Below are 57023 nucleotides of genomic sequence, written 5' to 3' on the forward strand. Positions count from 1 at the left end.
GCCACAGCCACCCCACCGACAACACCCGGAAAGACGAACAACGCGAGAGTGATCCCCAGCAACCACACCATCCTGCGCCGTCGGCCAGAAGCCTCCACCCAACACCGAAACCGCCGCACCACCACCCGCGGTCGCCACCGCACCGGATCCCAGAACCCGAATATCCCACTGGTCATTCGCCTATTGAGCGATTCTATTAGGAGGCAACGAATCCCACCGGGGCTCGACACCGGGGTACTTTCGACCCCTGAGCCGGATTCATCGCTGAACCGACCGTGCGGAACGCCGACTCTGCGACCGTCTCGGTCCTCAGTAGCCCAGTTCATGACTTCGACACCTTCGCCAGCTGTGGGATTTCCAGGTCAAGCCCCGACGGGGTCGACTCCGCGGTTGATCCCGGTCACCGCGACTCTCAATTCTTCGACAACGCACCGGAAAAGGCATCGCGGTTACCTCATCCGTCCACGCCAGAATTCTACCGACGCGCACATGCCCGCCGAATCTTCGAATAGGAAGAGGTGCGTCGCGTGGCACAGTTGAACTGATTCACGATTATTGTTTCACGAACTCCACCTGACGTCGCCACCTCCCAAGCAAAATACGCTCAAGGGAACGTAAAAACCCGTTCCAATGGCAGATTCCTTCCGGTCGGACGTCCAGTACGTCAGATGTTGCAACTTTCGGCCATGGCGGTCATCCACTGCCATCCGCCGCTTGCACTAGCCAGCGCAAGCAAAGTATCCGGTAATGCTATGCGATGCCATCTTCAGCGTGCTGAATTTACTCCTGCTTGATATCACCCCCCGGGTAGGGGTAAGTGCCGAGGGCTGCGTCGAGTGATGACATTCCGCCCCTCGATCGTTTCCCAATATATTCTTAAGACTTCGTTAAGGCCATTGGCGTGTAATGTTTTCGGGTTGCACACCGCGGCCCGACGCCGAGAGCCCATTCGAGCTGGGCTTACCGGTCCACTTGATAGCTATGACGGAGTAGTCGAGTCGATGTCGATTATCGGAAGGGTACGTCCGCGGCGACGTCCGGCAGAGTCGACATGGTCGGCGGTGCGACACGGTGCGCCAGCGTTCGCGACGCACAGTGCGATCCCTCCCAGCACCGTGGTCGGACAATGATCTGCCGCCGCGGATTCCTCGCGCTCGCCGCGCTCTCGACCGCGTCTGCTTGTTCCATCGGCGATGACGCGGTCACGGTACGGCTCGGCTCCGGGCGGGTCGGCGGGCTGTCCCACACATTCGCCCGGCTCCTCGCCGATGTGGCCGCCGAAGCGGGCACCGTGCGGATAGATCCGGTCGTCACGGCGGGATCGCGCACGAACCTCGATCTGCTTGCCCGCGGCGAGATCGATGCCGCTCTCGCACTGTCGGATTCGGCGCGCGAGTCCCGCACACGCGCACTGGCCATCGGACGACTGCACGAATGCTATCTCCACTTGGCTGTGCCCGCCGAGAGCCCGATTCACCGAGTCGAAGACCTGCGCGGCGCACGAGTGGATTTCGGCGCGCTCGGGTCGGGTGCGGAGATCACCGCCGAACGGGTGGTTCGTGCGGCGGGCCTGGACCCCACCGCCGACCTGCAGGTCAGCCATCGACAGCTGCCCGACGCGGTGTCGGCGCTGTATGCCGATGAGGCGGACGCGATCATGTGGTGCGCCGGTGTGCCGACGCCGGGTCCCGACATTCCCCGGCGTCTACGGTTGATCGACCTCGGCGGATTGGTCACGACCATGCGAGAACGGTTCGAATTCGACTACCATCGGGTGACGATCCCCGCGGATGCCTATCCGGGCAGTCCTGCCGTAAGCACCGTCGGCGTCCCCAACCTGCTTCTCACCAAACCCGGTCTGCCGCATTCCGCAGTGAGCGCGATCACCGAACTGCTGTTGCAGCGCGCCGACGAACTGGCACCGAAGCGCACCGTGGGATTCCAGTTTCTGAATCGACGGTGGCTGGTCGGAACCGACGCTATCCCGATACACCCCGCATCGGTTGACGTCTACCGGACCTGGCATGGGTGAACAAGACCCACGCCGAGCGCGCTTGGACTGTCGAGTAACGGCTCGTCGCGGTAGTCGCATTCGACGACCGACTCGCCGGATTCGTCCACCTCCAGCAGCAACCACCTCAACGCCGGTACCCTGCTGTGGCCATCGCCGCACTCCGCTGGCGGAATATTGCAATAGCCCGGCCGAACAAGCCTACAAAGGTGCCAACTCCATCGAGTTGAGGAAATTGACGCGGTCGAATGCGGCGGCAGGAAATCCGACTCGTACCCCGCATCCTCAAAGCATAGTCAAATATGCGCCCACTGATTGCGTTCAGTAGAAACCTCCAGTCATGATTTCCGCATATTCAGCGACAGCTGACCGACCACATAAGAATCCACAAGCCGATCGATAGCGTGAGGTGATCGAAGCAGAAGACGGTGAGGGCGAATGTCATACCCGACAGCATGATCGGATCACTCGCCGACTGTCCCATGACGAGCCACCCGGCCGGCTCGTAGCGATCACCACTATCGGAAAGTGCCCATGATCGACGAAAGCGATTTCTTCAGCATGTCCAGGCAACGGCCCGGCCGCGCCCGCAGGCGCGGCGACCTCCAGATGTCCTGCGATACCGCAGGACCGGGCCCCTGCCCAACCACCGAGGCCGACGCCGTTCGCGCCGGCCGGACCGAGCCGGACCGCCCCACACCCGAGGGGAAAGAGGTCGAGCTCATCGGGGACCATATCCGCGAATCGCTGACCGACTGGTACCAAGAAAATTGGGATTGGATAGAGCGGCGCGCAGCCGAGGAACGAGCCGACAACACCTCGCCTGATACCTACGGGATCAAGAATTTTCTGCGGGATCTGGAAGCGAGTATCGACACCACCGCTTTCGGTGCCGATGAAATCGGTGCCGCTCGCCATCAGGCGATTCTGGATGCAATAGACGCGCTCCAGGCGACCCTCGACGAAGCCGAAACGGCGGCCGACGGCGAAAAGGGTTCGCCCAGCACCGACGACCCGGCCGCCGACGGATCCACCGACACCGGAGCGCTCACCGATACCGCCCGCACCGACACCCCCGTGACAAAATGCCGGCTACCGTCACACGAAGCCGTTTCACAGCTTCGAGAAAATTGCCAGTGGCACAGCCGCACCAACTGACCACAACTCCACACCGCTACCTGGGAAAGCTCACTACTCTCCAGTCGTGGTCAGCTGGGGTCCGTCACACCCGTCCGGCAATCAGCTCACGATAACGTTTGTGCTGACGATCAGCTGGTTGCTTCTTGTGGTCGGCTGGCCACCGTCGTCGTGGCCAGCACAAGGCCGCGACGACGAACAGTATCTCTATGCCGATTACCGCAGCGGTCACCACTTGCAAGTCGGTCATATTCAGTCCCACTATCGTCCAAATCTCACACGGTGCGCGTCAGTCCTTCGCGGCGGCGATGGAGGCCGCCGCGAAGTCGGCATCGGGCACACTCATCACCGGTGATTCCGTTGCTCAGTCCATTCGGTCGGTCGACCAGGTTGCCTGCGCAATCGCTCACGCCGAAGTCTGGTCGACTACGTAGGCGGAACCGCATCCGTAGCAATCGCCGTAGGTGTCGCGAACTATCTACGTATCGACTACGTACGGCGCTGGACGCCAGGCTAGGGTCTAGGGGGTACGGTCGGAGCACGCGACAGCAAGATCATTGTCCTCGAGTGCACCTACCGAGAATTGGGACGCTGGTTCAGCGCAGCGGTTCTGGATGATGGAGTCGCGGGGAAGAAGGAGCTTGACCTCTATGTCGAGTAGTCAACGACAAGGTCCCGGCGATCTTCCAGCACCCGCGAACGATTTCGTCGGCCGGGGTCCAGAGCTGGATCGAATCAGGACTCTGCTGTCGGGCTCGGCCCGGTTGATCACCCTGACCGGTATGGGCGGTATCGGGAAGACTCGGCTAGCGGCCGAAGCGGTCGGCCAGTTCCGCAAGGCTACGCGTATGCCGGTGCACTGGGTGCGACTGGCAAGACTGGCCAAGGGCTCCGACTTCACCGCGGTGGAAGAAGAAGTCGCGCACGCGGTGCTCGACGCCGACTTCTCTGGGCGGTCGGCGTGGAACGCACTTGTCGACAAACTCACTATCAAGAACGCGGTAGGGCGAACCGCGCGGACGATGGTAGTGATGGACAACTGTGAGCATGTGCTCGCCGAGGCCGGTTCGCTCATTGCGGCACTGCTGGAGGCGGCGCCGTACCTGGTTATCCTGGCCACCAGCCGCGAGCCGGTGGGATGGGTCGACGAGCACTTGGTGGAGGTTCCGCCGTTGTCGCAACAGCAGGCCCTGGCCCTGTTCCGACAGCGCGCCGAACTCAGCGGCCACGCTGTCACCGATACAGATCAGGTCGCGACAGCTCAGCTGATCTGTCACCACATGCACCACCACCCGCTCTATATCCGACTCGCCGCCGCGCGGCTTCGGCGTCAACCACTCGCGACGATCCTGCAGGAGTTGAGCGGCGGCGCGAACGACAAGCGAATGCGGTGGTCCCCTGCTTGGCAGGTGGGGGTGGATGCGCGCCATCAGCGGATTCCCGACGTGATCGCCTGGTCGTATGACCTGTGCACAGACAAGGAACGCTTGCTCCTGGCGCGCCTGTCGGTATTCGCCGCGGGCCACGACACCAACCTGGAAAGAGATGACAGCCTCGGGCTCGATATAGGGGCCGACCTGGAAGCCATCGAGGCCGTTTGCGCTGACGATCCGATCGGCGCAGACGACGGAGAGCCCAACCGAGACAGCGCCATTAGTCTGGCAAAGGGAGAAATCGAGGGATTGCTCGAACGCCTTGTCGACCAGTCCCTCGCGTCACTACACCGCACCAAGACCAGCGTGCGGTACTCACTACTGGAAACGATTCGGGTATTCGCTCATGAACGACTGCGGGAATACTCCACCAGTGAGACGGACGAACCGGCACGGGTTGCCGCGCGCCATCGGCAGTATTACCGCGACAAAGTCCTGCAGGCGTATGTCGAGTGGTTCGGCCCGGCGGAGCTGGACCTGCTGAAATGGGCGCGCGCGTCGTGGGGCAACATACTGGTCGCCATTGAAGGAAGCCTCACCACGCCGGGCGAGTCGGCACTCGGTCTGGAGATCTCGGTAGGACTGATCGCGCTTCGAGCGCCGTTCTTCAACGGCTCGTTGCGCGAAGCCCGTCAATGGGCGGAACGCACGCTGGAAGCAAGCCGCACCCTCACGCCGCAGCCAACCTATACCCAAGTGGCGGCGATGGCGTTGATCGGGTGGGTGGCCATGTGGCAGGGACAGCATGCGGACACCGAACGGATGCTCGAAGAGTGCGTTGCCACCTGCACTTCCGATCCGGAAATCCGGCAGAACTGGCGACAGTCTCCCGAAGTCGACCTCGGCTTCCCCGCCGCGGTCGATTTCGTGTGGGGCCAGGAGCTGATGTTGGTGCACGGGGACGCGGCATCCATCACCGCGCTGGCGCGCGCCCGCGAGAAGTCCCGCAGTACCGGCGATAGCGGCGGTGAGGCGATGGGTGGACTCATCGAGGCTATGGCAGCCAGCTTCTTCGGAACAGCAGAACAGGCGTTGGAGATCGCACAACGCAACGTTGACAACTTCACGGCAGCTGGGGCGCAATGGCTCAAATCCTGGGCGGAGCTGATGCGAGCGCTCGCACTGACCAAACACGGTGACCCCACCACGGCGTTGTCGGTCGGTCGTCAAGCGCTGGCCCACTTGGTATCCATTCGCGACCCGTGGGGTGCGGCTTGGGCAGTGCATGTTCGGTCCTGGGCGTTGGCGCAGATCATCACCGACTCGATCGCCGCGGGCGGCGCGGGTGAGGACGAGCTCGTTGCCATGGCGACCGAAACCGCTCGGCTCGTAGGAGGTGCCAGGACGCTGCGGGCGGAGCTGGGAACCGACATCGAAGCCCTGCGGCCCTTCGCCGACGAAACGAACAAAGCCATCGACGTCGCCCGCAGTGTGCTGGGACCCGATGCGTTCGCCGCCGCCGAGGAGGAGGGTTCCCTCTTGCGTTCCGAACTGCATGAGGTTCAGCGGCTTGCGCTGGGAACGCTACCCATGAACCGGGTGCCGACGGACAATACCGCCCGCACGGGCACCACGCGCTGGGACGACCTGACACGGTCGGAACAGGAGGTCGCGACGTTCGCTGCGGCGGGATGGACGAATACCGCTATCGCGGCGCAGCGTGGAACTTCGTTCAGGACCGTCGACACACAGATGACCGCGATCTTCCAGAAATTGATGATCACCTCCCGGGAAGACATCATCCGATTTGTTCCCAAGGACCGGATCGCCCAGGTTCGGCAGCAATCGGCACGTCGGTTACACCGGAGCGATCTACGACCGCCCCGGCCACAGTAAGGATGACCGGGTGCGGACACCAGTGGCGAGCTCGGTCAGGAGGAATACGAATTGTCAGCGACGGGCTCACCGCGCTTGCCTTGACCGTAACGGCGGCGGCCGACGCCCCTGCCGGCGGACAACCCGAGATCGCGACTGAATCAGCAAAATTCATTTTTCAATGCCCGAGCCACACCGGCGATCTCGGTGTCGATTCGAGCAGTCAGGCGTTTCTCGTCGACCCCTTGCGCTATAGGGGGAGCACTTCCGGCGATCACATATCTGCCGTCCCCGAAAACATCACGCCACTCCAGCATCCGCCGATGGGCACGACAGCGATCGAACCGCGAAATCCCTTGACCGACAACAATAGCCCCCGCGCAGGTGACCGGCGACCGCAAGAATCTCTCGGCCTGCAACCAAGCGACCTTTCCGGTGGACGCGAAGACCCGGGACCGCCGGGATCCCTGATCCGTGTCACAATAGGCATGGGCGGACAGATCGATATTGCCGTGCTTGCCTCTCTGAGCCTCAGGCAGCCGGGCCGCGACGACAGCACCGAACTCGCGCACACCGTATTCCGTAATGGCAAATCCACAACTGAGCGAAGCCGTCTCACCCGAAAGTTGCTCCAGCAGATACACTCGCTTGCCGCTACAGGCTCCGAGCATCCGGATCCACGACCTCGGGTTGTCATACTCTGCGGGGTTCCACCCCTGCACCACGATCCGGATATCGGGCACGGACACCGCATCGAGCACATCCTCGAAGCAGCTACCCAATCGAGCCCGCACCGCCTCGCGCGCTTCTCGCTTCTCTCGCGCCAAGTAGTGATTTTGCCACAATCGGTTGGGCACGGTGAATGGCGCGGGAGGACCTTGCCCACCGGCATCCTCCCAGAGGACGACGAACTCGAGACCCGTGAAACGCCAACTCCGTGTCACCACGAGCCGGCACCTGCCGCCCGCTGGCTCGGCCGACACTTCGCGCCTCCTGCCAGCATGCCTCCCGGTTTCCGCACCGTGGCCTCCTCGTCGCCGAAATCGCCCTGCTCGCTCCACCTGGACCAGAACCCGGTCGGCTTCGTTGCCACTGCATCGAGATGTCGCGATTCCACCCGGGCAGTCCACGCCGTAACTGGTTACAGCATGTAACCGACTGTGTCCCAATACTTCAGCCGGAATCGGCACCGGGCGCAACCAGTCCGGACACGGAAAGGCGCTTTCTAACACTTCCTTGAGGTCGATAGTCACCACCATCCAGGCCGAGCAGCTTGTTCTCCTCCAAGGAGTGCAAGGCACTCAGTCGTGCCAGCTGCGATAGAAATCAGCGGCGGCGGGATGCAGCGGAATGTCCCCGGTCCCGACCAGCCAGCGCCGGTCCAGGAACTGAAATCCCTTGGCATGCTCGGGCACCAACCTGTCGGGGTTCCGCAACAGCAGTTCTGTGATGGCAACCACGGCGGAATTCGCGAGAGTCGGCGCGACGAGTAGCAGGTTGGGTATCCCGACGGTACTGACCGCCGGACCTCCCGGGTACGCATTCTGGTGGACCACCACGCGGTCATAGTGGTACCCGAATCGCTCACGCATCATCGGGGGGAACTCCCCCAAGTCGATCAACCGTATCCGCCGGGGGATGTCCAGACCGGGTGTCGGCACGCCACCGCCCCATAGAATCGCATCCGTGTCGCCGCTGTGCAGGGCTTCCACTGCCCCGGCAAGCTGCCGATGTCCGGCCACCACGTCGACCGCAGGGTCCAGGCCCGCCGCCCGCAGTACGCGTTCGGCGGTCATTGCCGCACCAGACCCGACCACTCCGAGGTCGACCCGCTTCCCACGCAGATCACCCACTTGGTGAATCGCGCTGTCGGCGAGCACAGCCATCTGCAGGTACGTCTCGTAGAGGCGTCCAATCGCAAGTGGATGAGTCGCGGACTCGTACACCGAGTCAGCGAGGGCAAGTGCGGCATCGATCTCGCCGCGGGCGAGTAGGTCGAGGTTCATCTGCGACCCGGCGGTGGCGACCGGATCGATGCGCACCGTGCGGGATTCGGCCGCCACGGCAGCGAGGAGTTGAGCGATCTCGTGAAACAACCCGTTCACCCGCCCGGAACCGAGCCGGATCGTGACAGGGTTGCGGTCGATACCACAGCCGGAGACAGCCGCCACGGCCGCCACGACGAAGAGATCACGGCGGTTGATCATCGTCGCACCGCCACCGACGGTGGCCTGCCATCGTCCGGCCGTACGCCAGAAGCGTTGCAACACATCGAACGCGCTCGCTCCTGACCGTCTCGCCTGCACCGGGACTGTCGCGTGGCGTTCTCGTGCCGCGGACAACGCCCTCCATTTCGGAGGCTAATTTCAACCGCTCGAGATCGGAGTGTCAACAGGTGCCCGGCTCTTGCCCACGGAGTTCGGAGTCTTGACGTATCCAACGTCCATCGGGCCACCTGGGTTCGAACACGATCCGCGCCGAGTAGGCGACCGATCACGACGCTCTCGCCGGCAGCCGGACTGTTATGTGTAGCCCCTGCGGAACGGTCAGGCCGACCGTGAGTTCGCCCTGATGTCGCTGTGCCAGCGCCGCCGCAATGGGCAGGCCGAGCCCCGATCCACCGGGAGTGGCCGACGAGCCACGGTAGAATCGCGTGGTCAGCTTGTCGAGTTCGGGCTCCGCGACACCCACCCCGTCATCGATCACCGACACGGTCACCCACCGCGTTCCGCCGTGCACGCGAACCTCCGTCCGCGCGCCCGCGCCCGCATAGCGACACGAATTGCTCAGCAGCACATCAAGGATCTGCATGAGCGCATCCTCTGGCGCTGCCACCTCGACCTCGCCGTCCGGCACAACGGCCGCCACGTCCATGCCGGCCCGCTCGAAAGCCACCCCCCATGCCTCCACCCGGTCCGCGACAACTCGCACCGCGTCGCAGCAGCTCGGCCAATCGGAATCATGCGGCACGGGCCGGAACCCCTCGGGTGTCTCGGCCACCGCCAAACGCAGCAGGCCGTCGAGCACCGCCGCGAGCCGGTCGACCTGTGAACTGGCGCGCCGAAACGTATGCGCGGACTGATCCGGTATCACCGGCTTCAGCGATTCCAACCGGATAGCGAGCGCAGCCAGGGGGTTACGGATGGCGTGCGCGGTATCCGCGACCAACTGGCGCTGGGCTTCCACCGCATCGGCGACCGCCATCGCCATCGCATCGAACGATCGGGCCAGCTCACGCACCTCCGGTGGTCCGTCGTACTGCCGCATGATCGACGTGGGCGGGGGGCCCGAGACTGGATTCGGCAACGTATCCGTCAGTGTGGCAACCGATTGCGACAATCGTTCCAGGGGACGCAACACCCACCTACTCAGTGCCAGCGCCAGTCCCGCGAACAGCGCCAGGGCCGTCCACATGCCCAGCGTCATCAGGGCCCAACGGTCAGTGATATCCCGCTTTGCCTGCACGGTCGACGTCTCGATGAGCACCGCGCCCTCGACCTGCATTCCGGATCCGATGGGACGGGCGATCATCAGCGAGTCCGGGTCCCAGGTGCGCAAGCGATGCGGGAACCCCGTCGAATGCCGATTACTGCGGGCCGCCGCCACGGCATCGGCAACTGCCGGATCGCCGGTGTCCACCCCGATGTTCGCGAACTCGGCACCGCCGGCATCCACCACGAGCACGGCGTCCTCGTACAGGTCGTGGTAGCGCTCCATCGCCGCGACCAGCGGCTGACGGTCACCGGTCGCCATCGCCTGCTCGGCGAGTTCGCCGAACCACTCGGCGTCCACGTACCGACCGAGCCACAGCTGCTGTGTCCGAGTGGTGGACGCCATGGCCCCCAACGGAACCGCAAGTCCGTGCACTGCTAGCGCAGCGAAAGCCAACAGCGTCACCAGCAACCGTCGTCGCAAAACCTCAACCTGTACTCATTGGCCCCAGCGGTAGCCGAACCCCCGGATCGTTGTGATCAATCCTGGTCTGCCGAGCTTGGCACGCAACGTCGAAATATGCACATCCAACGAGCGGGACACCGCCATGAACGCATCCCCCCAGATCCGGTCCATCAGTAGTTCGCGACTCACCGCGGAGCCTGGCCGCTCCACGAGGGCCTCTACCAATTCGAACTCTTTCTGCGTGAGAGTCACCGGCGCACCACCGACCTCGACCTGCCGCATCTCGAGATCGATCCGAACATCCCCGGTGATAATCACAGGGGCCTCCGGGCCGGCCGCAGCGGCAGCGGCGCGCCGGGTCACCGTCTCCAGCCGGGCAACCAGTTCCGCGATACGCGGTGGTTTGACAAGGTAGTCGTCGGCACCGCCCCGTAAGCCGCGGACCACGGTACGTTCGTCGTCGCGGGCGGTGAGAATCACCACAGGCACCGAACTGACCTCCCGAAGCTGCCGCAGCACGTGCAGCCCATCGCCGTCCGGCAACCCCAGATCGAGGATCACCGCATCGCAGCGGCGGTGCCCGATGAGCAAATCCGCTCCCCGGCGCATACGTATTGCGAAGAAACCCTGGTCAGTGAGCACCTCGACCAGCGCATCGCCCACTTCGTCGTCGTCTTCGACTATCGCCAGCCGCACGCGCCGATCTGTCCCTGGTGACGAATCGGTATGAGCGGGATCCGGCGGACCGGTTTCGTGGTATTCACTCACCGTGGGTACACCGCCCAGCAGCCGACCAACGAACTCGACCCGACTTGCGACGAATGCCCGCCGGCCGGATCGACCAGGACACCGTCACCGCGATCCCCGGATCGAGCTCTGAGAACGTTACGAGCCGCACTGTTCACGGTCCCGACCGGCAAAGTTGCGCACACCACTCCTACATATTCCGCGACTACGCCTAGACGCAATGAAAGTCGAGAAACTTTACAGCGCTTTGACGTATCCAGCAGCCTCGTCGGCATCGGACTGCTCTCCAGCCACACGCGCACGTCGGCGCTGGTGTGGTCGCGGCTCACGGCTCCGCCATGTCCGGCACCGGTGAGATCGTTGCACCGGCCGACAGCAGTCTTTCCGCCAGCACGCGACGGCGTGTCCCGAGCTCCGGAGGGTCGAGTACTTCGAAGTCGTGCCCTAGCAGGAGGACGTGCATGAGCACGAAGTCGAGGGCTGCCTGCGCCGCTGCGCACCTCGCAGAGCTCGCTCCCTCGCCGTCGTACGGCGGCCGCCGATGCCGGAATCTGCGCGCGCACCGTGTCGGCCGACGCGTGCACGAGGAAGCGCGCTTTGTACGGGTAGACCCGACTCGCCACACCCTCCTGCACATACGTCGCCGCGTCGGGTGCCGCGCGCCGGCGGAAGCGCCAGGTCCGTGCGGACACATCGGTCATCCGGTCGACGCGGAAGCTGCGCCAGTCGTCACGATGGTGTGCGGCCTCCGCCGAACGACTCCACCGAGCCGGCGAGGGCACGCACCTCGTGCCGCAACCTGGTTGGCAGCACCCTGTCGAGCTTGATCAGCGCCCGGAGTGCGGCGTCGTCGGCGCTGGCGACCGCGCCGCCCGCGCCGGCGAGCAGGGAGACTGCGGTGACGATCGCCTCCTCGTCGTCGAGAAGCAGCGGCGGCAGGTCCTGACCCGGGCCGAGCTGGTAGCCGCCGCCGACACCCTGGCTGGCATGTACCGGATAGCCGAGCGCGCGCAGCCGCTCGACGTCGCGCCGTACCGTGCGCGGTGTGACCCCGAGCCGGTCGGCGAGTTCGGGGCCGGTCCAGACCTGCCGCTGCTGCAGCAACCCGAGAAGGGTGAGCACCCGCTCTGTCGTACTCCGCTCGTCACCGCTTGCCGAACCCATGGACCCACCCTGCCAGAGATAGCGGACCGATTCTGTCCGCTAGGGGTGTCAGAGTGGCTGCATGGATGCAGACGAACTCGACTGGAACCGGACGCTGCGTGAGCAGTGGGAGTTCCACTGGAACCATCAGCTCCGCCCCCGCCTCGACGGTCTCACCGACGACGAGTACTTCTGGTCGCCGGTGCCGGACGCCTGGAGTGTTCGGCCGCGCGGCAGCTCGACGGCGCCCGTGCAGGTGGGTGCCGGAGACTTCACGATCGACTACGCCTTCCCCGAGCCGGTCCCTGCGGCCTTCACCACGATCGCCTGGCGACTCGGTCACGTCATCGTCGGCGTGCTCGCCGCGCGCAACGCGGCGCATTTCGGCGCACCGGCGGCGTCGTACGAGACCTGGGAGTACGCGGGCAGCGCGGCCACCGCGCTCAACCAGCTCGAGGCCCAGCTCGACGTCTGGCTGGCCGGGGTGCGCGGCCTCGGCGAGGCGGGGCTCCGGGTGCCGGTCGGCGCGAGGGAGCCCTTCCCGGAGGTGCCCATGGCTGATCTGGTGCTGCACATCCACCGCGAGCTGATCCACCACCTGTCCGAGATCTGCCTTCTGCGCGACCTCTACCTGCACACGAAACCCGGCACCTCCAGGAGGAGACTCATGACCGCCGAGACGACACACCTCGACCCCCACGAACTTCACAGCAACCCTGCCTTCACGCAGGGCGTGATCGCATCCGCTGCCCGAACCCTCTATGTCGGTGGCCAGCTCGGCACCGATAGCACCGGAAACCTGCTCGACGGTATCGAGGCGCAAACCACTCAGGCAATGCGAAACGTGCTGACCGTGCTCGCTGCCGGGGGTACCGGTCCCGAGCATGTCGTCAAACTCAACATCTACCTTGTCCATGGGGTCGACGCACAGGTGGGATACGCGGCAGCGCGATCAGTGTGGGGTAATCACCGCACAGCCATCACAGTCGTTTCCACCGCAGGCCACGCTCGCCCAGGCGCGCTCGTGGAGATCGACGCGGTAGCGATCATCCCCGAATAGGACGAATCCACGGATCAAGGCTGCAAGGGCGTAGCTCACCCGGATGCCAGGGCAGTAGCACATCGGCCTACCGCGCGCCGCAGCCCGAAGAGCTCTTCCGCGGTCGACCAGCCGAGCACGATCTCGGCCGCGGTCACCCGCGGGCGGTCGGCGTCGACCGGAGTGCCGCAGCGCTGATCAGCGCACCGACGCTGATCAGCGCCCCACAGCCGACGGCGCGGCGCGGCGCGCCGCCGGAACACTCGACCTCATGACACCGGGCTCGATGCTCGGCCTTCATGCTCACACGCCGCACACCGCTGGTGGGGATGCGAACACGAGAATCCAGCCGACAGGCCGATCCCCATCCGGCACAGATCCCTTCGGTCAGCTGCTGCCGAACCAGCCGCCGCCCCAACCACGGTCGCCCCAGCCGCGACCCCAACCGTCGTTACCCCAACCCCAGCCGCCCCAGCCGCCGCCCCAACCGTCGTTACCCCAACCCCAGCCGCCCCAGCCGCGACCCCAGCCGCCGTTACCCCAACCGCCGCCCCAGCCGCCGCCCCCCGGGCGATCAACCTGTACCACGCCGGGTTCGGGCGTCGGCGCGGCCATGGCAGAAACCGCGGCCGCCGTCATCGGAACGGCTACAGCGGCTCCAACGAGCACAACCCTCGCTAGCAACTGGCATGTGGTGGTTCGGTACGCTTTGTTGGTCATCATCGTTACCTTCTTCCGGCGAGTTCGCCGCACGGAGATGACTCGCCGATTGTCGAGTTGTTTTGACATTCCCCGACGCATCTGATACTAGGCCTTAACTGTCGTCGACACCACGCGAACAGTGGGTTTCACGAGAAAAGGGCGTGTCGGTTCAGCGCAAACTCTGGCAGCTCGGGCGCTGGTTCGAGTTGCGGCAAGCGAGTTGATTCTCATGTGCGCATGAATCGAGCAACCGCGGCCATCATGAGCCGGGGCTGGCCGCCTGATGGCGCGTCGCATCGTACTGCTCGAAATAGGCCTCGCCCACGACGAACATTCCACGTTGCGGTAGCCAGAAGTCACCCAACCTGGCCTGCTCGGCCAACGGCCCTGGAGGACCTATATCGCTTCCATCGATCCGTGCACCACTCTTCTCGACGGTCCACAGCATCCGCGGATTGGCCCGGAACCATTGACCGTTCGGGGAAGTGCCGCTGAGCCGCACCCGCCCGACGCCCAGCGCCGGACCTGCGACCCGCGACATGAGCGACAGGACGGCAGGACGTCGCCACAAGGCGGCGGGCAGCAGGCGACCGAGGCCCGTCATCGCCGCCGTCGCCGCCGATCGTCCCAGCTCGAGATCCCACAGGAGCCTGTCGCGCACCTCAACCGTCAACGCGGAAGGACCCGTCCAGGTCACCGAGATGCGCTCGACCCGTGCGTCTTCGATCGCTGAGCCGAAGTAGCGGGCGCAGCCGACCTCCGGGGAAACACTGCTGTAGATCACCCATTCGCCGGCCGGGTTCCGATGCCACACCGAGTCGTACCCCGCACCGATCGAACTGGCGGGAAAATGCCGAAGCGCCAAGTAGTGGCCGCTGGCGAATGGCATCCCCATCAACCCGTAGCCGGAAAATCGCTCCTGATCCTCACCCGATGGGAGCGCTTTGTCGATTTCGGCGATCGATCGTGGGCTGCCGGCCATCGCCAGCCTCCTCGAGGAGTAGACCTGTACCGGTCATCTTACCCGGGGGTCAGTGCGGGCTGCTGACACACAATCCTGCATTCGATGCCGTTTCAACGGCGGCGGCGATCCCCGACCATCGTCCGTTCCTCAGGTTGATGCGACACGCTTCGGCAGGACTGGTGGGCGTCAAACGTCGTCCACGGCCTCGACTGCCCTAGATGTACATTAGGTAAGGCTGACCTTAGTCAGGTAAGGTGTGCCTCCTGTGCGTGGTAGACGCTCGGCTGGCGACGTGAGTACACCGAATGCCTCGATGCGATCGCGAACGCTGTCGCGCTGAGGCGCGACTCAGCACATCGGGCTGCAAACCAACGGAGGCAATGGCATGTTACGGGAACATACATTCCGGGATCCTGCTCGGTGGCAACCTCGCATGGTCTTCCGGCGTCTACGCGCTCGAGCCACCGCGACCCGCTGTCGTCGCCGTGTCGTATGGTTCCTCGCCCTGGTCTTCGCGCTGCTTGTTCTTCCGGGCAGCGTCGGTGCTGTCGCGACAGCGCAGAGCGATACGACCAGAGCGGGCGGGACAAGGATCTCGGCCCTGAGCTGGATGGAGATCCGGGACTCCTCGGGAGTGCCGTTGACCGATTATGTCTTCGCTACCGGACACGGCGGTCTGCTGAATCCGTTGGAGACAGCGGTGGCGATGGTTCTCGGCCTGGAATTCATCGGATACATGGTCCTGGTCACCTCGACGGTGTGGGTGATCGGCTTTGCTATGAGCTTCCGGTGGCTGGATCCGTTCGGCAACGCGTTGAACGGGGTCGCGGAGGCCCTCACCGAACAGATCGCCACTCCCATTCTGCTGATGGTGGCGGCATCGATCGGCGCGTTCTTCGTGGCGTGGTTCGTGGTCCGCGGATATCACGCCAAGGCGGCGATGCAGGTCGTGACGATGATCGGGGTAGGGCTACTCGGCCCGATCGTGCTGGCGGAGCCGCTGGCCGACGTCCTGTCGTCGGATGGACTACTGGCCACGGGCCGCAATCTGGGTATCTCGGTCGCCGCCGGGTTGCACGGTCACGGGCGTCCGGATCCCGATCAGCTGGTGGCCACCATGCAGGCCGATATGGCCGACAACTTCGCACGGCACCCAGTGCAAGTGTGGAACTTCGGACATGTAGTCGACAGCTCGGCCAGCTGCCGCGCCGCGTGGTCGGCGGGAGTGCGAGCCGGCGATGACACCCGAGTGCTGAACAGCATGCGGACCTGCGGTGACTCAGCAGCCTATGCCGAGGCCGACCATCCCGGGATGGGGCAGATCGGCACCGGACTGGTTCTGCTGGCCTGCGGGACTATCGTGCTGTGCTTCGGAACCTATCTGGGATTGAAGGTCATCTGGGCCGCATTGGATGCGATCTATCACGCCTTCATGGCCATATTCGGTTTCGCCGCAGGCGGGTTCATCTACGGGCCTACGCAGACCTTCCTGGTCCGCAATCTCGTCGACAGCTTCGTCGCGGCGGCGCGCATGACGGTTTTCACCCTCTTCCTGGGCGTCTACACACTGTTTCTGGGCAATCTCTTCGCACAGGCACACGACCAAGTCATGATCGTGCTCGTCCTCGGCGCCATCGTGGAGATCGTCGCCATCGTCCAACTCCGGCGGCTCAGCGCCAATCTCACCAACGGCACCGATTGGATCGCCAATCGGTTCGGCCTCGCCATCCAAGGTGCTGGGACCTCTGCCCGTGATGGCTCGAGCGGTAACGCCCTAGGTATGGGCTATGCCAACACTCGGCACGCCATGACCAGCCCGCACGGCGCGCACGGCGGCGGCGGGCTCCTTGCCGGGATGTACACACTCAACGCCATCAATACCAGCCCGCTGACCTCGTGGCTATTCCTGCGGGAGCACCCTCTCGACCCTTATTCGAAGATGAAGAACAAAGCGCAACGGGAACTGTGGCAAGCCCAAGCCACCCCGATCGGCTCATCCACGATCTATGGACGAGACGGATTGTTCACACACAATTTCCGGGACAAGCAGAGCCTCGTGCACGCGGCCCGTGCCGGCGTCACCGCGGCCGAACAAGCTGGTCGCGGCGGCATCAATACCGCTCGCGGCGCCGCGGCGGCCATCGACGAGGCGATGACGCAACGCGGTGCGAGCCTCTCCCAACTGAGCTCCGCCTTGCGCGGCGCGGGTTTCACCGACGACGATCTGGTCCACCGAGCCGTCGAGGCCCGCAGCCAGGTCATGCGATACAGTGCGGCCGATTCGCTGGCCGACAAGAACCTGTCCGGAGTCGTCGCCGCGGCCGCCTACGCCAATGCGGCACACACCCCTGCCGCCATCGCCGAAATCGAACGCGCGGCACTCACCTACCGTCACCACATGCCCGCCGCAGTCACCCTCCACGGCAGCACAACCGACCCCCACACCCCACTTGGGTACGTGCACGACTATATGGCCGCACCGACCAAGGCGAAACTGACCGCGCTGCAGAAAGTCGCGGACGGGGAGGAAACGGCTCCATACAGCCGGGAGGAAGCGCTGCTCATGATGCGGTGGATCGGCACCGAACACGCACAGCGAACCGCCGCCGCCGTCGATAGATTCGTCGCTGACCCGGCCGACCGGGGCCACATGCGTGCCGTCCAATCCCAGCTCAGCGCCGCGATCGACACCGACCGCTGGGCCGCAGGCGCCAAAAGAACTCCCGCCAACACTGTCCTCTCACCCGCCATCCTGTGATCGCACCGCGTGCCGCACCAGGGACAGTGTCATCGCGGGCCGACTGCCCCGCGTGGGTTCCACGGCGCCGGCCGTAGGCGGCGGCCGATCCGGTAGAGGGATCGCCGCGGGCCGAACCGCTCGGCGCCGACGGCGCACACCACCAGAACTCGGGCATGTCGACGCCGGCTTCTAGTGCTGCGGCCGGAGATCTTCGTGGTTGGCGCGCAAGGTGGATGGGGTGCGGCCTGTTTCGTGCTGAAATACTCGGTAGAACTGGGCGTAGCTGCCGAACCCGGCTGTGACGGCGGCGGCCAATGCTGTGGTGTGTTCGCCGTTGCCGTAGGCGAGTAGGAATCGGTGCAGCCGTTGCTGGTTGCGATAGCGAGTGAGCGGGATACCGATCTGGGCTCTGAACAGACGGCTCAGGTGTGTGGGACTGAGGCCGGCGATGCGCGCCAGATCGGCTAGGTCGCCCGCGTTCGGGTCGGACTGCAACACTCGGGCAACCGTGCGGATGCTGGGATGGACATTCTCACTGTCGACGACATCGTCGCTGTCCAAGAACGCACGCCAGGCCAGAGTGAGCAGGTAGGCCGCCCCGGCGTTGGCCAGGGCGTGATCCCGGGTCTCGGCGGCGCGCACCTCACCGAACAGGGTTTGCAGGCGATGGGTATGTATGGCGCCGAGGCGACGTGAGAACTGCTCTACCGGATCGTCCTGCGCGAGAGGTCTTGTGTGTGGTGCCATTGCGATTCGGGCAACGAGCTCGGGTGTGAACACCGCCCACCACAACTCGTGGTCGGCCGACTGGTTCACCAGGATGTGTTCTTGTGCCGGGAACAACCACGTCAACGTACCGGGGCTGAGTTCGTATCGACGCTCACCCAGCAGGTAGGTGGCAGTGCCGCGCACGACCAGATTGACCTCCAGCTCGGCATGACGATGGGCGCGTACACGGACATCGCCAGCGATGTGGCGCACCGCTCGACCGTCGAGGCCGTCGGGAAGCTTCAGATCTTCGATCACGCAAGAAACGATAAATACTTGCCGAGCCATGAGAAGACTGTCGTGCCCTGGTTCGCCGAAACTGTGGTGGAACGACTTCGCCAACCCTCGGGAGAACCTCATGACTGCCTTCAAAAACGCGTCTTCGCCGGTCACGGCTGAGCACATACGTCGGTTCCGGGATGAGGGGTTCTTCGTCCTCGAAAACGCCCTCGATTCGCATGATCTGCAAGCTCTTCGCGATGAGTGTCAGCGCTTCGTCGACGAACGCGACGCCGAAATGGATCAGCTCGGCGTCGACAGCCTGGACCTCGATCATCGTGGTCGACGCTACTTCGTCCACGCCTACGACCACAGCGCGGTGATACGACGGTTTCTGGCCTGCGACCTGATGGTTCAGATTGCCCGAGCGGCACTGGGCGAGACGATATACCTGTTCAACGAGCAGTACGTCGTCAAGGCCGCGGAACGGGGTATGAGATTCGCTTGGCACCAGGACTCCGGTTTCATCGACTACCCGCACACCCCCTACCTCACCTGCTGGATCGCCCTCGATGACGTCACCGCAGCCAACGGCACCGTGTATCTACTGCCGTACTCTCGAGCCGGAACGCGCGAGGTCGTTCGGCATGTGCAAGACGAGGAAACGCGGGACCGGATCGGCTATTTCGGCGACGACCCAGGCGATCCGGTGATCGTGCCGGCAGGCAGCGTCGCCTGCTTCTCCAGCACGGTCCTGCACCGCAGCGGTCCCAACGCGACAGACCGGGTGCGCCGCGTCTACCTCGCCCAATACTCAGCACAGCCGATTCTCACCGCCGACGGGACCCGGCCACGACACTTGTCCCACCCCCTGCTGATCAACGGCCATCGCAACACCTGACTCGCCGACCTACAGGTTTACCGCCGTCCCGGCCGACAGCTCACCAAACCTCGTAGCGCCTGATGATGCGCCGGCGACCGCGGTAACGCCGTCGGGGATCTTGCCGGCACCCCTGGTATCGCGTTGTGTCATTCTTCCGTCGACGTTGGGTCTGCCGACGACTATCCACGGCAGAACACGATCCCTACTCAAACCTCGTGAGTGGCATCGCGTCAGTGCGCGCCAAGCGCATCGAGGATCATCGGACGCGCCGTCGCGAGCGCTTGCTGCCAGTAGGGCCAGGTGTGCGTTCCATTGACGATGTCGATGCGAGCGGCAATTCCCAACGCCGCGATTCGGTCACCGAACATCTGGGTGGCAGTCATCGTCATCGCCTCGAGGCTCATCGCGTTCACCGTGTTGCCGATCCCGTACGGCAGGTCCAGCGGACCAGGCGCGCCATTGCCCGTCGAGACGTATATCGGCAGTCCGCGCAGCAATTCTGCCTGCACAGTGGCGTCGTTGCGGTCCCAGGCGGGATCCCCCGCCGGACCCCACATGTCGTCCACATTGAAGTTACCCTCGTCCCACATGGCAGCCCGCATCGCTTCGCTCCAGAGCGGAAACGTCGGGTGCACGAACCCTGAAAAGGATCCGGCGAACTTGAACTGGTCGCGATGGTGGCCGGCCAGCGTCAGGGCGGCGTTGCCCCCCATCGAGGCCCCCACGATGGCGTTGTTGGTTCGCGACACGCCGTACCGTTGCAGGTACGCAGGCAGCTCCTGGGTGAGGAAGGCCTCCCATTTGTACGTCGTCGCCTGACGGTTGGTACTACTCGGTCGGTACCAGTCGGTGTAGAAGCTCGAGCGACCACCGACCGGAAACACCAACGTGACGTTATCGCCCGCGAATTGGCGCAGCGCGTCGGTATCGGTCGTCCACTGATTGTGGTCGGCCGGCGCACGAAGACCGTCGAGCACGTAGAGGGCCGCGCTTCCGCCGCGGGACGCCCACTGCACCTGGACCTTGATCGGCCCCATGCTGGACGGTACGAAGAGCTCCTCGTACCCGCCTACCGGCGCCCGCAATATCGGTGCGTGGATCGGTGCGGCGGTAGCCACCGCCGCACCGATCGACGACACCAACACAGCTGTTGCTATGACAGCGCCGGTCTTCCTCCGCCAACCACGAATCACCCGCTGGTCCCCAGATCGCGCTGCCATGCCCATCCACGTACCTCCTACCTTCTTCCCCGGTCACCGACCGAGGAGACCCGAATTTGGCTGTCGCTCAGACCAAGTCGCTTCCTGTGAGCTTGCGGCCCCGCCGCGCCCGGAATCGGAAAGACCATCATAGATCGTGCCACGCTCGCTCTCGAGTCGCCGTGAACGCCGTGACCACGTAGCGCACCGGGGGATTGTCGTCAGCATGTCCATGCACTGACTCTTCCGGCAGTTCCTCGATTCCGCGGCGCAGTCGATTACGCATCTGCGCCGGTGTGTCGCAAGGTGTTCGCCGATCAGCACACCATCTCGGCGTGACCAGTCCGTGGTCGGCACGGCAACACGCGCTCGTGTCAGCGCCCTGTCGTCGAGGCCACAGCTACCGAATTCGGCCTTCCCGGCGTTGCGGTTGTGGTCTTGGTGGTCCTGACGCCTGGAGTGAGATGGCCCCTCGATGCGGCTGCCCGCCAGTGTGTTCGGCGGGCTTGCGCCGAGCCGGTCTGCGACGCCCGGACTTGGCCTGAGGATGATCGCAGTGCCCACCCGGCGCCCGGGACGCACGGGCTACCCGGCGTGCACCGGGGCGGTGCCACCGAGGTTGGTGTCCTTGGTCTCCTCCGCCCACGCCAGGCAGGCGACGAAGCCGACGACGGTCAACGCGGCGCCGATCAGCATGGTCGGACCGACACCGATCTCATCCAGCGAGACCGGCAGCAGGAACGTTCCGACGGCCGCGCCGATGCGGCTGATGCCGGTGGAGATTCCGATCGCGGTGGCCCGGACCTCGGTGGGAAACAGTTCGCTCGGGTACGTCCAGTCCAGGACGTTCGGTCCGCCGGAAAACAATGCGTACAGGCAGAAGCAGATCACAATGACGACGATCGGGGCCGTTGGCGCGATGCCGAGCACTGCCAGCGGGATTGCCATCAGTCCGAAGGACCACACGATCAACGGGCGCCGTCCCCAGCTGTCGACCCACCGCAGCGCCGGCACACAGCCGATCAGGAATAGCAGGCTGATCAGCGCGGACCCGACATACGCCATGACACCCTCGTTCAAGCCGAACGCCTGGAGGATGACCGGGCCAAACGTGTAGATCGCGAACAGAGGGGTCACCTGGCACAGGAAGAAGAGGCCGCAGAACGTAATGCGGCGCAGGTTTCGGCCCCGGAATACCGTCCGCAGCGAGGCGCGCTGCTCGGGGTTGCCAGCCGCGATGACCTCCGCTGCGACGGCCGCGTCGGCATCGACGGTGTCGCCGAAAACCTTGCTGATCACCTGACGCGCCGCGTCCCTGCGGTCACGCTGGACCAGCCACCGCGGCGATTCCGGGGTGCCTATCCGCATCAGCAGGACGACCACGCCAGGAATCGCCGAACTGACGAGGATCCACCGCCACAGGTCGTCGCCCCCGAAGTGGATGATGGCCAGTCCCACCACGTAGGCGGCGGTGGCTCCGACGTACCAGAACACGATCAATGCGCCGAGCATGCGGCCGCGGTTTTGTCTGGGCAGCCATTCGGCCAGCAGCGAGGTGGCGATGGGGTAGTCGGCGCCGATGGCTAGGCCGATAACGAAGCGGAGCACGAGGACCTGCCAACTGGTCGCCGCAAACGCAGACAGTAGCGATGCTCCGACGAGCACCACCACGTCCAGGATGTACATGACTTCACGGCCGATCTTGTCGGTGATAGGGCCGAAAACCGCCGCCCCGACCAAGATTCCGACCAGGGCCGCCGCCCCGATCGCGCTGAGCATGAACACGCTCAGGTGTAGATCGTCCGTCATCCCCGCTACGGCGACGCTGACGATGCTCAAGACGTACCCGTCGAGGAACGGCCCGCCCGCACAGCGATACATCAGGCGGCGGTGAAATGAGGTCACCGGCGCATCATCGAGGCTGGTCACGGTGGCTGCCGGAGCGGTCGTCGTCATTGCGAATCCCTTATCGCTAGCGACACGCGGAGAATGCGCGAAGCTGGAGAGTGCCCGAAGAAATGTCTGATGCGCCCGGCTAACACATCAGCGTTCTGTGACTGTATTTCAGTCATTCGGAGCCGGTCAAGGGTGCACTGCAAGGGATCGGGCACGACTGCTGGGGCTTGACCGCACCGCATCTGCGACTTATCTTTTGATATATCAGTTGTCGACATACTGACCTGCGATGCGGTCACATTCACCACAGAGGTGGTGTTCGGCGCTGCTCCGGCCCCGTGACGCTGCGATGTCGTTGTCCGAACGCGGCAGCCGTAGCTGGGGCACACCTGTGAAATCTAGGAGGACCATCATGGGGTCACCGCGCGTAGTGATCATCGGAGCAGGCATCGTCGGTGCCAATCTGGCTGACGAGCTGACCGCACGAGGCTGGGATCAGATCACCGTCGTGGACCAGGGGCCGCTGCCCCTGACCGGAGGATCGACCTCCCATGCGCCCGGCTTGGTCTTCCAGACGAACGCATCGAAGACGATGACCGAGTTCGCCCGGTACACAGTCGAGAAGTTCGTCGGCATGGACGTCGACGGCGAATGGTGCTTCAGCCGGCTCGGCGGCCTCGAGGTGGCCACCACCCCCGAACGTCTGGCCGACCTGCACCGCAAACAAGGCTGGGCGACGTCATGGGGAATCGAAGGGACCGTCCTCGATCCACAAGAATGTGTGAAGCTGCATCCGCTCGTCGACGAGAACCAAATACTCGGGGCACTCTACGTACCGACAGACGGACTCGCGAAGGCGTCGCGGGCCGTTGTCGCTCTTACCCGGCGCTCAGAGGCTCGGGGGGCGGTTTTCCGGGGGCTGACCAAGGTCACCGGCATCGAACAGGGTAATGGGCGAGTCACCGGAGTGGCCACATCGAACGGAGTCATTCCGGCAGACATCGTCGTTTCGTGCGCGGGCTTCTGGGGGCCGGACATCGGCGCGATGGTCGGCATGAACGTGCCGCTGCTTCCGCTGGCCCACCAGTACGCCAAGACAGATCAGATCCCCGAGCTCGTGGGCCGCAATAGTGAACTCGCCGAGGCCGGCTTCCCGATTCTTCGCCACCAGGACCACGATCTCTACTACCGCGAGCACGGCGATCGTCTCGGAATCGGAACCTACGCCCATCGCCCGATGCCGGTCAGCCTGCGCGATCTCGAGGAAAGCGAGGCGGTCTCCGCCTGCGACATGCCCTCGATGCTGCCGTTCACCGGAGAGGACTTCGCCCCGTCGTGGGAGCAGAGCAGGCGTCTTCTTCCCAGTCTCGAGTCCGCCAAGATCGACACCGGATTCAACGGCGTATTCTCGTTCACGCCCGATGGTGGACCACTCGTCGGTGAGTCCGCCGACGTGGCGGGATTCTGGATCGCGGAAGCCGTGTGGGTCACGCACTCTGCCGGCGTAGCTCGCGCGGTGGCCCAACTCCTCGTGGACGGGAGAAGCGAGATCGAGCTGCACGGCTGCGACGTGCACCGCTTCGAGGAGATTCAGCTGGCACCCGACTATGTCAGCGAGACCTCGCAGCAGAACTTCGTCGAAATCTATGACGTGTTACATCCACTGCAGCCACGCGTTTCACCGCGCAACCTGCGCGTGAGCCCCTTCCATGCTCGCCAGAGGGAACTCGGCGCGGTCTTCCTCGAAAGCGGCGGGTGGGAGCGCCCCCACTGGTTCGAGGCCAATGCCAGTCTGCTCGAGGACCTTCCGGAGGAGTGGACGCCCCCCGCTCGCGATGCGTGGTCTGCGAAGTTCCACTCCCCGATCGCCGCAGTCGAGGCCTGGCGTACCCGCACGGCGGTCGCTATGTATGACATGACCCCGCTCGAGCGCCTCGAGATCAGCGGGCGTGGCGCCTCGAGTCTCTTGGGTCACCTGACGACCGGAAAGATGGACAAGTCCATCGGGTCGGTGACGTACACGCTGGCGCTCGACCACGCCGGTGGGGTGCGCAGCGACCTCACCGTCACGAGGCTGTCCGCTGACACCTTTCAGGTCGGTGCCAACGGAAACCTCGACCTCGACTATTTCCGTCGCCAGATGCCCGGCGACGGCAGCGTGCAGATCCGCGACATCACCGGCGGCACTTGCTGTATCGGCCTATGGGGCCCGCGGGCCCGCGATCTGGTGCAGGCGCTCAGTAGTGACGACTTCTCGAACGAGAGTTTCAAGTACTTCCGGTCGAAGAATGCCCATATCGCGGGCGTCCCGGTCACCGCCATGCGTTTGTCGTATGTCGGCGAGCTGGGCTGGGAGTTGTACACCTCGGCCGACAACGGTCTTCGACTGTGGGACGTGCTCTGGGAGGGAGGCCATCAGTACGGCGTGATCGCCGCGGGCCGAGCAGCATTCAACAGCCTGCGCATGGAGAAGGGTTACCGCGCGTGGGGCACCGATATGACCACCGAGCACAACCCCTACGAGGCGGGTCTCGGCTTCGCCGTTCGGCGGCAGAAGGAAGAGTTCGTCGGCCGCATGGCACTCGAGGGTGTCGGTGACGCGACGGTTACCCGGCGCCTGGCCTGCCTGCGGGTCGACGATGGCCGGTCCGTCGTGCTCGGACAAGAGCCGGTCTTCCTGGACGGACGGCCGGTCGGCTATGTCACCAGCGCCGCGTTCGGCCACACGGTCGGCGCACCTATCGCCTACGCCTGGCTGCCTGCGTCCGCAGCACCCGGAACACCAGTCGAGATCCAGTATTTCGACCGGCGCGTCGCCGCGACGGTGGTGACCGAACCGTTGGTCGACCCCGAGATGAAGCGCATCAAGGCCTGACCGCTCGGGTCCCAGTCCCAACTGTCAGTTGCTTACCCGATCGCGGCCGACCCGCACGCGTGCGAGGTTCAGCAGGTGCGCCGACAGCTGCGGCGTGACCCAAGCGACCGTTCACAAGCCCCGCTTTCGACCGTCAGAAGGAAGCCATGAGAGCTCAGCAGATCCCGACGGATCGCCGGTATACCGCCGGCCATAGTTGGTTGGCCCTCGCCCCGGGCGATCACCTCGCCGACTACCCGATTCGCTGCGGCGTAGCCAAGGCCGCGGTAGAGGGCGTCGACGTCGTCGCGTTGGACCTGCCCGCGGTCCGCAGCACAGTGGTGATCGGCGCACCGTGCGCGCTGATCTGGACCTCGGCGCGAGGCGCGATCACACTGGCCGCGCCGATCACCGGCCTGGTCACGTTGGCGAACACCGCGGCCGTCGACGATCCGCGGCTGGTGGCCGCCGATCCGTTCCACGCCGGCTGGCTTTTCGCCGTTCTTCCCACACTGACAGCGTCGACCGCGGGGTTACTCACCGCGGCCCAGTACGCCAACGGACTCGGTGCGGCGACATGACCTGCCGGAGGCGCGCCCGCCCGTGGCCATTCACGCGCCGATCTTCGCTCGGATCGTGACATGACCGTCAGCGGCGGACGCTGTCGCCCGAGGCCGGGTGCCCGACCTCGGGCGCGACAGGCCCCGAGCGCCGACCACCGCGGCCCGCGGCGATCCCCTCACACCACGGCGCGGACGGCCTGTTCGAACCCGAGGACGTGCGCGAGGGCGAGCTCGGAGGCGGCGGCATCGTCGCCGTCGACGATGGCGTGCAGCAGCTCGACGTGCTCACGCACATGTCCGGTGACATCGGGCAGCCGATCGAGGAACAGGCACCAGATCCGGGTGGCGTGGGCGTCCTGGCACACCAGGACGTCCTCGAGGTAAGGATTGCCGGCCGCCCGGTAGATCTCGCGGTGGACGCGCACGTCCTCCCGGAGTATCTGTCGGCGGTCGCCGCCGCGCTCGAGCCGAGCAATCGCTGCGGCGAGTTCCGACAGCCGGGCGCGTGCGTCGGGTGGCGCAGTCCGGGCCGCCCGCGCGGCCGCCACCGGTTCGAGCTGCTTGCGAATCTCGGAGATATGCGCGAGATCGGTGATGTCGACGGTCGTGGCGAACGTTCCGCGGCGCGGGTACGCCACAACCAGCCGGTCGCGCTCGAGTCTCTTGAGCGCTTCGCGCACAGGTGTGCGGCCGAAACCGAGCTCGCCGGCCAAGCGCTCGTCGTTGATCGGCTCGCTCGGCCGAATGTCCAGCAGGACCAGTCGCTCGAGGATGAGCTCGTACGCACGGTCTGCATTGGAGGCGAGAGGTTGCCTAACCACCGTCGCCTGCGTTTGGACGCTCACGTTCCTCTTTCTCCGGGCTTGTCGGGGATGGGGTTCATGGAGACCCTTGACCTTTGTGTACCAAGAATCATACTCTATCCACCAATTGATATATCAGTTGGCCTCAGCTGAGCGGGCGGAGGCTTCAGTTGGCGGCGCAGCCACTCGGACCATCCACATATCCGCCCACAACCTGATGGAGGCCACAGATGAGAACCAAGGCCCCGGGCGCGCACCTTCCCGAGCATCCCGACTTCCTCTGGCGTAACCCTGAGCCGAAACAGTCCTACGATGTCGTGATCGTCGGCGGCGGCGGGCATGGACTCGCGACCGCCCACTACCTCGCGAAGAACCACGGGATCACGAAGGTGGCGGTCCTGGAGAAGGGCTGGCTGGCGGGCGGCAACATGGCCCGCAACACCACACTGATCCGCTCGAACTACCTGTGGGACGAGAGCGCGCGAATGTACGAACACTCCCTGAAACTGTGGGAGAACCTCGAAGACGACCTCGGCTACCCCATCCTGTTCAGCCAGCGCGGCGTGCTCAACCTGGCGCACAGCCTGCAGGACGTCCGCGACGGCGTCCGCCGGGTGGAGGCCAACAAGCTCAACGGCATCGACGCGCAGTGGGTCGAGCCCGACGAGATCAAGAAACTCTGCTCGATCGTCAACATCTCGTCCGATATCCGGTACCCGGTGCTCGGTGCGACTTACCAACCCCGCGCTGGCATCGCCAAGCACGACTACGTCGCCTGGGGCTTCGCCCGTCGCGCCGATCAGGCCGGCATCGACATCATCCAGGGTTGCGAGGTCACCGGCTTCGTCACCGACGGTGACCGGGTGACCGGCGTGCGGACCTCCCGCGGAGATATCGCCGCCGGGCAGGTCGCGCTCTGCGCGGCCGGCCACACGGCGGTGCTCACCGACATGCTCGGGATCCGAGTTCCGGTGCAGAGCCACCCGCTGCAGGCGCTGGTCTCCGAGCTACTCGAGCCAGTGCATCCCACCATCGTCATGTCCAACGCCATCCACGTCTACGTTTCGCAGGCGCATAAGGGTGAACTCGTGATGGGTGCGGGTATCGACTCGTACAACGGCTATGGCCAGCGGGGCGCATTCCACATCATCGAACGCCAAATGGCGGCGGCCGTCGAACTCTTCCCGGCCTTCGCCCGCGCGCACTTACTGCGGACCTGGGGCGGAATCGTCGACGTCACGCCCGACGCCTCCCCTATCGTCGGCCGAACCCCATACCGCAACGTGTATCTCAACTGCGGCTGGGGCACGGGCGGGTTCAAGGCGACACCCGGCGTCGGCTGGTGCCTGGCCGACACCATTGCCCGCGACGAGATCCACCCCTACACAGCACCGTTCAGCCTGGACCGTTTCATCACGGGTGCACTTGTGGACGAGCATGGCGCCGCCGCCGTGGCGCACTGACCTAGGAGCGGCAATGCAACTCATCGAATGCCCGTGGTGCGGGCCCCGCGAGGAGACCGAGTTCCATTACGGCGGCCAGGCGCATGTCGCCTACCCGCAGGACCCGGCGTCCATCTCCGACGAAGAATGGGCGCACTACATCTTCTTCCGGGCAAATCCGAAGGGGCTTTTCGCCGAACGGTGGAGCCACAGCGCCGGGTGCCGACGCTGGTTCAACGCCGTGCGTGACACCGCCACCTACCGATTCCACGGCGTATACCGCCTGGACGAGCCGAAGCCGACGATCTCGTGAACGCATCGCATCGCACCCCGGCCGGCGGTCGCATCGACCGCGACACCACCTACGAATTCACCTTCGACGGCCGCGCCTACACCGGACACCCGGGTGACACGCTCGCCTCAGCGCTGCTCGCTCACGGCGTGCACAACGTCGCCAGTAGCGTGAACCTGGGCCGCCCCCGGGGAATCTCGGGGGCATGGGCAGAGGACACCGGCGGCACGGTCCAGATCGAGGAACCGTTCCCCGAACCGATGCTGCTCGCGACCACCATCGAGTTGTTCGACGGCCTGGTCGCCCGCGGCATCCCTGGACAGGGCCGGCTCGCCACGATCCCGGATGTGGCACAGTACGACGCCCAGCATGTCCATGCCGACCTCTTGGTCGTCGGTGCCGGTCCGGCCGGGCTGACGGCGGCGCTGACCGCCGCCCGGGCGGGCGCCCGGATCGTCCTGGTCGACGAGCAATCCGAGGCGGGCGGCTCCCTGCTCGGCAGCACCGACACCCTCGACGGCGTCCCCGCGCTCGACTGGGTCGCCTCCGCGGTTTCCGAACTGGCCACCTACCCGGACATGTTGCACCTGCAGCGCACCACCGCATTCGGACATTACGACGACGGCTTCGTGCTCGCACTCGAGCGACGCACCGATCACCGCGGATACGAGGCGCCGGCACACGTCTCGCGGCAGCGGGTGTGGCGGATCCGCGCGCGGCACGTGCTCGTCGCGGCCGGTGCCCACGAACGGCCCGTCGTGTTCACCGACAACGACCGCCCCGGCATCATGCTGGCGCACAGCGCGCGCACCTTCTTGCACCGCTACGGTGTCAAAGTCGGAGAGCGGGCGGTCGTCTTCACCACCAACGACAGCGCCTATCTCGCCGCGATCGACCTGCACGACGCCGGCGTTCGTATCAACGCCATCATCGAGGCCCGCGACCGGGCGCCGCAACGCTGGCAGCGAGAATGCGACGAGCGGGGGATCACGATCCGCACCGGATCCGTGGTTTGTGGCACCCACGGTACCAACCGCATCACCCATGCCGTCGTGTCCACGCGCTCCCACAGCGACACCGGGCCCGATCTTCCGCTCGCGTGCGACGTGCTGCTGGTCAGCGGTGGCTGGAACCCGGCGGTGCATCTGTTCAGCCAGGCCCGCGGCACACTGCGCTACGACAACGTACTCGGCGCGTTCCTGCCCGATGAGCAACTCCCCGGTGTCTCGGTCGCCGGCTCCGCCAACGGGATCTTCGCCCTGTCGGGATGTTTGCGGGAGGGCCGGAGGACCGCTGCGGCAGCGGTTCTCGAACTCGGATTCTCCCCCGCGTCACCGTCGAGCGCGGCGACCGACGTGGACGATGAGGAGCAGACAGCACCCTTGGTGCTCTGGCGCGTCCCCGATGCCGCAGGCGAACAGAGCGCGTTCATAGACGTGCAGCGTGACGCGACTGTCGCCGACCTCGCTCGGGCGATCGGCGCGGGAATGCGGTCGATGGAGCACATCAAGCGTTACACCACCATCGGCACCGCGCACGACCAAGGCAAGACCTCCGGGGTCATCTCCTCCGGCATCGTCTCCGAACTTCTCGGCGTTCCGATCGAGGAGCTGGGCACCACCACCTTCCGCCCGCCCTACACCCCGGTCTCGTTCGCTGCGCTCGCAGGCCAGGATCGAGGCATGCTGTTCGACCCGGAACGTGTCACCGCCATACATGACTGGCACGTCGCACGCGGTGCGGTGTTCGAGGACGTCGGGCAGTGGAAGCGGCCGCGGTACTACCCGCGTCCCGGCGAGAACATGGACTCCGCCGTTTTGCGCGAGTGCGCGGCCGTGCGTGGCGGAGTCGGCATTCTCGACGGCTCCACCCTCGGCAAGATCGACGTGCAGGGTCCGGATGCCGGCGAGCTGCTGGACATGATCTACACGAACATGATGAGCAACCTCGCGGTCGGCAGGATCCGGTACGGCGTCATGTGCGGGGTCGACGGCATGGTTATCGACGACGGGACCGTCATGCGCCTGGCCGAGGACCGATTCCTCGTGTTCACGACTACCGGCGGGGCCGCGAAGATCCTCGACTGGATGGAGGAGTGGACCCAGACCGAATGGCCCCATCTGAAGGTCTGCCTGACTTCCGTCACCGAGCACTGGTCGACCTTCCCCGTCGTCGGGCCGCGCTCCCGCGACGTTGTCGGTGCTGTCTTCCCGGACCTCGATGTCTCCAATGAGGCGTTTCCGTTCATGACATGGCGGGACACCCGCCTCGGCGACATCCCGGTCCGAATCGCGCGGATCAGCTTCTCCGGCGAGCTGGCCTTCGAAGTCAATGTCAACAGCTGGTACGCGCTCGCGGTGTGGTCCCGCCTGCTCGAGGCCGGCCGAACCCGAGGAATCACCCCATACGGCACCGAGACCATGCACGTGCTGCGCGCGGAGAAGGGATACCCGATCGTCGGGCAGGACACCGACGGAACGGTCACCCCACACGATCTGGGCATGGCATGGGCCGTGTCGAAGAAGAAGCCGGACTTCGTCGGCAAGCGCTCGTTCAGCCGCGTCGAGAACAACAACCCGCGACGCAAGCAGTTGGTCGGGCTGCTGCCCATCGACCGGCAGACTGTGCTGCCCGAGGGCTCGCAGATCATCGAGTTCTGCGAGAACGGGGTCCTTCCGCCGCCGCCGGTCCCGATGCTGGGCCACGTCACCTCCAGCTATCGCAGCGCCGAGCTCGATCGACCCTTCGCCCTCGCGCTGCTCGAGGCCGGGCGCTCCCGCATCGGGGAAACCCTGCACATTCCCGTCCGAGGCGCCCTGGTCCCGGTGCAGGTCACCGGATCCGTCCTGATCGACCCGGAAGGAGCACGCCGCGATGGCTGACACCCTCGCCCCCGTCAGTCCTTTGCAGGGCTGGGAGCACAAGATCTCGGCGCTACCCGAGTCCGTCCGTCTGAGCGAGGAGCCCTTCGTCGCCATGGTCGACCTGCGCATCGATGCGCCCGCCGCGGCCGCGCCGGTGTGCGGGGTCGACCTGCCGACCGTGTCTTCCACCTTCGCGCGCTCCGGCGACACCACCGTGATCTGGCTTGGGCCCAATGAATGGCTGGTCACCGACACCTTCCGCACGGGCCGAGCCCTCGAGGCCGAGCTGCGGGCCGCCGTCGCCCCGCATGGCGGCGCAGCGGTGGACGTGTCAGCACAGCGCACCACGCTGCGGTTGCGCGGTGCGCATGCCCGCGACGTACTGGCCAAGGGCTGTTCGCTGGACCTGCACCCGAACGTCTTCACCGCCGGCTCGGCCGCGCAAACCACCCTCGCCCGGGCCGGCATCGTCCTCCTCGCCCTCGACGACACCGGCACAGACCACCGAATCCTCGTCCGATCCTCCTTCGCGCGTTACCTCACCGACTGGCTACTCGACGCGGCCATCGAGTTCAGCCTGGACAACCGGTGACGGTGCAGCGCATAGCCGGCCTGCGCCCTGACTCACCCGATCCCGCATCCCGCCCGATCCGGGCTCGGGTGAGTCTGGGCGCAACCATGCACACCGATGTACCCTGAGGGCTATCTGATATTTCAATGTGTGCAAGAGACGTTTCAGGGGGCATGGTGACACCGTTGCCGCGGCCTTCGAGCAGGGTCCGCACGTCGAACAGCGAGTTGCTCTCCGACCGCGCCTACGTGGCAATCAGAGACAAGCTGATCTCTCTCGATATAGCCCCCGGCGACACCATCGACGAGGAGCGGCTTGCCGCTGAACTGGGCGTCGGCCGAACTCCGGTACGCGAGGCGATCAAACGCCTTGCCCATCAGAAACTCGTTGTCATCTATCCCCGCCGGGGCAGTTATGCGTCGGAAATCGATGTGGCGGACCTCGAATCGATCTGCGATATCCGCGAGCGGCTCGAAGGGTTGGCCGCCGAACAGGCCGCGCGCCACGCCCGGTACGAAGAGCGTCAGGAACTCCAGCACCTGCTCGCCGAGTTCAACGGCTGCACGGACCCGACGGCGCTGCTCGAGCTCGACACCGCGATGCACCGGACGGTGCACCGACTGGCACACAACGAGTATCTGCGTGACATCTTGATGCAGAGTCTCGATCTGTCGCTACGGATATGGAACATGGCGCGCGAGCGGCTGCCACACCTCGAGCATCATGTACACAGTCAGGCCGAGGTACTGCGGGCGATTCTCGACCGCGATCCGCAGCGGGCAGGTGAGCTCGCCCAGAGGCACGTGCGCGAGTTCGAAGACGAGGTCCGGGAGATGTTCTGAATGGCGTAGCCGGCGCCACAACGGTTGTGGCGCCGATTCCACCGCAACCCTTGACCTCGAAACGCCACCACTCTAACGTATTGATATATCAGTTTTCGCCATAAGGCGTTTCAGGTGAGCAGCTTCCGCGACCAGACGACCTCGGAGACCGCATGCCGCACGACGACTTCCAGGAAGGCAGCCGAGACCGAGCCGCGCCACTCGGCGGCAAGGGCGCAAACCTCGCTGAGGTCACCAACCTGGGACTTCCCGCCCCGCTAGGGTTCGCTATCACGACAGACGACCGCGGCATTGTCGGAGTGTCACCATTCGAGTCGCTCGACGTAAGGGGGCTGATGCGCCCCGCCTGCGAGGAGGGGCAGCGCGCCCGTCCAGCTCCGTGGATGCGGCCGAGCACGGTGGCGACTACCCGACAACCCCAGTCCACCCGCGCACCAGCGCGGCCGACGAAGAGCTAGGAGTTCACCATGCCGCAGCAGGTACGCGGGGTCATCGCCCGCGCGAAGGGCGCCCCGGTCGAGACCGTGACCATCACCATCCCGGATCCCGGCCCGGGCGAGGTCGTGGTCGCGATCGCCACGTGCGGGGTGTGCCACACGGACCTCACCTACCGCGAGGGCGGCATCAACGACGAGTACCCCTTCCTGCTCGGCCACGAGGCCGCGGGCGTCGTCGAGAGCGTCGGCCCAGGCGTGGACACGGTCACGGTCGGCGACTTCGTGATCCTCAACTGGCGGGCAGTGTGCGGAAAATGCCGGGCCTGCAAGCGCGGTCGGCCGCAGTACTGCTTCGACACCTACAACGCGACACAGAAGATGGCCCTCGAGGACGGCACCGAACTGACCCCCGCACTGGGTATCGGCGCGTTCGCGGACAAGACCCTCGTGCACGCCGGACAATGCACGAAGGTCGACCCGTCCGCCGACCCTGCGGTGGCCGGACTGCTGGGCTGCGGCGTGATGGCGGGCCTGGGCGCCGCCGTGAACACGGGAAACGTCACCCGCGGCGACTCGGTGGCGGTCATCGGCTGCGGCGGTGTCGGCGACGCCGCGATCATGGGCTCGCGGCTGGCCGGGGCGAACAAGATCATCGCGATCGATCGCGATCCCCGCAAGCTGGAGTGGGCCATCGAGCTGGGCGCCACCCATACGATCAACGGCGCCGAGGTCGACGTCATCGAAGCTGTGCGGGAGCTGACCGGGGGCTTCGGCGCGGACGTGGTGATCGACGCGGTCGGCCGGCCCGAGACCTGGAAGCAGGCGTTCTACGCCCGCGACCTGGCCGGCACCGTAGTGCTGGTCGGCGTACCGACCCCGGACATGACCCTGGAGATACCGCTGGTGGACTTCTTCTCCCGCGGCGGTGCACTGAAGTCGTCCTGGTACGGCGACTGCCTGCCCGAGCGCGACTTCCCGATGCTTGTCGACCTGTATCAGCAGGGCCGGCTGCCGCTGGAGAAATTCGTTACCGAACGCATCGAGCTCGACCAGGTCGAGGAGGCGTTCGCGACCATGCACAGCAACGACGTGCTGCGTTCGGTGGTGGTCCTGTGAGTCTGCGTATCGAGCGGGTCGTCACCTCCGGCACTTTCAGCCTCGACGGCGGCACCTGGGAAGTCGACAACAACATCTGGCTGATCGGCGACGACACCGACGTGGTGATCATCGACGCAGCGCATGCCGCGCAACCGATTATCGACGCCGTCGGGGGTCGTCGGGTCACCGCGGTGCTCTGCACCCACGGCCACAACGATCACATCACCGCGGCGCCCGAACTCGCCGAAAAGCTGGACGCCCCGCTGCTGCTGCACCCCGGTGACGACGTGCTGTGGAGGATTACCCATCCCGACGAGCGATACCTGCGTATCGACGACGGGCAGCGGATCGGAGTCGCCGGCACAGAGATCGAAGTCATCCACACCCCCGGTCACTCGCCGGGCTCGGTATGCCTGCACGTGCCCGAGGCCGGCATGTTGTTCTCCGGCGACACGCTGTTCCAGGGCGGCCCGGGCGCCACCGGCCGGTCCTACTCGGACTTCCCGACGATCATCGACTCGATCCGCGACCGCCTGTTCGCCCTGCCCGAGGACACACTCGTACACACCGGACATGGCGAGGGCACCACGATCGACGCAGAGGCTCCGCACCTGGCCGCCTGGATCGCGCGAGGACACTGACCTTGATCGGAGAACATTCGACTTCTCGGCGACCATCGTCGCGCGGGCGTCGAATGCTGCGGTACGACACACATGACCGGCCGGCGCGTCGACGACCTCGAGCGGACCGCAGAGCGCAATACGCACCGTGTTTCTTATTAGGCAACACCAAGTGGCTGTGCCTATAGTTGCGCCATGAAGAACGCCACGGTGAGAACCGCAAACGGGGCGGCGGGAACCGCGACCGGCGTGCAGTCGGTCGACCGTGCGGTGAGTGTGCTCGAGATCCTGGCCCGACGCGGCGAGGCGGGTGTCAGCGAGGTCGCCGCCGACATCGGTGTGCACAAGTCGACGGCGTTCCGGCTGCTCAGCGCGCTCGAGGACCGCGAGCTCGTCGAACAAACCCATGAGCGCGGCAAGTACCGCCTCAGCTTCGGAATCCTCCGCCTTGCCGGGGCGGTCCCTCGACGGCTGGACATCGCGGAACAGGCAGGCCCGGTGTGCAGGACGCTCGCCGCACAACTCGGCGAGACAGTGAACGTGGCCGTGCTGCGGTCCCATTTCGTGGTCAACCTGTGTCAGGCACGAGGCCCGTCGGCCGTCAGCACGCACAACTGGATCGGTGAGTCGACCCCGCTACATGCCACGTCCAGCGGCAAGATTCTCCTCGCGCATATGGATGCCGAGCAGCGCGAAGACCTGTTGTCCGCGGCAGGTCTGGACCGACTCACCCCGCGGACGATCATCTCTTCCGCAACGCTGGAAGAGCAGCTCTCCATCGCCCTGCGCGACGGCTACGCGTACACCGTCGAGGAGTTGGAGGAGGGCCTCAACGCCATCGCGGCGCCGATCCGCGATCACACCGGCGAGGTGGTCGCGGCGGTCAGCGTGTCCGGTCCGGTCTACCGGTTCAGCGAGCAGTGGCTGCATGAGATCGCGCGGGACGTGATCGTCGCCGCCGACGCGATCAGCCGCAGGATGGGCTATCTCGACTGATTTCCGTTTCCGGTGCGCAGGCTCGGCCGCTCTCGATTGCGGCCGCGCCGCTTGCGCCCCGGATGTATCGATCTGTCAATCGGCAATCTTGGTGCGCAACCAGTCGTGGAACGCTCCGATGTGGTGTTCGCTGGGAACCAGTACCCCACCGTCGCGGTAGATCCGCGAACTCATCGCGGGCTGGCACCGCTCGCACGCATCGAAGTCCTGCCGGTTGACCCGATGAAACAGCTCGACCGAACGGCTGAGATCCTTGCCGGCGGCGACCACCTCGGGCAGGTAGAGCCAGTCGCATTCGACGACCGTGTGGTCGGCAGCAAGCGGAAACATCCGGTGCACGATCACGTGGTCGGGCACCAGATTGACGAACACCTGCGGCTTGATGGTGATCGCGTAGTAGCGCCGGTCCTGATCCTCGGCGACACCAGGGATCCGGTCGAGTCCGTGCGAGCCGTCGACCGTGAAACCCTCGATGCTCGCGCCGAATTCGGCGCCGTGACCGACGTAGTACTGCGCTGCGTAGCCGTCCGCGAATTCCGGAAGCACCTCCGTGAGCTCCGGGTGGATCGTGGCGCAGTGGTAGCACTCCATGAAGTTCTCGACAATCAGCTTCCAGTTCGCCTTGACGTCATAGACGATCCGGCGGCCGACACTGAGCTCGGCGATGTCGTAGTGGGCGATGGACTCGAGGTCGCCGAGCCGGTCGCGCACCTCCCGCATCACCGTCTCGTCGAATGACGGCGGCTGGTCGGCGAGACAGACCCAGACGTAGCCGAGCCACTCCCGCACGGCGATGCGCCGCAGGCCGAAATCAATTCGGTCGATGTCCGGCATCTTCGTCAGGTTGGGCGCGGCCACGAGCTTGCCATCCAGGTCGTAAGTCCAGGCGTGATAGGGACACTGGAACGCGCGCTGGACCTCCCCGCTTTCCTGGGTACACAGGCGCGCACCACGGTGGCGGCAGACGTTGAAGAACGCCCGAACCTCCCCCGAGCGGGACCGTGCGACAAGCACACTCTCGCGCCCGACCTGCACGGTCTTGAACGCGCCCGGCTTGTCGAGGTCGGCCGCGCGCACGGCGCAGAACCACATTGTCTCGAAGACCTTCTCCTGTTCGATGGCGAAGACCTCGGCGTGGGTGTAGTAGTGGCCGGGCAGCGTGGCGATCAGGCTTTCGGGCAGGCTTGCGGTGGTCACGGCAGGCTCCTTTTCGGTGTCGCTGTTGGGTTCGATCTCGCTGGAGGTGTCCGGTTCCCGGTCAGGAGGCGGCGGGCAGGCTTGCGAGCTGGCGCCGCCAGCGGGTGAACAGCCGCGGCCGGTCGATGCCGAGGACCGCTACCGGCATGCCCTCGCGGCGGTACACCGCCAGGAAGCCGGTCTCATCGAGAACGCCATCCTCAACAGTGATCTCGTCGTCAGGGTGGGCGATGCCGGCAAACTGGATTCGCTTGCCGTACTGGTCGGACCAAAAGTAGGGCGGCTTGGCGGACGTTCCTTGATACAGCCCGCCGGCAAGCAGCGTCGAGACAGCGATGGCCGGACGCTCCATAGCCGCAGTCCAGTGCTCGACCCGGTGCCGCCGGCCGAGAAACGGCTCGTGCCAGGACGCGCAGTCCCCGACGGCGACGACCTGCGGGATCGATGTCGCCCCGCCCGCGTCGCAAAGCACGCCGTTGCCCAATTCCACAGAACCGCCGTGCAGCCACTCGATGTTCGGGATTGCGCCGACGCCGACGAGTACGGCGTCCGCGGGCAGGTGCGTGCCGTCGGCGAGCTCGACCCCGGTGGCCCGGTCGCTGCCGGTCAGGCCGGCGACGCCGACCCCACACCGCAGCGTCGTGCCATGCTCGGTGTGCAGACGCGCCACCGCAGCGCCGAGCCGAACTCCGAGCGGCCCGGCCAGCGGGGTGGGCGCGGCCTCGACCACGGTCACCTCGAGACCGAGCTTGCGGGCGGTTGAGGCGACCTCGGCGCCGATGAACCCAGCGCCGATGACCGCGAGCCGGGCGCCATCGCGGAGCCTGTCCCGCAGTGCGAGCGCGTCATCGAGAGTACGTAGCACGTGCACACCGGCCATCGCCTCCGAGCCTGGCCACCGGCGCGCACGGGCTCCGGTGGCGATCACGACACCGTCGGCGCTCAGTCGGGTACCGTCTTCCAGCTCCACCGCTCCCCCTGCGGCGTCGAGTCGGGTGGCCTGGATACCGAGCACCCAACGCGCGCAAAGGTTTTCGTCGTCGAGTTCGAGGGCCAAGGTGTCGGCTTCGATCTCGCCGGCGAGGAACTCCTTCGACAGTGGCGGGCGGTCGTAGGGCCGATGGGCCTCGGCGCCGACGACCGTCAGCTCGCCGTCGAATCCCTGGGCGCGCAGAGCCCGAGCGGCGGAGAGGCCCGCCAGCGAGGCACCGATGACCGCGATGGTCCTCATCGCCCGGCTTTCATCGCCCGCACGGACACGCTCGGAGGCAGGTTCGGTCGAGCGCTGCTGAGCTCGATGTGGATGACTCCGTCGACGATTGTCACCCGATGGGTACGCACCGGCAGCTTGGCGGGAGGGGCGTCCACCGCGCCGGTACGCAAGTCGAACCGCGAGGCGTGCAGGGGGCATTCGACCTGGCAGCCCTCCAGCCAGCCGTCGGCCAGAGATGCGTCCTGGTGGGTGCAGGTGTCGTCGATGGCGTACAGGTCGCCGTCTTCGGTATGGAACACCGCGATCGGGGTGTCCCCCTCGATACGACGGGTCTCGCCGCGCGGCAGCTCGGATAGCGGGCAGACTTCGAGCATGACTGGGCCTCTCTGTAGCGCCTGGCGAAACTCGATTCGCAATATGCAACAGCGTGCTCGGGGTCACACTCGGTTGTCAAGAGCGCGTACGGGATCGCGCATTCGACCTCACGCAGGCATATCGTCTCGCCCTGTATTACCGAGGCACAGAAGAGCGCACGGCACGGGAGAAGGACCCGTCGAATGCGCGCCCAATGCCGGACTGCTCGAGCCTGCCCAGCACGACAACTCCCGCAGCGCAAGCTTTCCCCACGGATGCCGCAGCGGATCCGGCTCGCCCTACGGTCAGACGACGGCGCGTATCGCGCGTTCGAAGCCGGTGACGTGGTCGTGCGCGAGTTCGGCCGCGCGGTCGGCCTCGCCGTCTGCGATCGCCCGCAGCAGCGCCACATGCTCACTCACATGCTGGGCGACTGTCGGCATACGGTCGAGGAACAGGCAGAAGATCCGAGTGGCCAGGTCGTCATGTCGGACGAGCACATCCCGCAAGTGCGGGTTGCCGGTCGCCCGGTAGATCGCTCGGTGTACTGCCAGGTCCCACCGCATGAGCTCTCGGCGATCAATCCCGGCGACGTCGAGCCGCTCGGTGCGGTCCGCCAGCTCCCGCAGCTCCGACCGCATCGCCGCGTTCGCCACCTGCGCGGCTCGACGTGCGGCGAGCGGCTCGAGCACCTGCCGGATTTCGGAGATGTGTGCGAGGTCGGTGATATCGACGCCGGTCGCGAAGGTCCCTCGGCGCGGGTACGACACAACCAGCCGGTCCATCTCGAGCCGCTTGAGTGCCTCTCGGACCGGCGTGCGGCCGGCACCGAGGTCCCTCGCCAGCTCGTTCTCGACAATCGCCGCGTTGGGTCGGATGTCGAGCATGATCAATCGGTCCCTGATCGCCGCATACGCACGCTCGGCCATCGAGTCCGGTACACCCTCGGGAATAGGCGCGACAGTGCTCACACCGAGCATCCTATGCCGTCGGATCGCGGCGCTTGACCCCGTTGACACCCATGCAATATGCTTTGGATCATATTGATATATCAGAATGATAATTCTGATATTCGAACGAAATGCCCGTCCGGTCTATCGATTGAGCAGTCCGCGCGACGAAAACACCCGGCGCCGCTTCCCCCAGCGCCGATGCCCAGGAGACCCTGTGACGCACACCTTCACCTTGACACTCAGTTGCCCACAGCGACCCGGCATCGTCCACGCGGTGAGCTCGTTTCTCATTCAGCGCGGGTGCGACATCCTCGAGCACCAGCAGTTCGACGACACCAGAGGTGGGTCGCTGTTCCTTCGAACCTGCTTCCACTCCGGGCGCGAGGTGCAAGCGGAACAGCTCAGCGCAGCGTTCGAATCCGTCGCTACCGAGTTCGGCATGACGTTCGCCCTCGGCGACGAGCGCGTCCCGCGCGTTCTCGTGATGGTCTCCCGCCTCGGCCACTGCCTGAACGACCTGATCTTTCGATGGCGCGCGGGCAACTTGGGCGGCGAGCTCGTCGGCGTGGTCTCCAACCACGAGGATCTGCGGCCGATGTCCGAGGCGGCCGGGCTGCCGTTCTATCACGTCCCCGTCTCCGCGACGACCAAGCGGCAAGCCGAGGCGCGCCTACTGGAACTGGTTGACGAATGGCAAGTGGACCTTGTCGTGCTCGCCCGCTACATGCAGGTGCTCTCCGACGAGGCCTGCCAACTGCTGCACGGGCGGGCGATCAACATCCACCATTCGTTCCTGCCCGGTTTCAAGGGCGCCAAGCCGTATCGCCAGGCCTACGACCGGGGCGTCAAGCTCGTCGGCGCCACGGCCCACTACGTCACCCCCGACCTGGACGAGGGGCCGATCATCGAACAAGAGGTCATCCGCATCGACCACACCTTCGACCCCGTGCGCCTGGCCACCGTGGGCCGAGACGCCGAGGCGCTGGCGCTGTCCCGCGCAGTCCGCTGGCACTGCGAGCACCGGGTTCTGCTCAACGGCCACAGCACCATCGTCTTCCAGTAATCGAAAACCTGCCCCGAGCGAAGTCACCGATTCCGGGTCCCGACCACGCCTCCGCACGCAGGCCTCACCGAGGAGAAGATCAACGTCCCGGTCACCGTCGTCGAATGCTGGGCGGTGGCGATGGTTCGGCGAACGGCATCGTGCGCCAGGAGCCGAGTCGACGCCGAGGCCGGGCGTACGGTGCTCGCAGAGGTGCGGCACCGAGTGAAAGGCATGCCCTGCCGATATGGGCCGAAGACCTTGCCCCGCAATAGTTTCGCACTGAATCCACCGACGGGCTTCGGAAACCTGCCCTCCTCTTCTCGGTCACCCTCGACTGTTCGCCGACGATGAGAACATGCGCCACCATCGTCGACATGCGCGTGAGACTCTTCCGGACCGAGCGAATGCCATCGACCGCCCACGGCGCGGTTGGAATGGCGATCCGCGGGTAGTCGCGACCCAGGAGGTGTGAGATGCCCAAGGAATGGAACAGCAAGGAAGAACGGCAGTACGAGCACGTCAAGGACTCAGCGAAGGGCCGAGGCGCGAGCACGGAACGCGCGAAGGAGATCGCCGCGCGCACAGTCAACAAGAACCGGGCGCAGCAGGGCAAGACCAAGACCGCGAGCCGGGCCTCCACCGAGGACAAGTCTCCGCAGCAACGAGGTGGTCAGCGCTCCGGCCGCGGTGGGCCGAAGGGCCCGACGCGGGACCAGCTGTACAGCGAAGCGAAGAAGCGCAATATCAACGGCCGTTCCAGGATGACCAAGAGCCAGTTGGAAAAGGCGCTGGGCCGCAGCTGAGCCAGCGCAATTTGATCGGCGTCATGTGGCTGGAAGCTGATTCAGCTAGAAAACCCAAGGAATTTCGATGCGCAATCGCACTACGGGACCGGCGTGGTCACACGCCGCGCTCGCCTCAATGGCCGCCGCCGCAATGGCCGTCGGCGGAGCTGGAACCGCACAGGCCCGGCCCGAACCGCCCGCCATCGGCGGCGGTTCGGGAATCATCATCGACAGCCGCGCCGAGTGCACGCTCACCACCGTCGGCCACGACCGTGAGGGACGGCTGCTCGGGCTGACGGCTGGTCACTGCGGCGACCAAGGCGCGAAGGTCCGCGCGGAAGCCGATCCCAGCTACGGGGTGGTCGGACGCTTCGTGCACTCCGATCCCACACTGGACTACGCGGTCATCGAATTCGACCCGGGTCGGATCGCGCCCCTCGCTCGGGTGGGTGCGACGACCATCACCGGGATCGGAGCGCCCGCGCAGTTCCCGACGGTGGTGTGCAAGAAGGGCCGCACCACCGGCACCAGCTGCGGCGTGGCCTGGGGCGACGTGCGCGCGACGAACAACGAAACCTGGACTCAGATGTGCGTCCTGCAAGGCGATTCCGGCGCTCCGGTTCTGGTAGGCACCACCCTGGTCGGCATGGTGAACGCATACCTGGGCATCGGCTGCTTCGGTCCGGAAGTCGGCACGAATATCAGCGCGATCATTGCCGATCTGGAGACGCGCGGCGACGTGGGCGCCGGCTACCACCCGCTACCGGCGGGATGATCGGCCACCCGCGACCGCTCTCGTCGGACCGGACGGAAGAGGTCGCACTGCAGGTAACGCGGAGAGTCGGCCGCCGTCAAGCCGTGATTCGGCGTGTCCGGCGAGGAGGCGGCGGAGGCCGCGCACAGCCCGCTCGATGTTCGTTAGCTCACAATCACGACGAGAATCGCCGGTTCATGGCATGGTTGTCTAGTGAGATCAGGCCGATCGACGTGATCGGCTTGGCTTGTCTACAGAAAAGAATGAAGTAAGCAATGACTCAAGGCAGTGTGAAGTGGTTCAACAGCGAAAAAGGCTTCGGCTTCATCGCGCAAGACGGTGGCGGTCCTGACGTCTTCGTTCATTATTCCGCCGTGTCCGGCTCGGGATTCAAGTCCCTTGAAGAGGGGCAGCGCGTGGAGTTCGAGGTCGGCCAAGGACAGAAGGGCCCGCAGGCCCAGGACGTCCGCGCTATCTGATCGACGCAGCTTGGAAAGCCCCGCGCTACGGCGCGGGGCTTTTGCGCGTTTCGGGCGCGCTTACCCCGCTGTCTGGGGGGCTTGGGCGTCACCGCGGTCGACGGAACGTAGGGAGCGCCCTCGTTGGTCGTGCCGCTCGCGACCGTCGCGTTGTCGAGCGTGCGTAACGGGTCGGGCGCGGTGTCGACGTACAGCCTGATGACATCGTCGGTGACCGACAGATCCCTTTGCAGCACGGGCAGACTCGCGTTGATCTGCCGTAGGTAGTCGGCGCGGGCGAGATCGCCGCGCTGGTCGCCGCGGCCCTGGCGCGCGGCGACCGGTCGACACGGCGTCGAGTTTGCCCGGGCGCACCCCGCTGAGCCGCGCGCGCGCCGCCCGCGCGCCGAAACTCGTCCCGCCAGAACGCTCATCGGTTGCTGCACGCGCTGCTAGGCTCCTCTGCGACCTCAGCGGTTGCTACTTGCGCTACCGGAGTGCGCGGGTCCGCTCGTGCAGGACGCAGCTGCGAAATCTCATGACGGAATGGATAAATCATGCAACTCCGCGGCATCACTGCGGCAGCGACACTGGCCATCGGTTCCCTCACTCTCAGCACCGGCGTGGCACACGCCGAGCCGACGACACCCGACATCGTCTACTCGGCCCGACTAGTGGACAAGACGGTGGTGGCCGCGCTCAAAGACGGAACGTTCGAGTTGTTCAAGGCACTTCGAGACCACGTGAGTACCGACGCGAACGCCCGGCTGACCGATCGGGACGGTGTGCTCGTCGACAGCAACGGCGCCCGCGCCGACATCGCGCAGGTGATCGATGTGGTCGACATCCGGGACCGCGACGGGCGCGTCGCCATGACGTTGCCGCTGGACTTCCGGGTCGCCGACACCGCGATCCCGGTTCGACCGGAGTTGAAAAAAGACGCCACGGTATTGGAGCTGACGCCGACCAGGCCAGAGGGGCTGGCGATCGCCGAACCGCTCGTAGCCCAGCCGGTGGCGTCGAGGACCGAAAATCAGCGCGCCCGTGACGAATTCGCCGGCCAGTTCGGGCTGGCCAGCGCCGTCGGCGGCTTCATCGGCACCGCTATCGGCGCCACGATCGGCTGTGTGGCCACGATCGCGGTCGGCTGTGTGGCCGGCCTGCTTACCGGCGCGACCCTCGGCGGCATCCTCGGGACCATCGCGATCGGCGGCCCCACGCTCCTCGCGGCGGGCGTAGACCTGCTCACCACACTGCAAGCGGCCGAGGGCACCACCCACTGGGCCGACAAGCCCGCGCGCTCCACACCGGAACAGCCGAACTGACAACTGGTCCCGGCGGCACGCACGACGCCGCCGGGACGAGCACCGCGCCGCTACAGCGGCGCGGTCGTCGTGTTCAAGCGCCCCACGCGCTCGTCGTTGATCAGGTGATAGGCCCAGCCGAGGTCGTCGAGTGCCCGCTCCCATCTGGCTTCCGCGTCACCGCCGCGGGGGTTGCGGCTGAGCAGGAGCAGGGCCTCGGCCGCGTCGGTGGAGCGTGCGGCGGCGTCGAGCAGAACCGGCACCGGATCCACGGTGGTGCCGGCCGCGAGGGCACCGATCCGGTCGTGCAGCCACTGTGCGTCGAAACGGACTTGTTCCGTGGCATTTTCCCCCTCCACCGGTTGCGCGCTGACCGCAGCGGCCTTGGCAGCCTCGTCGTCGGCGGCGGTGGTGATGACCTGCCGCAGCTCGCTGCTCGCCACCCGATGTAGCAATCCGACCAGCATGGCCCGCTCCGCGTTGGGCCCGCGTAGACCGGTGTCGTTCAGCCGCGCGCCGACCTCGTCCGGGTCGACACGCAGAATCGACAGAGCCGCTAGCAACTGCGCAATCGTGACCACTTCGTCCGCCCTTTTTCATCGTCGCGGGCCCACCATCACATCTCGGCGACGGTGTGCCAAGCCCACAGCACGTTAACCACCCGGTAGCCATCTTGCGGGATCGAGCGTGTCGAGACAACCACCACCGACTTCGTGGTGCTTCTCCCTTCCAGACCCTGCCCTGCGGTCGAGGTCACGCGAACCGCAGGGTAAACCTGCGAGCAGGTTGGGTACTCCCTCATCTATGGGAGCGATACAGGCGCGGGTCACTGGCGACACGACCACGCCCACAGTGCGCGAGTCCGAACACGGCGATGCGATCGCGAGCACGAAATGGCGTCGGATCAGGGAAGTGATCGCGACCCGCACCATCGCCGACGCTACGCGTGAAGTGTCGATCGAAGTTGGCAAACCGCAGATGGCGCCTGGCGACACCGGTGTGGTGTGCGGATTCCGCATCCAAGACATCGGAGAGCGCTGGGCGCACGGCGCCGATACGATCGAGGCGCTGTACCGCGCCCTTCAGGAGATCGCGGCCGAGCTGCGACAGGCCAACGACCGAGGGGCGCAGTTCGAGGTGACCGAACCGTCCGATCCACGGTTCCCCGCCGCCCCCGCTCGGCCGTCCCGTGCCGCAGCGACAGCGGATCACGAGCCCCAGGCGCTGATCGCCGCGCGCACTCTGCGCGACGCCGACAGCTCGCTGTCGATCATCATCGGCAGGCCGTACCTCGCGGCCGACGGACGTCATCACCTATGCCGGTTCCACATCAGCGAGCAGGGTTCCTCCGTCGCCACCGGCGTCGACGAGATCCAAGCGCTGCACACCGCGATCAGCATGATCAGCGAACGCCTGGAGCTGCCGCACGATTGGCCGGTCAGCCGCCTGTCCTGAACCGACGCGCAATAAAGAACCGCCCGCCGCCCAGCCGGTTCGGATTCGGCATCGAATCATCGGGTGGTGGATTGTCATCGACCACGCCGTGCCGCTCCAGCGTCCTGAGCAGTGGGCATGCCCGACGCCGACACCTGCCACCCCTGAATTTCGAACCAGATCGCGGCGAAGCTTCAGCGTCGTCAGGAGGGACTGCCCATGGAATTCATTTCACCGGTCGACGCCCTATTCCTCATCGCGGAATCACGAGAGCACCCGATGCACGTCGGTTCGCTACAGGTATTCGATCCGATGGAAAGCACCGGATCTGAGTTCGCGCGACGCGCTTACGCGACCCTGGCGGCCGACCGGAACTTCCATCGGACCTTCCGCAAGCGCCCGGCCCGGCTGTTCGGTTCCCCCCAGCTGGCGTGGACGGTCGACAGCACCGTCGAGGTCGACTATCACCTACAGCGTTGGGCGCTCCCGGAATACGGGAACTTGGACGCGCTGGTCGAGGTCGCCGCCGGACTGCACAGCACGCTGCTCGACCGCCATCGGCCACTGTGGGAAGTGCATCTGATCGAAGGGCTCGCGGACGACCGGGTCGGCGTGTACAGCAAGATGCACCATGCCCTCATCGATGGCGTCGGCGCTCAGCGACTGCTGCAGCGCACACTCACCAGCGACCCCGACTCCGGCGAAGCGCTGGTGCCCTGGCATCTGCCATCTTCCGGCCGACGCACCGAGAATCCACCGCGCCAACGCTCGCTCGGCGCCATGGCACGCGGGATGCGCGCCGCGGCGGGCACCGCGCCTACGGCGTTGCGCCTGGCCCGCGCTGCGTTGGTCGAACAGCAGCTGATCCTGCCGTTCGCCGCGCCGCGCACCCTGTTCAACGTCCCGATCGGCGGGGCACGCCGCTGCGCCGCCCGCTCCTGGCCGCTCGATCGGATCCGGCAGGTCAAGAAAGCGACCGACGCGACGGTCAACGACGTGGTGCTGGCCATGTCGGCGGGCGCGCTGCGCACATACTTGATCGAGCACCAAGCCCTTCCTGACAAGCCCTTGGTCGCGATGGTGCCGGTATCGCTGCGGCAGGACTCCGACGACGGCGCCGCCACCGACGGCAACGCGCTGGCGGCGCTGCTGTGCAACCTCGCCACCGATCTCGCCGACCCCGCCGCGCGGCTGGCAGCGATCAGTTCCTCGATGCGGCGCAGCAAGGACATCTACCGTTCGCTCACCCCCGCGCAGGCTGTCTCATTGTCCGCGCTGACGCTGAGCCCGCTCGCGCTGTCACTGCTCGTACCCGCCACGGTTGCGCTGACCAGCCCGCCGTTCAACATCGTCATCTCCAATGTGCCCGGACCACGCGACCACCGGTACTGGAACGGCGCCCGCCTCGACGCCACCTACCCGCTCTCGATCCCGATCGACGGCCAAGCGATCAACATCACCCTCACCAGCAACGCCGACAACCTCGACATCGGCATCGTCGCCTGCCGTCGCAGCGTCCCCCGCGCGTCCATGCTGCTCGACCACCTGGAGTCGGCGCTGGCCGACCTGGAGGAGGCGGTCCGCTGACCACCGGACGGGCCGCCCGACGACCTGCTCCACCGTCTCGGCTCAGAGAATCGGGCGTCCGCCGGTGACAGCGACCCGTGCTCCGGAGATGTAGCTGCCATCGTCGGAGGCGAGCAAGACGTAGGTGGGAGCCAGCTCGGCGGGTTGACCGGCCCGGCCGAGCGGAGTGTCATCACCGAACCGGGTGACCTTCTCGACCGGCATCGTCGACGGGATCAGCGGCGTCCAGATCGGCCCTGGCGCGACGCTGTTGACACGAATTCCGCGCTCCCCCAACAATTGTGCGAGGCTTGCGGAGAAGTTGGCGATGGCGGCCTTGGTGGCGGCGTACGGCGCAAGGGTGGGTGACGGCATGTCGGAGTTGACCGAGGAACTGCCGATGATGGACCCGCCCGAGGGCATATGCGGCAGCGCCGCCTTCACCAGGCGGAAGTAGGCGCTGACGTTCACCTCGAAGGTGTAGTCGAACTCCTCGTCGCTGATCTCCTCGAGCGTGTTGTGGGTCATCTGATAAGCGGCGTTGCTGACCAGCACGTCGATCTTGCCGAACTCCTGCACTGCGCGGTCGACGATCGTGCGGCAGTGCTGTGGCTGCGACAGGTCACCGTCCACCAGAACCGCTTTGCGGCCGGCCTGCTCCACCAGCTGCGCGACCTGCTTCGCGTCCTCGTCCTCGTCCTCGTTGAGGTAGGAGATCAAAACGTCCGCGCCCTCCCGGGCGAAGGCGATGGCGACGGCCCGGCCGATGCCGCTGTCGGCACCGGTGATCACAGCTGCCTTGCCGGCGAGTTTCCCGGAACCGCGATAGCTGTCCTCGCCGCAGTCCGGAATCGGCGTCATCCTGCCCTGCACGCCGGGGACTTCTTGCTGCTGCTCGGTAAAGCCCATGGTCGCGTTCCTCCTGTGCATCGCTGTTCTGGACGGTCCTATATACGGCGACTACCGCGAAAACCCTCCGGCAAACCCAGGCCCCGCGCTCACCGCGAGCCCGACGCGCCGAATCCGTTGGTCGAGGGCGGCTCCCGTTGCGCCGCAGCCGGACCGGCCAGCAGAGGCCGAGCATCTTGCCGGTGTCGCCGCCGGAGCGCGCCGACAGAACCTGACGTCCCGCGGAACAGAAAGCAGCTCAACGCATTCGGATGAAGGATTCGCACCGTGCCCGCATCGAGTCCGGCCTCCTCCCCGATGACCGACTTCTCCGACCAACATCCCGCCTGACCCACGCTCAGGCCGCCCGGGAGGCCGCGTCTTCGGTACCGAGGGCCCGCTCGCGCAACTGCCCGAGCACCCTGGTCAAAATCCGGGACACCTGCATCTGTGAGATGCCCAGGCGTTCCGCGATCTGGGTCTGGGTCTTCAACTCGAAGAAACGCAGGACCAGCACCTCGCGGTCGCGCGGCGGCAGCTCGGCGATCAGCGGCCGCACCGCCATCGCCTGCTCGATCAGGCGGTAGCACGGTTCCTCGGCGCCGAGCGTTTCCGCGAGCGGCTGCGGTGCCTCTGTACCGTCGTCGGGCGCCACCGACTCCAGCGAGTTGGTCTGGTAGGCGTTGCGCGCGATGAGCGCCTGGGTCACCTCCCCCAGCTCGACGCCCAACTCTGCGGCGATCTCCCTGGCCGTCGGCATCCGGCCGAGCCGGTGCGACAGCGACTCCGTGGCCGGGCCGACGCGCAGCTGGATCTCTTTCACCCGCCGCGGTACCCGCAGCGACCAGGTGTTGTCCCGGAAGTGTTTGCGCACCTCACCCATGATGGTGGGGACCGCGAAGGCCAAGAAGGGGGTACCGCGGGAGGTGTCGAAGCGGTCCACCGCGAGTACTAGGCCCAGGCGGGCGATTTGCAGCAGGTCGTCGAAGGACTCACCGCGGCCGGAGAATTTGCGGGCGATGTGCTCCGCCAGCGGAAGGCACCGGCGCATCACCTCCTCGCGCAGGATGGCCCGATGCGGGTCGGTCTCTTCCAGCGCGGCCAGCTTCTCCAGCCAAGGTTCGATGTCGTCGTAGCTGTCACCGCGCCGCCGCGGGGTGTCATTTCGGTCGGTCGTGAACTCACGTGTCATCGGATGTTCCTCGTTCCCAACTGAATTCGATGGCGGTCGGATACCCACGCGCATCTGTTTCAAAAGGGTCACGGGACATCGATGTGGAGCTGGTGAGCATCCGGACCAATTCCCAACTGAGCGGATCGCTACTGACCTCGACTTCGCGTTCGGCGACCGCGTCGACCCGGACGACCATCCGGTTCGCGTTGTAGGTGAACGCACAGCCGAGCGAGGAGTCCGGCACGGCGTCGAACATCAGCATGGTGGCGATCTCGTTGATCGCCAGCCGGATGTCGGCGGCCGCGGCGAGGGGAAAGTCGGCTACCAAGCACACGGTATCGGTCAGCCCGCGGACCATGGCCAGATGCTGCGCGGCGGCGGGAATCCGGACGGCGACCGTGGTGGTAGCCGCGGCTCGCGCGCCGAACGCGCCGGTGATCATGTTCATCACACGGCTGCGAGCTGCGCCTGCCACATCCAGTGCAGCTGCTCGAGTCGGGCGGCGATGGCCAGGAAGAGATCCTGGGTGACCGGGTCGGCCTTCTCGGTCGCTGCGATACGCTCGCGCAGGCGCTTGATCACCGCAGCGAGGTTGCCGACGATCGCGTCGATGACGTCGGTGTCCTGTTGCCAACCGTCGCCGATTCCGAGAGCGCCGGAATCGCCGGCCACCGTCGCGGCACGTCCGTCCGGGCTGATCCCTACGGCGGTGCAACGCTCCGCCGCGGCGTCGGTGAACTCCCTTGCCGCCGTGACCAATTCGTCCAACGCCAGGTGCACCGAACGGAAGTTGGCACCGATCACGTTCCAGTGCGCTTGCTTGGCGATCAGCGATAGATCGATCAGATCGACAACTGTCGCACGTAGTGTCTCGCCCGCAATATGCTGCTGCTCTGGGTCGAGGGTGCTCGTGATGGGCTCGGTCATCGCTCCCGCCTTTCCATCGGTCACTGGTCACCGACGGGCTACCCACCTGCGGAACGTTAAACCTCGGCTGGCCCAGCGCACCCGAACAAGCCACGTCCACTGTGAGTCGCTGTCGGGCGTGATCGGCACGGCCGAGGCCGTTTGCTAAAATAGCAACGGTATTTGCCAATTTGGCCGATACCGCTGCAAGGTGTGGCATGACTAAGGAAGAGCAGTTCGATGTAGTAGTGATCGGTGGCGGCCCGGCCGGATTGTCGGCGGCGCTGACTCTGGCGCGGGCACGCCGGTCGGTCGTGGTGATAGACGCGCGGGAACCACGCAACGGACCCGCCGACGGCGTGCACGGGTTGCTGAGCCGCGAGGGCATGTCGCCCACCGCGTTGCTGACGGTCGGCGCGCGGGAGGTGGAGCAATACGGCGGGCGCATCGTGTACGCGCAGGCCGAGTCCGCGAAGCGGACATCGGATGGCTTCATGGTCGGCACCGACCGGGGTGATCGGTTCTGCGGTCGCCGATTGCTCGTCGCGAGTGGTCTAGTCGACGAACTGCCGCCGATCGTGGGCCTGCGGGAGAGGTGGGGCCGGGAGGTGGTGCACTGCCCGTACTGCCACGGCTGGGAGATCCGCGACCAGCCGATCGGCGTGCTCGGCTCGGTGCACCACGCGCTGCTGTTCCGGCAGTGGAGCGCGCAGGTGACGCTGCTGCGGCACACCTCGCCGGAGCCGACCTCCGAACAGGCCGAGCAGCTCGCGGCCCGCGGCATTCCCGTGGTGGACGGCACGGTCACCGGCTTAGAGATCGTCGACGATCGCCTCACTGGGGTACGACTGGATTCCGGCCGGATCGTGCCGATCACGACGCTGGCAGTCGCGCCGCGGTTGGCCGCCCGAGACGCGGTCCCGGCTGCGCTCGGCACCGAAACAAGTGATCACCCTTGGGGATTGGGCACGCACCTCGCCGCGGATGCCAGCGGCCGCACCTCGGTCCCGGGCGTCTGGGCAGCGGGCAACGTCACCGACCTCATCGCCGGGGTGGCGCAGGCCGCGGCGAGCGGTGTGACCGTCGCCGCCGCGGTCAACACCGATCTGGTGGACGAGGACACCCGGAGCGCGGTCGAGCGATGGCGCGCCGAGGCATTCTCCGCGGAGATGGAGCGGGTGAACTGCGAGCGAGATCTCGGCGATCGGCGGCACGGCCTGCAATCCATCCTTCCAGGGGCGTGAGGAGTAAATCCGCCGGATCCGGCGGTAGCGCAAGTCGAACGGGGCGTTTGCCGGTCGGGCGGGCCTTTGAAGTCGCCGGTACCGCGCATAAGTGGACAGCCGGCTGGGTTGCGCCGTCAAGCGGGGCAGCAGATCCAGTACCGGTCCGTTTATTGCGCACGGCCCCCTAATCGAAGTGGAATGCCGACAACCTGGGCTCGGTTCTGCGCTAGTTTCTGCTCTCCTGTGCTGAAGTTTTCGGCCGAGAGTTCAACTGTTGTAAGGAGTTCACAAATGAACAGCGACGCGAGCCGCCACGGCGGGTTTACCGGAACGCGTAGACCGTTGGCCTGTCGAGCAACACTCGCGAGCTGGTTGTTCACCGCCAGTGTCGGTATGGCATCGGTTCTGGCCCCGCAAGCCGCCGCCGCGCCAGTCCTGATCGCTTGCGGCGCGGGTGAATACGCAAACGTGGACAACGACTGCGTCTCGCGTCCGGAGCAGGCTCCAGTCGCCCCGGACGGGGCAACCGCCCAGTGCAAGGACGGCACCTACAGCTTCAGCCGACACCGCGCGGGCACCTGCTCGCATCACGGCGGAGTCACCCGATGGTTGGTCAGCCTGCCGTAACCGCTGGCAGTGCTAGGACTAGGGAGCTGACTTCCTGCTCGAAAGCGCAGACTGGACTATCGGTTCCGATGGTTAGGTGCATCCCCGGCTCGACCCCGAACTACGATCCTCGACACGTTTCTTGAACAGGGCGAATCCGTTGCGGCCCTGAGTCTTCCGCCTGGACAGCCTCTGTCCGAGAACTGATCTCAACACCTGTGTCAGCGACGGACGTCCTACGCCACTCATCACCCAACTCCAGCACGCCTGACGGTCCCGGAGAAGTGTTCCGGGACCGTCTCAGGCGTTGAGATGCTTGTTCGGGGCTGTCCGGGTTTGCCAGCAGCTGTGGCGCGGCCGTGCATTGGCTCCGCCGTCTTTGATCACCCCACGATCTGACCCCACTCGTCTTCGAGGTGACGCGCCACAGCTCTGACGCGCCGGCCGACCGGCGCTCAGAACCGTCGGCCGCGTGGGCGCGCAGCTGGGCGGGCTGCTCGGTGATGAGGGTCCAGATCGACCCTGGAGATTCAGCCGAAGGAGCTCACGTTGTTCACCTGGTTCGGCCGCACCTGCCCCTCGGCGTTGTAATAGAGGGTGTATAGCGAGTTGTTCCACGTGGCCATCGCCGCATAGCCGGACTCGCCATACCGGATGGCTACGAAGCTGCCGTCGTCGAATGATTCGCTGTCGGCGCCGGGGGCCAGCATGCACACGCCGATAGGCGGGCCTTGTTCGCCGGCGGTCCGAAAGATCGTGACGTGACTGTCGGTGTCGTTGTGCAGGGTGTAGGTACCCACCGAGCTCCGCTCGACGGATTCCTGGGCCTTGGACACAGACGCAGTCATCTGCTTGACAGGCATATTCGTAGTGGTCATTGCCTCTCCTGTCTCTCGTTGCACGGGTACGCAGGGAATCGATGAGGCGAATCTGCCCCGCCCACGCTCACGCGGTCTCCTCGGGAACCGACCAGACGAAAGGCACCCAGAGCAGAGACCAGCGCGGCGGCTCACCCCCTGCCTTCTGTCCACACCAAGAAACCTATGGGCAACTGATCAAGACGTGGCTCACCCGATACGGGTGAAACAGGCTTGAAAGCCCCCCGCCCGCCGAGACTCAGCTTCCATCGGTGGGCCTCGAGGGTGTCGGTAAATCGATTCTCAACACCCGGCGGAGCGGCTAAAGGGCCGGTACGACAGCCGGCGGCCAATCCTGTCGCTCGACATTGGCGGGTTTCCGGCTGACATCCTGGTCCCAGTCGAACACCGGTGTCGGAGGACCCCACTGCTTCGGTTCGACAAAAGAGATGGTCTCAGTACCGAAATCCACCTGCACGAACGAGGCGGTGCCGGAAAAGGTCGCGTAGCGGAACCCGGCGGTGCCGGAGAAGATCGCGCACCACCGGCACTCGCGCCATACTGACGGTCATGGGGTACGAAGCCGTGCGGCGGCATTCACGCAGGGGACGGGTAGGCGGAAGTTATGTGAGGGGGTCCGTCCGCTTCACCGACCGACGCGCACCCCAGCGACCGGGGCGCTACCGGTCCCCGTACTTCCACGGCTACCGCAGTGCATCGCCCACGCCGATCCTGTGGGGCCTCGGGGCGCTCGGAGGCGGCGCGATCCTTGTGCTGGTCGTGCTGACCCTCACCCACATGGGATCTACCGACAGGCCGGCCAACACCGCCGTGGTGCCTTCGACCGCCTCGCCCGCGCCGCCGACTGCCCCGCCGAAGTCGTGCTTCCCATTCAACTGTTGACCGCAAGACGAGCGCGGCTCCGTCCGTTTGATGGCCCGGGAGTCCTCGAGTCGTCCCACGGGGCAAACGCCAAGCCTTAAGTCGTTGAGGAGTAAATCCGCCCGATCCGGCGCAGGGCAAGTGACCCTTATCGGCGGCTGAGACGTTCGTGCGGTCGTGGAGGACAGGCAAATCTTCTGAGAGAACGAGGAACAGAGTGCAGAACGGTTATCGTTCGACGCTGGTGGAGCAGGTGCGGAAGTACGCGTCCGCGCTCCCTCCGGGGAAGGTGGATTCGTTGCGCGAGAAGGTGATGGTGGGTGAGCTCTCGCTCGCCTCCGCCGACCTCGTCAGCGCGTTGGTCAACGAAGCGGTGCCCGTCGACCCGCAAGACGTGCCAACGCTGCGGTGGTTGCTCGAAAGCGTCACCCTGCCCCCGGACACTCCAGCCGACCTCGCCGACCGGCTGGTGGTCGAGTAAGAGTCCAGCACCGCCGAGTTGAGCGTATCGGCGACCGCGGAGACGAATGTCAGCCCGGCACCAGGATTCTCGCGTTCGAACTCGCCGGAGAGCGCGATCGTGTCCTGCGTCGCCGAACTGGAGACCATGGCGCCCGTCACCGCGCCACCATCGCGGAGCTGGCGCGTCAGCGCGGGGTGATACGCGCGATCGCGCGGGACTTCGAGCCGACGGCGAACCAGAGATCGAGGGACGAGCCCGCGCGGCGCGCGATGAGCTGGAGATCGTCGCCGAAGCGCACCGGCTTCGTGTACTCGATGACGGTGCGGTGCGGGCCGGATTTCAGTTCGGCGTGATCGGCGAGGACCTCCTCGACGGCGCTCAGGTAGACCGCGTTGTTCACATGGTTGAGCAGGTCGATGTCGGTGACCCGGAGCGGGAACGGACGGGTCTGGACGCCGGGCTCGTCCGCGGGCGGCATAGGGTCGGTGAGCGCGGCCTTCCAACGCAGGCGGTGTTCGGTCGTGCTGGCCAGCATCGGTGCCATGAAGCGGTCGCTCATCCGGGCCGGAACGCCGGATTCGGTGCCGAAATGGATTAGGAAGGCCTCGGTCTCCATCAGCCCGCCCCGAGTTCCGCACACCTGGACGCGCATGTTGCACCAGCGGTTGGACAGGGCCGAGCACCAGCGACGCAGGGTGACCCGTTCACCGATTTCGATGGGCTTGAGCACGTCGATCACCGTCCGGCGGACCACCCACCCGCGATGGGTTTCGCCCTCCTCGACGGCCTCGAGATGCTCGTACCCGATGTCCTGCAGGTAGCGCGCGACAGCGTCGAGCCGCAGACGCTGGTCGGGGGCGGTGTCGGCAACACGGACCGGCCATCCGGTCTCGAATGGAGTTCCCTCGGTCGGGGGTTCCGGCAGCACGCTGGGAATGACCATGATCGAATGATGCCAGGTATTTGCTATTGCCGCATAATCGGACGCGCTGCGTGACATAAGTACAGTTGGTGAGAATTTCACTCAAATAGCCGATCATGCGCCACAGAGTCGGCGCGGCAGTCTCGCGAACCGCCATGGCGCTCATCAATCCCACCGTGGCACGACCTAGCGGCGGTCCGAGCCGATTCCGGCGCTGCACTCGTCGACCAGGGCGCACAGGGTCCCGAAGGCAGGTTTTGGAATGTATCTGTCGGCCGTGAGCCCGAATTGATGGAACAGGTCAGGGTTGCGGATATCTCCGCCGGGTCGTCCGATCGGCCGACCGCAAGTCCCCCGCTGTCGTCACCCGCCGCGCCGCCCGGGTACACCCCGAACAGCAGCCATCGGCGTGTGCTGTCGACATTTGTCGCAGACCGTTCGATTCCAAGTCACTTCGCCGTCGGCCAGCGCAGTGCACCGGTGCGGATGTCGTCGACGACCGAGTCGATCCAGTCCAGTTCGGCGCGGGCCAGGGCAAGCGCGTACTCGGCCTCGAGGACGAACAGGCGCGGAACGTCGCCCCTCAGCACCTCGGCGAGCCGCTCGGCGTCCGCGGCAGTACGTTCGCGCAGTCGCGCGCGACGTTCGGTGAGGGCAGCGACGGCGCCGTCCGGGCCGAGGGCGCCGAGGTAGGCGACTGCACCGAGGAAGCGGGAGAACTCACGGCCCGGATCGCGGATCTGCACATCCAACCGCCGCACGAGTTCCCCGCTCCCCGCGTCGGTCAGCGCGTAGACCGTCCGCTCCGGCCGGTTGCCGGAGCGCTCCTGGTCCTGGACCGCGATCCATCCGACGTCGGCCAGGGCTCGTACGACGGTGTACAGCGAGCCTCGATTGATCGCGGCCGCGTAGTCGTCACCGCGTCCCCGCAAATCGGAAAGCATCTGATGCGGGTGCGACGGCCGCTCCAGCAGCAGGCCGAGCACCGCGAGCACGATCGGGTTGTCGAGCGTTCGGCGAGGCATAGTTCATGTATATCAGTCTAAATAGAGTATCTGCAAACGCGGCGCCGCCGCAGCGGACGCCACGAGGCCCCGAGGAGCGAACTCCCGAGGCCTCGTGGCACTGGACCTATCTTTTGGAACGATCCCGCTTCTCCCGGACCCGCACCGAGATGCGGACGGGCGAGCCGTCGAAGCCGAACTCCTCGCGCAACCTACGTTCCAGGAAGCGGCGGTATCCCGCCTCCAGGAAGCCGGTGGTGAACAGCACGAATGTCGGCGGCCGCGTGGTCGCCTGGGTGGCGAACAGCACACGGGGCAGCCTGCCCCCGCGCATCGGCGGCGGGGTAGCGGCGACCACTTCCTTCAGCCAGGTATTCAACCTCCCCGTCGAAATCCGCTTGTCCCAGGAGTCCAGCGCGGTCTCCATGGCGGGCACCAACTTCTGCACCGCACGACCGGTGTGCGCGGAGATGTTCACCCGCTGCGCCCACGGCACCCGGATCAGATCCCGCTCGACCTCGCGCTCCAACTGCAGGCGCCGGTCCTCGTCGACCAGGTCCCACTTGTTGAACGCCAGCACCAGCGCGCGTCCCGAGTCGGCGACCATGCTGATCACCCGCAAGTCCTGCTCAGTGATCGGCTGCGAGGCGTCGATCAGCATGATCGCCACCTCGGACGCCTCCAGCGCGGATTTGGTGCGCAGGGACGCGTAGAACTCGGTGCCGCTGGCGTTGGCAACCTTGCGGCGCAACCCGGCGGTGTCGACGAACTTCCAGATTTTGCCGCCTAATTCGACCAGGGAGTCGACCGGATCGACCGTAGTACCCGCGACATCGTGCACGACAGAACGCTCGTCGTCGGCCAGCTTGTTCAGCAGGCTCGACTTACCGACATTGGGCTTGCCGACCAGCGCGACGCGACGCGGTCCGGTGCCGCCGGTTCCCTCCCGCGGCGTCTCCGGGAGCACCTGAAGCACGTCGTCGAGAAGATCGCCGGTGCCGCGGCCGTGCGCCGCGCTGACCATCCGTGGCTCGCCGAGACCGAGGGACCACAACGC

Annotated in this window: 52 protein-coding genes and 2 pseudogenes (1 of these 54 running past the window's edge); 29 read left to right on the forward strand and 25 right to left on the reverse strand. The window is 65.8% G+C overall.

Features of this window, described 5'->3' with window-relative positions:
* Nucleotides 1-1126 precede the first annotated feature (1126 nt).
* The 3 genes from AB0H00_RS27165 (at nt 1127) to AB0H00_RS27175 (ending at nt 6417) form a co-directional block, all read left to right on the forward strand.
* On the forward strand, nt 1127-2032 hold the full coding sequence (locus AB0H00_RS27165) for a TAXI family TRAP transporter solute-binding subunit (protein ID WP_357271777.1): 906 nt from the start codon (nt 1127-1129) through the stop codon (nt 2030-2032).
* 513 nt (nt 2033-2545) lie between these two features.
* A complete protein-coding gene (locus AB0H00_RS27170) occupies nt 2546-3169 on the forward strand; it encodes a hypothetical protein (RefSeq protein WP_357271779.1) in 624 nt (207 codons plus the stop codon).
* A 629-nt stretch (nt 3170-3798) separates the two neighbouring features.
* Entirely contained in the window at nt 3799-6417 is a 2619-nt protein-coding gene (locus AB0H00_RS27175; protein ID WP_357271781.1) for an AAA family ATPase, read from the forward strand.
* A gap of 140 nt (nt 6418-6557) precedes the next feature.
* Here the strand turns inward: AB0H00_RS27175 and AB0H00_RS27180 are convergent, their stop codons facing one another.
* The 5 genes and pseudogenes from AB0H00_RS27180 to AB0H00_RS27200 form a co-directional block, all read right to left on the reverse strand.
* Complete coding sequence (locus AB0H00_RS27180; protein WP_357271783.1) at nt 6558-7655, reverse strand: ESX secretion-associated protein EspG; 1098 nt, start codon at nt 7653-7655, stop codon at nt 6558-6560.
* A gap of 42 nt (nt 7656-7697) precedes the next feature.
* A complete protein-coding gene (locus AB0H00_RS27185; RefSeq protein ID WP_357271785.1) occupies nt 7698-8666 on the reverse strand; it encodes a TAXI family TRAP transporter solute-binding subunit in 969 nt (322 codons plus the stop codon).
* 223 nt (nt 8667-8889) lie between these two features.
* Complete coding sequence (locus AB0H00_RS27190; protein ID WP_357271787.1) at nt 8890-10233, reverse strand: HAMP domain-containing sensor histidine kinase; 1344 nt, start codon at nt 10231-10233, stop codon at nt 8890-8892.
* Between the two features lie 93 nt (nt 10234-10326).
* A complete protein-coding gene (locus AB0H00_RS27195; RefSeq protein ID WP_357271789.1) occupies nt 10327-10989 on the reverse strand; it encodes a response regulator transcription factor in 663 nt (220 codons plus the stop codon).
* 376 nt (nt 10990-11365) lie between these two features.
* Nucleotides 11366-12204: pseudogene (locus AB0H00_RS27200) on the reverse strand (WYL domain-containing protein).
* 61 nt (nt 12205-12265) lie between these two features.
* Between AB0H00_RS27200 and AB0H00_RS27205 the strand changes: the two are divergent.
* A pseudogene (locus AB0H00_RS27205) lies at nt 12266-12826 on the forward strand (DinB family protein); the annotation flags it as partial.
* A 24-nt stretch (nt 12827-12850) separates the two neighbouring features.
* On the forward strand, nt 12851-13243 hold the full coding sequence (locus tag AB0H00_RS27210; protein ID WP_357271906.1) for a RidA family protein: 393 nt from the start codon (nt 12851-12853) through the stop codon (nt 13241-13243).
* A gap of 366 nt (nt 13244-13609) precedes the next feature.
* Here the strand turns inward: AB0H00_RS27210 and AB0H00_RS27215 are convergent, their stop codons facing one another.
* On the reverse strand, nt 13610-13837 hold the full coding sequence (locus tag AB0H00_RS27215; RefSeq protein ID WP_357271791.1) for a hypothetical protein: 228 nt from the start codon (nt 13835-13837) through the stop codon (nt 13610-13612).
* A gap of 346 nt (nt 13838-14183) precedes the next feature.
* Nucleotides 14184-14906, reverse strand: coding sequence for a hypothetical protein (locus tag AB0H00_RS27220; protein ID WP_357271793.1), 723 nt, complete (start codon nt 14904-14906; stop codon nt 14184-14186).
* A 415-nt stretch (nt 14907-15321) separates the two neighbouring features.
* Between AB0H00_RS27220 and AB0H00_RS27225 the strand changes: the two genes are divergently transcribed.
* On the forward strand, nt 15322-17646 hold the full coding sequence (locus AB0H00_RS27225; RefSeq protein WP_357271795.1) for a hypothetical protein: 2325 nt from the start codon (nt 15322-15324) through the stop codon (nt 17644-17646).
* A 171-nt stretch (nt 17647-17817) separates the two neighbouring features.
* Here the strand turns inward: AB0H00_RS27225 and AB0H00_RS27230 are convergent, their stop codons facing one another.
* Nucleotides 17818-18654, reverse strand: a complete 837-nt coding sequence (locus AB0H00_RS27230; RefSeq protein WP_357271797.1) for an AraC family transcriptional regulator — start codon at nt 18652-18654, stop codon at nt 17818-17820.
* 100 nt (nt 18655-18754) lie between these two features.
* On the opposite strand from AB0H00_RS27230, the gene AB0H00_RS27235 reads away from it, so the two are divergent.
* A complete protein-coding gene (locus AB0H00_RS27235; protein WP_357271799.1) occupies nt 18755-19516 on the forward strand; it encodes a phytanoyl-CoA dioxygenase family protein in 762 nt (253 codons plus the stop codon).
* Between the two features lie 212 nt (nt 19517-19728).
* Here AB0H00_RS27235 and AB0H00_RS27240 read toward each other — a convergent pair whose 3' ends face one another.
* Both AB0H00_RS27240 and AB0H00_RS27245 read right to left on the reverse strand, forming a co-directional pair.
* Nucleotides 19729-20718, reverse strand: a complete 990-nt coding sequence (locus AB0H00_RS27240; RefSeq protein WP_357271801.1) for an alpha/beta hydrolase family protein — start codon at nt 20716-20718, stop codon at nt 19729-19731.
* A gap of 564 nt (nt 20719-21282) precedes the next feature.
* Nucleotides 21283-22653, reverse strand: coding sequence for an MFS transporter (locus tag AB0H00_RS27245; protein ID WP_357271803.1), 1371 nt, complete (start codon nt 22651-22653; stop codon nt 21283-21285).
* Nucleotides 22654-23005: 352 nt separating this feature from the next.
* Between AB0H00_RS27245 and AB0H00_RS27250 the strand changes: the two genes are divergently transcribed.
* Together AB0H00_RS27250 and AB0H00_RS27255 are read left to right on the forward strand one after the other, a co-directional pair.
* On the forward strand, nt 23006-25468 hold the full coding sequence (locus tag AB0H00_RS27250; protein WP_357271805.1) for an FAD-dependent oxidoreductase: 2463 nt from the start codon (nt 23006-23008) through the stop codon (nt 25466-25468).
* A 146-nt stretch (nt 25469-25614) separates the two neighbouring features.
* The gene (locus tag AB0H00_RS27255; RefSeq protein WP_357271807.1) at nt 25615-26028 is read left to right on the forward strand and encodes a glycine cleavage system protein H; all 414 of its coding nucleotides are present in this window, start codon (nt 25615-25617) and stop codon (nt 26026-26028) included.
* Between the two features lie 158 nt (nt 26029-26186).
* Here the strand turns inward: AB0H00_RS27255 and AB0H00_RS27260 are convergent, their stop codons facing one another.
* Entirely contained in the window at nt 26187-26855 is a 669-nt protein-coding gene (locus AB0H00_RS27260) for a GntR family transcriptional regulator (protein WP_357271809.1), read from the reverse strand.
* Nucleotides 26856-27043: 188 nt separating this feature from the next.
* On the opposite strand from AB0H00_RS27260, the gene AB0H00_RS27265 reads away from it, so the two are divergent.
* From AB0H00_RS27265 to AB0H00_RS27305, 9 genes are all read left to right on the forward strand, one after another.
* Complete coding sequence (locus AB0H00_RS27265) at nt 27044-28276, forward strand: sarcosine oxidase subunit beta family protein (RefSeq protein WP_357271811.1); 1233 nt, start codon at nt 27044-27046, stop codon at nt 28274-28276.
* 13 nt (nt 28277-28289) lie between these two features.
* Nucleotides 28290-28568 (forward strand): sarcosine oxidase subunit delta, encoded by a 279-nt coding sequence (locus AB0H00_RS27270; RefSeq protein ID WP_357271813.1) that lies wholly within the window; start codon nt 28290-28292, stop codon nt 28566-28568.
* Nucleotides 28565-31429 (forward strand): 2Fe-2S iron-sulfur cluster-binding protein, encoded by a 2865-nt coding sequence (locus AB0H00_RS27275; RefSeq protein ID WP_357271815.1) that lies wholly within the window; start codon nt 28565-28567, stop codon nt 31427-31429. Before AB0H00_RS27270 ends, AB0H00_RS27275 begins: the two co-directional genes overlap by 4 nt.
* Complete coding sequence (locus tag AB0H00_RS27280) at nt 31422-32003, forward strand: sarcosine oxidase subunit gamma family protein (protein WP_357271817.1); 582 nt, start codon at nt 31422-31424, stop codon at nt 32001-32003. Before AB0H00_RS27275 ends, AB0H00_RS27280 begins: the two co-directional genes overlap by 8 nt.
* A gap of 164 nt (nt 32004-32167) precedes the next feature.
* Nucleotides 32168-32824: a GntR family transcriptional regulator gene (locus AB0H00_RS27285; RefSeq protein WP_357271819.1), complete on the forward strand. Its 657-nt coding sequence runs from the start codon at nt 32168-32170 to the stop codon at nt 32822-32824.
* A 152-nt stretch (nt 32825-32976) separates the two neighbouring features.
* Nucleotides 32977-33282 carry a hypothetical protein gene (locus tag AB0H00_RS27290; protein ID WP_357271821.1) on the forward strand — a complete coding sequence of 102 codons (306 nt, stop codon included), beginning with the start codon at nt 32977-32979 and terminating at the stop codon, nt 33280-33282.
* Between the two features lie 9 nt (nt 33283-33291).
* On the forward strand, nt 33292-34377 hold the full coding sequence (locus AB0H00_RS27295; RefSeq protein ID WP_357271824.1) for an S-(hydroxymethyl)mycothiol dehydrogenase: 1086 nt from the start codon (nt 33292-33294) through the stop codon (nt 34375-34377).
* The gene (locus AB0H00_RS27300) at nt 34374-35000 is read left to right on the forward strand and encodes an MBL fold metallo-hydrolase (RefSeq protein WP_357271826.1); all 627 of its coding nucleotides are present in this window, start codon (nt 34374-34376) and stop codon (nt 34998-35000) included. The genes AB0H00_RS27295 and AB0H00_RS27300 overlap by 4 nt, the downstream gene beginning before the upstream one ends.
* Before the next feature lie 174 nt (nt 35001-35174).
* A complete protein-coding gene (locus AB0H00_RS27305) occupies nt 35175-35975 on the forward strand; it encodes an IclR family transcriptional regulator (protein WP_357271828.1) in 801 nt (266 codons plus the stop codon).
* Between the two features lie 75 nt (nt 35976-36050).
* Here AB0H00_RS27305 and AB0H00_RS27310 read toward each other — a convergent pair whose 3' ends face one another.
* From AB0H00_RS27310 to AB0H00_RS27325, 4 genes are all read right to left on the reverse strand, one after another.
* A complete protein-coding gene (locus AB0H00_RS27310) occupies nt 36051-37172 on the reverse strand; it encodes an aromatic ring-hydroxylating dioxygenase subunit alpha (protein WP_357271830.1) in 1122 nt (373 codons plus the stop codon).
* A 61-nt stretch (nt 37173-37233) separates the two neighbouring features.
* Nucleotides 37234-38403: an FAD-dependent oxidoreductase gene (locus tag AB0H00_RS27315; RefSeq protein ID WP_357271832.1), complete on the reverse strand. Its 1170-nt coding sequence runs from the start codon at nt 38401-38403 to the stop codon at nt 37234-37236.
* A complete protein-coding gene (locus AB0H00_RS27320) occupies nt 38400-38759 on the reverse strand; it encodes a bifunctional 3-phenylpropionate/cinnamic acid dioxygenase ferredoxin subunit (protein WP_357271835.1) in 360 nt (119 codons plus the stop codon). Before AB0H00_RS27320 ends, AB0H00_RS27315 begins: the two co-directional genes overlap by 4 nt.
* Before the next feature lie 285 nt (nt 38760-39044).
* Nucleotides 39045-39668 (reverse strand): GntR family transcriptional regulator, encoded by a 624-nt coding sequence (locus tag AB0H00_RS27325; protein WP_357271908.1) that lies wholly within the window; start codon nt 39666-39668, stop codon nt 39045-39047.
* 238 nt (nt 39669-39906) lie between these two features.
* Between AB0H00_RS27325 and purU the strand changes: the two genes are divergently transcribed.
* The 5 genes from purU to AB0H00_RS27350 all read left to right on the forward strand — a co-directional run bounded on the left by purU (nt 39907) and on the right by AB0H00_RS27350 (nt 44059).
* Nucleotides 39907-40755 carry a formyltetrahydrofolate deformylase gene (gene purU / locus AB0H00_RS27330; protein WP_357271837.1) on the forward strand — a complete coding sequence of 283 codons (849 nt, stop codon included), beginning with the start codon at nt 39907-39909 and terminating at the stop codon, nt 40753-40755.
* Nucleotides 40756-41210: 455 nt separating this feature from the next.
* A complete protein-coding gene (locus AB0H00_RS27335; protein WP_357271839.1) occupies nt 41211-41540 on the forward strand; it encodes a plasmid stabilization protein in 330 nt (109 codons plus the stop codon).
* 133 nt (nt 41541-41673) lie between these two features.
* On the forward strand, nt 41674-42297 hold the full coding sequence (locus AB0H00_RS27340) for a serine protease (protein ID WP_357271909.1): 624 nt from the start codon (nt 41674-41676) through the stop codon (nt 42295-42297).
* 254 nt (nt 42298-42551) lie between these two features.
* Nucleotides 42552-42755, forward strand: coding sequence for a cold-shock protein (locus AB0H00_RS27345; protein WP_327114982.1), 204 nt, complete (start codon nt 42552-42554; stop codon nt 42753-42755).
* Nucleotides 42756-43291: 536 nt separating this feature from the next.
* On the forward strand, nt 43292-44059 hold the full coding sequence (locus AB0H00_RS27350) for a hypothetical protein (protein ID WP_357271841.1): 768 nt from the start codon (nt 43292-43294) through the stop codon (nt 44057-44059).
* Nucleotides 44060-44109: 50 nt separating this feature from the next.
* Here AB0H00_RS27350 and AB0H00_RS27355 read toward each other — a convergent pair whose 3' ends face one another.
* Both AB0H00_RS27355 and AB0H00_RS27360 read right to left on the reverse strand, forming a co-directional pair.
* Nucleotides 44110-44619: a hypothetical protein gene (locus AB0H00_RS27355; RefSeq protein ID WP_357271843.1), complete on the reverse strand. Its 510-nt coding sequence runs from the start codon at nt 44617-44619 to the stop codon at nt 44110-44112.
* 35 nt (nt 44620-44654) lie between these two features.
* Nucleotides 44655-44795, reverse strand: coding sequence for a hypothetical protein (locus AB0H00_RS27360; protein ID WP_357271845.1), 141 nt, complete (start codon nt 44793-44795; stop codon nt 44655-44657).
* 47 nt (nt 44796-44842) lie between these two features.
* On the opposite strand from AB0H00_RS27360, the gene AB0H00_RS27365 reads away from it, so the two are divergent.
* Both AB0H00_RS27365 and AB0H00_RS27370 read left to right on the forward strand, forming a co-directional pair.
* Nucleotides 44843-45493: a hypothetical protein gene (locus tag AB0H00_RS27365; RefSeq protein WP_357271847.1), complete on the forward strand. Its 651-nt coding sequence runs from the start codon at nt 44843-44845 to the stop codon at nt 45491-45493.
* Nucleotides 45494-45691: 198 nt separating this feature from the next.
* Entirely contained in the window at nt 45692-47059 is a 1368-nt protein-coding gene (locus tag AB0H00_RS27370) for a wax ester/triacylglycerol synthase family O-acyltransferase (protein ID WP_357271850.1), read from the forward strand.
* Nucleotides 47060-47101: 42 nt separating this feature from the next.
* Here AB0H00_RS27370 and AB0H00_RS27375 read toward each other — a convergent pair whose 3' ends face one another.
* From AB0H00_RS27375 to AB0H00_RS27390, 4 genes are all read right to left on the reverse strand, one after another.
* Nucleotides 47102-47947, reverse strand: coding sequence for a glucose 1-dehydrogenase (locus AB0H00_RS27375; protein WP_357271851.1), 846 nt, complete (start codon nt 47945-47947; stop codon nt 47102-47104).
* A gap of 337 nt (nt 47948-48284) precedes the next feature.
* Nucleotides 48285-49118 (reverse strand): RNA polymerase sigma factor SigF, encoded by an 834-nt coding sequence (locus AB0H00_RS27380; RefSeq protein ID WP_357271853.1) that lies wholly within the window; start codon nt 49116-49118, stop codon nt 48285-48287.
* The gene (locus AB0H00_RS27385) at nt 49108-49551 is read right to left on the reverse strand and encodes an anti-sigma factor (RefSeq protein ID WP_357271855.1); all 444 of its coding nucleotides are present in this window, start codon (nt 49549-49551) and stop codon (nt 49108-49110) included. Before AB0H00_RS27385 ends, AB0H00_RS27380 begins: the two co-directional genes overlap by 11 nt.
* A complete protein-coding gene (locus AB0H00_RS27390; RefSeq protein ID WP_357271857.1) occupies nt 49548-50027 on the reverse strand; it encodes a DNA starvation/stationary phase protection protein in 480 nt (159 codons plus the stop codon). Before AB0H00_RS27390 ends, AB0H00_RS27385 begins: the two co-directional genes overlap by 4 nt.
* Before the next feature lie 197 nt (nt 50028-50224).
* On the opposite strand from AB0H00_RS27390, the gene AB0H00_RS27395 reads away from it, so the two are divergent.
* Nucleotides 50225-51250 (forward strand): NAD(P)/FAD-dependent oxidoreductase, encoded by a 1026-nt coding sequence (locus tag AB0H00_RS27395; protein WP_357271859.1) that lies wholly within the window; start codon nt 50225-50227, stop codon nt 51248-51250.
* A gap of 273 nt (nt 51251-51523) precedes the next feature.
* Complete coding sequence (locus AB0H00_RS27400) at nt 51524-51859, forward strand: DUF3761 domain-containing protein (RefSeq protein ID WP_357271860.1); 336 nt, start codon at nt 51524-51526, stop codon at nt 51857-51859.
* Nucleotides 51860-52368: 509 nt separating this feature from the next.
* On the opposite strand, the gene AB0H00_RS27405 is transcribed toward AB0H00_RS27400, so the two are convergent.
* Nucleotides 52369-52716 (reverse strand): hypothetical protein, encoded by a 348-nt coding sequence (locus tag AB0H00_RS27405; protein WP_357271863.1) that lies wholly within the window; start codon nt 52714-52716, stop codon nt 52369-52371.
* Nucleotides 52717-53265: 549 nt separating this feature from the next.
* On the opposite strand from AB0H00_RS27405, the gene AB0H00_RS27410 reads away from it, so the two are divergent.
* Both AB0H00_RS27410 and AB0H00_RS27415 read left to right on the forward strand, forming a co-directional pair.
* Nucleotides 53266-53598 (forward strand): hypothetical protein, encoded by a 333-nt coding sequence (locus AB0H00_RS27410; protein WP_357271865.1) that lies wholly within the window; start codon nt 53266-53268, stop codon nt 53596-53598.
* 196 nt (nt 53599-53794) lie between these two features.
* The gene (locus AB0H00_RS27415) at nt 53795-54058 is read left to right on the forward strand and encodes a hypothetical protein (RefSeq protein ID WP_357271867.1); all 264 of its coding nucleotides are present in this window, start codon (nt 53795-53797) and stop codon (nt 54056-54058) included.
* Between the two features lie 166 nt (nt 54059-54224).
* Here the strand turns inward: AB0H00_RS27415 and AB0H00_RS27420 are convergent, their stop codons facing one another.
* The 3 genes from AB0H00_RS27420 to der form a co-directional block, all read right to left on the reverse strand.
* Nucleotides 54225-54983 (reverse strand): acyl-ACP thioesterase domain-containing protein, encoded by a 759-nt coding sequence (locus tag AB0H00_RS27420; RefSeq protein ID WP_357271869.1) that lies wholly within the window; start codon nt 54981-54983, stop codon nt 54225-54227.
* Nucleotides 54984-55411: 428 nt separating this feature from the next.
* Entirely contained in the window at nt 55412-55987 is a 576-nt protein-coding gene (locus AB0H00_RS27425; RefSeq protein WP_357271871.1) for a PadR family transcriptional regulator, read from the reverse strand.
* A gap of 106 nt (nt 55988-56093) precedes the next feature.
* On the reverse strand, nt 56094-57023 hold the 3' portion of the coding sequence (der, locus tag AB0H00_RS27430; protein WP_357271873.1) for a ribosome biogenesis GTPase Der. 489 nt of this gene lie beyond the right edge of the window; only the last 930 of its 1419 coding nucleotides appear in the window; its start codon lies beyond the right edge, outside the window — the gene reads right to left on this strand; it ends in the stop codon at nt 56094-56096.

The sequence above is a fragment of the Nocardia sp. NPDC023852 genome, from assembly GCF_040639505.1.
Lineage (GTDB): Bacteria > Actinomycetota > Actinomycetes > Mycobacteriales > Mycobacteriaceae > Nocardia.

What these genes read in the sequence shown, in the direction of transcription:
- AB0H00_RS27165 (WP_357271777.1), top strand. Translation starts at nt 1,127, where the DNA reads ATGATCTGCCGCCGCGGATTCCTCGCGCTCGCCGCGCTCTCGACCGCG.
- AB0H00_RS27170 (WP_357271779.1), top strand. Translation starts at nt 2,546, where the DNA reads ATGATCGACGAAAGCGATTTCTTCAGCATGTCCAGGCAACGGCCCGGC.
- AB0H00_RS27175 (WP_357271781.1), top strand. Translation starts at nt 3,799, where the DNA reads ATGTCGAGTAGTCAACGACAAGGTCCCGGCGATCTTCCAGCACCCGCG.
- AB0H00_RS27180 (WP_357271783.1), bottom strand. Translation starts at nt 7,655, where the DNA reads ATGGTGGTGACTATCGACCTCAAGGAAGTGTTAGAAAGCGCCTTTCCG.
- AB0H00_RS27190 (WP_357271787.1), bottom strand. Translation starts at nt 10,233, where the DNA reads ATGGCGTCCACCACTCGGACACAGCAGCTGTGGCTCGGTCGGTACGTG.
- AB0H00_RS27210 (WP_357271906.1), top strand. Translation starts at nt 12,851, where the DNA reads ATGACCGCCGAGACGACACACCTCGACCCCCACGAACTTCACAGCAAC.
- AB0H00_RS27215 (WP_357271791.1), bottom strand. Translation starts at nt 13,837, where the DNA reads ATGGCCGCGCCGACGCCCGAACCCGGCGTGGTACAGGTTGATCGCCCG.
- AB0H00_RS27220 (WP_357271793.1), bottom strand. Translation starts at nt 14,906, where the DNA reads ATGGCCGGCAGCCCACGATCGATCGCCGAAATCGACAAAGCGCTCCCA.
- AB0H00_RS27225 (WP_357271795.1), top strand. Translation starts at nt 15,322, where the DNA reads ATGGTCTTCCGGCGTCTACGCGCTCGAGCCACCGCGACCCGCTGTCGT.
- AB0H00_RS27235 (WP_357271799.1), top strand. Translation starts at nt 18,755, where the DNA reads ATGACTGCCTTCAAAAACGCGTCTTCGCCGGTCACGGCTGAGCACATA.
- AB0H00_RS27240 (WP_357271801.1), bottom strand. Translation starts at nt 20,718, where the DNA reads ATGGCAGCGCGATCTGGGGACCAGCGGGTGATTCGTGGTTGGCGGAGG.
- AB0H00_RS27245 (WP_357271803.1), bottom strand. Translation starts at nt 22,653, where the DNA reads ATGACGACGACCGCTCCGGCAGCCACCGTGACCAGCCTCGATGATGCG.
- AB0H00_RS27250 (WP_357271805.1), top strand. Translation starts at nt 23,006, where the DNA reads ATGGGGTCACCGCGCGTAGTGATCATCGGAGCAGGCATCGTCGGTGCC.
- AB0H00_RS27255 (WP_357271807.1), top strand. Translation starts at nt 25,615, where the DNA reads ATGAGAGCTCAGCAGATCCCGACGGATCGCCGGTATACCGCCGGCCAT.
- AB0H00_RS27265 (WP_357271811.1), top strand. Translation starts at nt 27,044, where the DNA reads ATGAGAACCAAGGCCCCGGGCGCGCACCTTCCCGAGCATCCCGACTTC.
- AB0H00_RS27270 (WP_357271813.1), top strand. Translation starts at nt 28,290, where the DNA reads ATGCAACTCATCGAATGCCCGTGGTGCGGGCCCCGCGAGGAGACCGAG.
- AB0H00_RS27280 (WP_357271817.1), top strand. Translation starts at nt 31,422, where the DNA reads ATGGCTGACACCCTCGCCCCCGTCAGTCCTTTGCAGGGCTGGGAGCAC.
- AB0H00_RS27290 (WP_357271821.1), top strand. Translation starts at nt 32,977, where the DNA reads ATGCCGCACGACGACTTCCAGGAAGGCAGCCGAGACCGAGCCGCGCCA.
- AB0H00_RS27295 (WP_357271824.1), top strand. Translation starts at nt 33,292, where the DNA reads ATGCCGCAGCAGGTACGCGGGGTCATCGCCCGCGCGAAGGGCGCCCCG.
- AB0H00_RS27305 (WP_357271828.1), top strand. Translation starts at nt 35,175, where the DNA reads ATGAAGAACGCCACGGTGAGAACCGCAAACGGGGCGGCGGGAACCGCG.
- AB0H00_RS27315 (WP_357271832.1), bottom strand. Translation starts at nt 38,403, where the DNA reads ATGAGGACCATCGCGGTCATCGGTGCCTCGCTGGCGGGCCTCTCCGCC.
- AB0H00_RS27320 (WP_357271835.1), bottom strand. Translation starts at nt 38,759, where the DNA reads ATGCTCGAAGTCTGCCCGCTATCCGAGCTGCCGCGCGGCGAGACCCGT.
- AB0H00_RS27325 (WP_357271908.1), bottom strand. Translation starts at nt 39,668, where the DNA reads ATGGCCGAGCGTGCGTATGCGGCGATCAGGGACCGATTGATCATGCTC.
- AB0H00_RS27335 (WP_357271839.1), top strand. Translation starts at nt 41,211, where the DNA reads ATGCCCAAGGAATGGAACAGCAAGGAAGAACGGCAGTACGAGCACGTC.
- AB0H00_RS27340 (WP_357271909.1), top strand. Translation starts at nt 41,674, where the DNA reads ATGGCCGTCGGCGGAGCTGGAACCGCACAGGCCCGGCCCGAACCGCCC.
- AB0H00_RS27345 (WP_327114982.1), top strand. Translation starts at nt 42,552, where the DNA reads ATGACTCAAGGCAGTGTGAAGTGGTTCAACAGCGAAAAAGGCTTCGGC.
- AB0H00_RS27350 (WP_357271841.1), top strand. Translation starts at nt 43,292, where the DNA reads ATGCAACTCCGCGGCATCACTGCGGCAGCGACACTGGCCATCGGTTCC.
- AB0H00_RS27365 (WP_357271847.1), top strand. Translation starts at nt 44,843, where the DNA reads ATGGGAGCGATACAGGCGCGGGTCACTGGCGACACGACCACGCCCACA.
- AB0H00_RS27370 (WP_357271850.1), top strand. Translation starts at nt 45,692, where the DNA reads ATGGAATTCATTTCACCGGTCGACGCCCTATTCCTCATCGCGGAATCA.
- AB0H00_RS27375 (WP_357271851.1), bottom strand. Translation starts at nt 47,947, where the DNA reads ATGGGCTTTACCGAGCAGCAGCAAGAAGTCCCCGGCGTGCAGGGCAGG.
- AB0H00_RS27380 (WP_357271853.1), bottom strand. Translation starts at nt 49,118, where the DNA reads ATGACACGTGAGTTCACGACCGACCGAAATGACACCCCGCGGCGGCGC.
- AB0H00_RS27390 (WP_357271857.1), bottom strand. Translation starts at nt 50,027, where the DNA reads ATGACCGAGCCCATCACGAGCACCCTCGACCCAGAGCAGCAGCATATT.
- AB0H00_RS27395 (WP_357271859.1), top strand. Translation starts at nt 50,225, where the DNA reads ATGACTAAGGAAGAGCAGTTCGATGTAGTAGTGATCGGTGGCGGCCCG.
- AB0H00_RS27400 (WP_357271860.1), top strand. Translation starts at nt 51,524, where the DNA reads ATGAACAGCGACGCGAGCCGCCACGGCGGGTTTACCGGAACGCGTAGA.
- AB0H00_RS27405 (WP_357271863.1), bottom strand. Translation starts at nt 52,716, where the DNA reads ATGACCACTACGAATATGCCTGTCAAGCAGATGACTGCGTCTGTGTCC.
- AB0H00_RS27410 (WP_357271865.1), top strand. Translation starts at nt 53,266, where the DNA reads ATGGGGTACGAAGCCGTGCGGCGGCATTCACGCAGGGGACGGGTAGGC.
- AB0H00_RS27420 (WP_357271869.1), bottom strand. Translation starts at nt 54,983, where the DNA reads ATGGTCATTCCCAGCGTGCTGCCGGAACCCCCGACCGAGGGAACTCCA.
- AB0H00_RS27425 (WP_357271871.1), bottom strand. Translation starts at nt 55,987, where the DNA reads ATGCCTCGCCGAACGCTCGACAACCCGATCGTGCTCGCGGTGCTCGGC.